Here is a 57671-nt window from a genome sequence, read left to right on the forward strand (position 1 = left end):
GACCCTGTCCCCGCGGATCCCGCGGGAGGAGGGGCGGCGCCTGGACGAGATCGTCGCCGAGGCCCTCAAGGAGGGTGCGGAGAACTACGGTGCGTACTTCCGGATGCGGCTGCGTGACGGCGCGCTGCGCTGGACCCACACCCAGGGCTACATCCGCCGGGACGAGGAGGGCCGCCCGGTGCGCATCGTCGGGCTGATCCGCGACGCCACCCAGGAACTCAACGACACCACCGCCCGCAGCCGCCGTATCGACCGGCGCCGCCGCGAGGCGGGCATCGTCCAGTCCACCACCGACGCCCTGGCCGGCGCCCGCACGCTCGGCGACGTGGTCGAAGTCCTCCAGGACCCGCTCGCCCTGGAGCGCCTGGGCGCCGTCGGCATCGCCCTGGGCCTGCTCGAGGGCGGCCGTGTCCGGCTGCGGGCGGCCGGCCCGGCCCTCCGCTTCGTCTCCGAGGCCGTGCCGATCCGGCTGGACGAGCCGTTCCCGATCACCGAGGCGATCCGCACACTCACCCCCCGCTTCATCGAGAGCCGTGCCGAGTTCGACCGCCGCTACCCGGACATCACCGGGCACCTGTGGCGCAGCGGCATCCGTTCCGCCGCCTACCTGCCGCTCATCGCGCAGGGCCGCGCCGTCGGCGCCCTCGCCGTGCTGTACGGCGACGACACCCGGTTCGGGGAACGCGCCCGCACCCTCCTCATCGGCCTCGGCAGCGCCATCGCGCAGAGCGTCCAGCGCGCCCTCTTCTACGAGCAGGAGAAGGACCTCGCCGAGGGGCTCCAGCAGGCCATGCTCCCGCGCACCATCCCGGCGGTTCCCGGCGCGCAGATCGCCGTACGCTACCGCTCGGCCCGCGCCGGCCGGGACGTGGGCGGCGACTGGTACGACGTCATCCCGCTGCCCGGCGGCCACACCGGCCTGGTCATCGGTGACGTCCAGGGCCACGACACGCACGCCGCCGCGGTGATGGGGCAGCTGCGCATCGTGCTGCGCGCGTACGCGGCCGAGGGGCACCCGCCCGCCACCGTGATGGCCCGGGCCTCCGCCTTCCTCCGCGAACTGGACACCGACCGGTTCGTCACCTGCCTGTACGCCGACGCCGACCTCACCACCGGGGTCCTCCAGGTGGTCCGAGCGGGCCACCTCGACCCGCTCGTCCGCGCCGCCGACGGCACCTGCACCCGCGTCCCGGTGCCCGGCGGTATGCCCCTGGGCCTCTCCGCCGAGTTCGGTGAGGCCCAGTACCCGGTCGCCACCGTCGAACTCGACCCCGGGAACACCCTCATCCTCTGCACCGACGGCCTGGTCGAACGTCCCGGCGACGACCTGGACGACGGCTTCCGGGCCCTGGCCCGGCTGGTCCGCGAGGGGCCGGCCGAACCCGACGCCCTCGCCGACGTGCTCTGCGCCGACGTCGACCGGCGCGACGGCCAGGACGACGTCGCGATCCTGCTGATGCGCCGGCGCGCCGGCGCCACCCCGGCAGCCGGCGGGCGGCTGCGCCAGCATGTCGCACCGGAGGACCCGGAGGCGCTCGCCGGGGCCCGCCATCTCATCCGCGCCGCCGTCCGCTCGTGGGGCTCCGGCGAACGCGCCGACGAGATCGAACTCGCCGCCGACGAGATGATCACGAACGCGCTGATGCACACCGAGGGCTCCGCCGTCGTCACCCTGCGCGTCCTGACCGGCACCGACCGGCGGCTGCGGGTCGAGGTCGAGGACACCTCGAGCGCCCTGCCGCGGCGCCGGGAGGCAGCTGAGGACGGTGTGTCCGGCCGGGGCCTGCTCCTCGTCGACCGACTGGCCGACGGCTGGGGCGTCGAGGCGCGCGGCACCGGCAAGTCCGTGTGGTGCGAGTTCGTCGTCCCGCCCGGTCCGGCCACAGCCGGCCGCGGCCCGTACGAGGAGCGCCCCGGCGGCGGCTGAGGCAGGCTGGACCCATGCCGGAGCTGCCCGAAGTCGAAGCCCTGCGGGATTTCCTCTCCGTCCACGCCCTCGGCCGGAGGGTGGAACGGATCCTGCCGGTCGCCTTCCACGTCCTGAAGACCTACGACCCGCCCGCCACCGACCTGGCCGGGCATCAGGTCACCGCGGTCGACCGGTACGGCAAGTTCCTCGACCTGACCGCGGGCCCCCTCCACCTCGTGACCCACCTCGCGCGGGCCGGCTGGCTGAAGTGGCGGGACCCGGTGCCCGCGGCCCCGCCCCGGCCCGGCAAGGGCCCGCTGGCCCTGCGCGTGGTCCTGGACGACGGCTCCGGCTTCGACCTCACCGAGGCCGGCACGCAGAAACGCCTCGCCGTGTACGTCGTCCGCGATCCCGCCGAGGTCCCGGGCATCGCCCGGCTCGGCCCCGACCCGCTCGCCGCTGACTTCGACCGCGACCGGCTCGCCGCCCTCCTCGCCTCCGAGCGCCGCCTGCTCAAGGGGGCCCTGCGCGACCAGAGCCTGATCGCGGGCGTCGGCAACGCCTACAGCGACGAGATCCTGCACGCCGCCCGGCTCTCCCCGTTCAAGAACGCCGGACGCCTCACCGACGAGGAGGTCACCGTCCTGCACGAGGCGCTGCGCACCACCCTCACCGAAGCCGTCGAGCGCGGCCGGGGCGTCGCCGCGGGCCACCTCAAGAAGGAGAAGAAGACCAACCTGCGGGTCCACGGAAAGGACGGCGAACCCTGCCCCGTCTGCGGCGACACCATCCGCTCGGTCAACTTCGCCGATTCCTCCCTCCAGTACTGCCCCACCTGCCAGACCGGCGGCAAGATCCTCGCCGACCGCCGCCTGAGCCGCCTGCTGAAGTGAGCCGGGCCCGGCCGGGCGCCGCCAGGACCCAGCCAGGGCCCGGACGGATTGGCCGGAACGCGACCAGCCCCTAGACTCCACCGGCATGCTGCGCGTACTGGCTGTGGACGACGAGGAACCGGCACTGGCCGAACTGCTCTACCTGCTGCGCGCCGACCCCCGGGTGGGCGCCGCGGAAGGCGCCACCGACGCCACCGAGGCGCTGCGGCGCATCACCAGGGCCGTGGAGGCGGGCCCGGACGGCGACGAGGCCATCGACGTGCTCTTCCTCGACATCCAGATGGCGGGGCTCACCGGGCTCGACGTGGCCCGGCTGCTGGCCGGATTCGCCCGCCCGCCGCTCATCGTCTTCGTCACCGCCCACGAGGGCTTCGCCGTGCACGCCTTCGACCTCAAGGCCGTCGACTACGTCCTCAAGCCGGTCCGCCGCGAACGCCTCTCCGAGGCCGTCCGCCGCGTCGCCGAACAGGCCGAGGCGCTCGGACACCGCAGGGCGGCACCACCCGCGACCACCACCCCGGACACCATCCCGGTGGAACTCGGCGGCGTCACCCGGCTCGTCGCCGTCCAGGACATCGCCTACGCCGAGGCCCAGGGCGACTACGCCCGCCTGCACACCCAGGACGCCAGCCACCTGGTCCGCATTCCGCTGACCACCCTGGAGGAGCGCTGGCAGCAGCACGGCTTCGTCCGCGTCCACCGCCGTCACCTCGTCGCCCTGCACCGCATCGACGAACTGCGGCTCGACGGCGGCTCGATGAGCGTCCGCGTCGGTGACGCCGAACTCGCCGTCTCCCGCCGGCACGCGAGCCGGCTGCGCGAACTGCTCCTCAGGCGCTCCGCGAGCTGACCCGTGACCAGGCCGTTCGCCGCCTAACCGGCCCACCGGAGAGACCGGCGCACCCCTTCAACCCGCTCCGGTGAGCGGTTAGACTCCCCGCCGTGTCCGCAGAGCCAGCGCCGCGCCGCGAGACCGTGACCGGCGAGCACCGGCGCGTGCACCGGCCCCAGCGCCCCCTCACCCGCTGGGAGATCGACGAACAGACCACCCTCGGCGCCGCCTACGTCCGCTCGCTCATGCGCGGACAACTGCGCACGGGGCTGGCCGCCTTCGCCGTCCTGGCCCTGCTGCTGGCCACCCTGCCGCTCTTCTTCGGCGCCCTCGGCAGCGCCACCGTCGTCTGGGCCGCCCTCGGCTTCGCCGCGTACCCCGTCCTCGTCGTGATCGCCTGGTGGTACGTCCGCCGCGCCGAACGCAACGAGAGCGACTTCGCCCGCCTCGTCGAGGGCGCAGAGCATCGCGGTGGCCCGTGAACCCGGCCTACGCCATACCCGCCGTCGCCGTCGTCGTCCTCGCCACCGTGCTGATCGGCGGCTTCGGCCTGCGCCTGTCCCGCACCACCTCCGACTTCTACGTCGCCTCCCGCAGCGTCGGCCCGGGCCTCAACGCCGCCGCCATCAGCGGCGAGTACCTCTCCGCCGCCTCCTTCCTCGGCGTCGCCGGACTGCTCCTCGTGCACGGCCCGGACATGCTCTGGTACCCGGTCGGCTACACCGCCGGCTACCTCGTCCTGCTGGTCTTCGTCGCCGCCCCGCTGCGCCGCTCCGGCGCCTACACGCTCCCCGACTTCGCCGAGGGCCGCCTGGAGTCACGCCAGGTGCGGATGCTGGTCTCGATCTTCGTGGTCGGCGCGGGCTGGCTCTACCTCGTCCCGCAACTCCAGGGCGCGGGGCTGACCCTCTCCCTGCTGACCGGTGCCCCCCGCTGGCTCGGCGGCGCCGTCGTGGCGGCCGTGGTCATCCTCGCCGTCGCCGCGGGCGGGATGCGCTCCATCACCTTCGTCCAGGCCTTCCAGTACTGGCTCAAACTCACCGCGCTGCTGGTCCCCGCCTTCTTCCTGCTGATCGCCTGGCACCGCGACGGTGGCGCCGCCCCCTCCTTCCCCGACCTCCCCGCCGCCCTGCTCGGCGGTGCCGGGGCCGACCAGCCGCTCGCGACCAGCCGCGCCGCCCACCCGCTCTACGCCACCTACGGACTGATCGTCGCCACCGTGCTCGGCACCATGGGCCTGCCGCACGTCGTCGTCCGCTTCTACACCAGCCCGCACGGCCGCGCCGCCCGCCGCACCACGCTCATGGTCCTCACCATGGTCGGCTTCTTCTACCTGCTGCCGCCCGTCTACGGCTGGCTCGGCCGCCTCTACGCCCCGGCCCTCAGCCAGGCCCACGACGCCGACGCCACCGTGCTGCTGCTCCCCGGCCTCATGGTCGGCGGTGTCGGCGGCGACCTCCTCGGCGCGCTGGTCGCCGGAGGCGCCTTCGCCGCCTTCCTCTCCACCGCCTCGGGCCTGACCATGGCCGTCGCCGGGGTCCTCACCCAGGACGTGCTGCCCTCCCGCGGTGTGCGCCACTTCCGGTTCGCCACCGTCCTCGCCATGGCGGTGCCGTTCGCCGGGACCATGCTGGTCAGCGGCGTACCCGTGGCGGACGCCGTCGGCATGGCGTTCGCCGTCTCGGCCTCCGCCTTCTGCCCTCTGCTCGTCCTCGGCATCTGGTGGCGCCGTCTCACCCCGCCCGGCGCCGCCGCCGGTCTGCTCCTCGGCGGCGGCGCGTCCCTGCTCGCCGTCGGCCTCACCGTCGCGGGCGTCGTCCGCTCCGGCTGGCTGCACACCCTGCTGGCCTGGCCCGCCGTCTGGTCGGTCCCGGTGGGCTTCCTCGCCATGGTCCTGGTCTCCCTCGCCACCCCCGGCAGCGTGCCCCCGCACACCAGCGCCACCATGACCCGCCTCCACCTCCCCGAGGCCCTCACCGTGCGCCGCCCGCCTCCGCCCGACGCCCCCGGCACACCGCCCGCGCGTCGCTCCCGCGTCACCGGAGGCGGCCGATGAGCTCCACCGCCGTCCTGCTCGCACTCTGCCCGCTGCTGCTCGCCGGAGGCTTCCTGGCCGGCCGCCGCACCGCCCACCCGGACGGCCGCAGCGACCTCGGCACCCCCGTCGAACGCGCCACCTTCGAGACCCTGCACACCGCCTCCCTCGCCGCCCCGCCGCTGCGGGCCGGACTCACCGAGGACAGCGCCCGCAAGGCGGCCCGCAGACTGCGTTCCCTGCTGGGCACCGATGCCCTGTGCCTGACCAACCGGTCCGCCGTGCTCACCTGGCACGGCACCGGCGAACACCACGCCAAGCAGGTCCTCGACCGGCTCGCCGACGTGCTCGACGCGGGCCGCAGCGCCGCCTTCGACTGCGGCTGCCGTGCCGACGACTGCCCGCTGCGCTGGGCCGTCGCCGCCCCGATCGTCGTCGACCACCGGGTCCTGGGCGCCCTCGTGGCCTACGCGCCCCGTGAGTCGGCCGTACTGGCCCGCGCCACCGACGAGGTGGCCCGCTGGGTCTCGGTCCAGCTGGAACTGGCCGAGCTGGACCGTTCCCGCACCCGGCTCATCGAGGCCGAGATCAAGGCGTTGCGGGCGCAGATATCCCCGCACTTCATCTTCAACTCGCTGGCCGCCATCGCCTCGTTCGTCCGCACCGACCCGACCCGCGCCCGTGAACTCCTGCTGGAGTTCGCCGACTTCACCCGCTACTCGTTCCGCCGCCACGGAGAGTTCACCACCCTCGCCGACGAACTCCACTCCATCGACCAGTACCTCGCCCTGGTCCGTGCCCGCTTCGGCGACCGGCTCTCCGTCACCCTCCAGATCGCCCCCGAGGTACTCGCCGTCACCCTGCCCTTCCTCTGCCTCCAGCCGCTGGTGGAGAACGCCGTCAAACACGGCCTGGAGGGCGCGGTCACCCGCAGCCGCATCACCATCAGCGCCCAGGACGCCGGGGCGGAGGCGGAGGTCGTCATCGAGGACGACGGCGTCGGTATGGACCCCGGCCGCCTCCGCGCGCTCCTGCGCGGCGAGGGCGGGCCGTCGGCCGGCGTGGGCCTGCTCAACGTCGACGAACGCCTGCGTACCGTCTTCGGTGACGCCTACGGCCTGGTCATCGAGACGGCCCGAGGGGCCGGCACCCGCATCACGGTCCGCATCCCGAAGTTCCGCGCGGGGGTGCACTCGTCGCCCCCGGAAGCGGGGGACCAAGGGGTGCCTTTCGGGTCATCCGGCTGACGGGGGCGCGGTACGGAACCCGGCCGGGCAGCCGGTGGCCGGGCCGCGCCCCTGCCCGGACCGACACCGCTCGGCCGCCTGCTGGGGCCGGGCGGCCACACCACCGCTTCGCCCGGGGGCACCGTGGTGCCGAGCGCCGGCACGCCGCCCCCGGCGGCGGTGTGCCGGCCGCTCAGAACAGATGGATGGCCAGGTGCCCCAGCGGCAGTCCCAGGCGCCAGGCCGGTGTCCACACCGGGGGCCGCTCCTTGTCGGGCAGAGCCGCGGCGCCGGGCACCGCGTCCAGGTCGGGGGCGAGGAGTTCGGTCTCCTCCAGCCACCGCCAGGCGGCCCGCGCGAGGCGCAGATCCGGGTCCTCGGGACCACGCGCACGGCGCTCGGCCAGCCGCTCGGCGACCCATTCCTGCCAGCACTGGTCGTACGCGGTGAGGGCGAGCCAGGTCTCCAGCTCGGTGACGACGCGGATGCCCGAGAGGGCGTCCTCCGTGTCGGCGAGGAAGACGGTGAGGGCCAGCGCCTCCCGTCCGGCCCGGAACTCGAAGGTGGTCGGCGGCATCAGGTCCCCCGTGCGCAGCACTTCCTCCGCGATGTACTCCGCGTAGAACCACGCCATCGGTACCGCCGTGCCGCCGGTGCCCCCGCTCCCGTCCGTGCCGGTCCCGCTCTCGTACCGCATGCCGTCCCGCCTTCCTCCGGTCCGCGTCCCCGCCACCCGGGCCGGGTGACCCGCGAGGGCGGACAGGGACAGCCGATTACCGCGAGGGGGCACCCGGCAAGGCGCTTTGCCGAGCCTTGACCGAGCGTACGGTTTCAGCGCAGGTCGGTGGCGTATCCCGGCAAAACCCTGCGCAGAGCCCGCAGCGCGTAGTAGGCGCGGGACTTGACGGTGCCCACGGGGATGCCGAGCACCGCCGCGGCCTCGGCGACGCTGGCGCCGCGGAAGTACACCTGGTGCAGGACGGCCCGGTGTTCGGGGCTGAGGGTGCGGACGGCCTGGCGGACGTCCAGCGTGGCGGCCGAGCGATCCGCGTGGTCGGCCGCCACCCGGGAGTGCTCCAGCACGGCGTCGCCCACCTCGGCGGGGCGGGCGCGGCGGGCCCGGCGGGCGTCGATGGCGAGGCGCCGGGCCACGGTGAACAGCCACGGCCGGATCGAGCCGTAGTCGGACCGCAGCGCCTCGGGGTGCTGCCAGACGCGGACGAAGGTCTCCTGGACGAGGTCCTCCGCGCGCTGGCGGTCGCCGTCGGTCAGGCGGAGGAGGTAGGCGAAGAGGGCTCCGCCGTGGTCGTGCTGGAGGGCCGCGAGCTCCCGCTCGTGGGTGCGCGCCGCCGGAGCCTCGACAGTGGTGTGGGTCACGGTGGTCATGGGCGTATGCCAACGCAGCGCGCCCGCCACCGACATACGCCGTGCACGGCTCTGCGGCGGGCGGTCGATGCTGTCGGTGAGTGGTGCGGCGAACGGGCGACCGGAACGCCCCCGCGCAGGGCGGCCGCCGGCGGGTGAACGTGGTGCGTCCGCGCCGGTCACCGCCGTGCCGCCGGGACCGGCGGTGTGCCGGGGCGGCGGGCCGGCGTCAGGGGACGACCGTCACCGGCCAGCGGCCGGCCTTCACCAGGCGGACCGCCACCGAACCGACGATGCGGTGCCCGGCCTGCTCGGAGGCGCCCACCACCACGGCGTCCGCCGTCAGCTCGTCCGCCGCCTGGACGAGACCGGAGTACGGGTCGCCGTGGTAGGTGTGGAATTCCCAGCGCACCTCGTAGAGGTCGCGCAGCCGTTCCGCCGAGGCGCGCACCTCGTGCATCAGGTCCTCGGCCAGGCCGTCCGGGGCGGCGGGGACCGGCATGCCCATCGCCGTTCCGGCGGTGACCACCGGCTGCACGTAGACGATGGCGAGCAGCGAGCGCTGGCGGCGCGCGAGACCGGCCGCGTAGGCCGCCGCCCGAAGGGAGGGCGCCGACCCGTCGAGGCCGGCGAGGATCACCTTCGGCCCGTCCGTGCCGCGTTCGAACGAGGACGACTGGTGGCTGCTCACAGCCCAGAGGATAGGCGCGGCGCGTCCCATCGGGTGCATGTACCCCGCCGCCCGGTGTGGGGGAGCGGCGGCGGGCCGCCCGCGTGCGAGTCATGAGATATGACGAACGACGCGCCCCTGGTCCCCCGAAGAGTCCTGCTGCGGACCGCCGCCGTGCTCGGCGCCGCCGTCACCACCCGCCTGCTCACCGCCGGCCCCGCGGCCGCGCCGGGCGGCCCGGCCCCGTCCGCCGGGCCGCCGTCCGCCGCGGGGCCGTCCGCCGCCACCCCCGTCCGCCCCGACCACCGCCTGCGTCCGCTCGCGGGCCACGCGGCCGCAGAAGGCCGCCGCCGCCTGCCGACCCCGGTCCGGACCCGGCCCGTGCTGCGGATGCCGGGGGCCGGCCATCCCATGGTGCTGACCTTCGACGACGGCCCCGACCCGCGCTACACGCCGCCCATCCTCGACCTGCTCCGCCGCCACCACGTACGGGCCACCTTCTTCGTCTGCGGGGAGATGGCCGAGCACCAGGGCGGACTGCTGCGGCGGATGGTCGACGAGGGCCACGTGATCGGCAACCACTCCTGGTCGCACCCGCTGCTCACCCGTGCCTCGACCGCCGTGGTCCGCGCCGAACTGGAGCGCACCAGCGAGGCCGTCGAGCGGGCCGTGGGGCAGCATCCGCAGTGGATGCGCGCTCCCTACGGCGCCTGGAACCGCCGGGTCTTCCGGCTCGGCGCCGAACTGGGCATGGACGCCTTCGCCTGGACGGTCGACTCGCTGGACTGGACGGAGCCCGGCACCCGCACCATCATCGACCGGGTGCTGAACGGAGCCGGCCCCGGCGTCATCGTGCTGGCCCACGACGCGGGCGGCGACCGCTCCCAGACGGTGACCGCGCTCCGCACCTACCTGCCCCGGCTGCTCGCCGACGGTCACCGCTTCACCGTGCCGGTGCGCGGCGAGGTCTGACACCGCGTCCCGGCCCGCCCCGGTCCACGGAGCCCCGAGGCGGCCGGAGCCGACCACGTCGGCCTCGTACCGGGCCGGCCGGTGGTGGCGGCCGCCGCCGCGGCTGACCGGGCGGGACCGGAGGGGCCGGTGTCCGGGTGCACCCGGCCGGCCGGGCAGCCGTCCGCGGGCACCGCGTCAACAACGCAGCGGGTCAATACACCCCTAGCCGGCGAAGACGGCGGCCCGCCCGTCCGCGGGGGCCGCCGCCGTCCGCCCGCCCTTCTCCCCTGCCGCCGGGCCGGCGGAGCCGGCCGGCCCGTCGTCTCCGTGCGCGCGCCCGACCAGCGCGGACGTGCCGTTCCCGCCCAGGGCGGGGGAGCCGGTGCACCACGCTGCCGGAGAGGAGGGCAAGGCAGCCGGTGCCGCGGGGCCGGCGGGGGAGCGGGCGGCGGTGGCCGCGGCCGGGGCGGGCCGCGGGGGCGGACTGCCGGACTCGCCGGAGCCGTTGCGGACCAGCGCCAGGCCGGTCAGCAGCAACAGCGCCAGCACCCCCCAGGGCGCGGGCCACGACGGCGGCCCGATGCGGTCGAAGGGCCGGGGTTCGGGCATGGCGGCTTCCCCTCTCGACGCGGCCGGACGGGCACGGGCGCCACGGTAGGCGCGGGGCGCGGAGGCGGCGACAGAGCGAGGGCGAACGGGTGGTGGTACGTCACCCGCCCGGCAGCCGGGGCCGGGTGGAGCGGTGCCGGACGCCACCGCGCACCGGTGGTCCGGCGACGACGGGCCCGGACGGCTCCCGGCCAGGACGCGGTACGGGTCCTGACGGGCGTGCACCGCATCGGCGAAGGCGGGGCCGGCTTCCCTGACGGCGGCTCACGCGTCATCACCGTCACCCGCTGACGCACCGCCACCTCGTGTCCCGGGGCACCGGCATCCGGGGGTCCTCCGGCCGGGCGCGTCCGTCCGGGTCGTCGCGCCGGCCCCGGGCACACCGCCGTGAGCTGCGACGACCGTGCCGGACCGGGGCCCCGGCCGGTGTGTCGGCCACCGGGACGCGCGGGCGCCGACGTGCGGGTGCCCGCACGCGGTCCGAAGGTCTTCGACGGGAGGCGCTGCCCGCCGACCGACCGGGGGGCCGCCCCCGGGGTGTCTCCCGTGGAGGTCCCTGATGCCTGCTCCCCGTGCCCGCACGGTCGCCGCCGCGTGCGTCCTGCTGGCGCTGGCGGCCCCGTCGGCCACGGCCGACGGCGGCACCGGCAACATCGTCGTCGCCCCGAAGGTCACCACCCGGGAGGAGCCGCTGACGGTCACCGTCCACGCGGCCTCCTGCCGTACCGGGTCGGCCTCCTCCCCGGCCTTCGGTGAGACACGGCTGACCCCGCGGACGGACGGCGCCGGGGGCCACGCCAGGCCGGCCGTCGGCCGCGACGTGCCACCCGGGAGTTACGACATCACCGTGACCTGCGACGACGGCCGGTCCGTCACCCGTACCGCGGCCTTCACCGTCGTCAACGGCGTGGCCCGTGGCGACCACGGCCCCGCGCCGTCGGACGGCGCGTCCACCGCCGACCTGGTCATCGGCGGTCTCATGGTGGCGTCCGCCCTGGCCGGCGGCGGGGTGCTCTGGCTGCGCGGTGAGCGGAGAGAGGGCCGGGAGGAACGGCGCTCGGCGTGAGCGGCGGCCGCCGCCCTACCGTGCGAGGTGCGGGAACAACTCCAGGAACGGCTCGGCGCTGGTCGCCACGCCCCGGCTGTAGGGCGCGTCGAAGTCCCAGATGAGGAAGAGCAGGAAGGCGATCAGGGCGGAGAAGAGTCCGGCGAGGATCATCTCCCGCGCCGTCCGCCGGATCTGCAGCGCGAAGATCATGCCGAGGGTCACCAGCCCGCCGGTGATCAGCCCGAACCAGACCACGGCCGGCATCGTCGCCTCCGTGCTGTCGGCACGCGCGCCGCGCGCCTGGTCCGCCGCCATCACCTGGTCCAGCAGCGGCTGGTACGCCTGTGCCTCGAACTCGTCGGCCGGCTCGTAGTCGGTGACCGCGTGACGCACCCGGTCGAGCAACTTGGTGCCCTTCCCGGTGAGTTCACCGTGGTCGGCCATCGTCTTCCACTCGGTGGTCGTGACATGGCCGACATAGGCGTCGACATCCGCCCGGACACGGTCCCGGACGTCCGCCGGATAGACGCGGACCCGCTCGGTGATCTCGTGCAGTGCCTGCGCCTCGGCGCGGACGTGGTCCTCCGCCGCGTTCCGCGCCTCCCAGACGCCGGCGATGGCCAGACCCAGCACGATCGCGTACACCACGCCGATCATCATCGTCATGTACTCGATGACGTCCGGGGTCTCGGTGGGGTCGTCGTCATCCCCGACGCGCCGGTGGCGCAGGGTGGTCACCAGCACCACGACAGCGCAGACCGCCGCCATCGCGAGAGTGAGAACAAGCCATTCCGACATGGGTTCCTCCGGCGGTCAGCGGGGCCGCAGCGCGGCGACCGCGAGGACCGCGGGTGCCGTGATGAGCAGGGTGAGCGAGACGAGCGAGGGGCCGTGCCGCGGCTGCGTGCGCCGGGCCGGCGGGCGGTACGCCGGGTAGACCACCGGTTTCACCGAGGGCTCGGGCGTCACCGAGGGCGTCGGGGAGGGCCGGGGAGCCGGCGACGGGGCAGGAGGTGCCGGCGTGGGCGTGGGCGCGGGGGCGGCGGGCGGCGGAGCCGGAGGGGCCGGGCGGACCGGGGGCGGCACGGCCTTCGGCGGCGTGGGCTCCGGCGTGGGCGACGGGCGAGGCGGGGCAGGCGGGGGCTTCGGCGGCGTCGGCGCCGGGGTCGGCGGGAGCGGTCCGGCCGAGCAGTCGCCGTCGGTGGAGACCGCGACGTCGCTGTCCTCGCCGTCGCCGATCGAGGCGTAGCCGCAGTCGGAGGCCAGGGCGGGTAAGGGCGTCGTCAGCAGCCAGGCCAGGCAGGCGACCGCCAGCAGGCAGGCCGGCCGGAGCAGGGGCCGGAGCCCCGGCGGGCGGAGTGGGGCGACCTGCCCCCGCGCGGATGCGTACACGCCACGGATCATGGGCCGCCCGCACCCGCCGTACGCGTCGGCCGGGACCGATTGGTCCGATCGGGTGGTGTCGGTGTGCAGGCGTTTACCGGACGGTGTCGGCGGTCCGGTAACGCTCGGCGCGCATGTCCGGTGCGGGCGGGCCCCAGGTGTCGTCGGTCACGTGCGGCCGCTTCGGCCTTCCGCGCGCCGGGAGGCCGTCCGTCCGTCCCGTCCGCAGGCGAGGTGGGTGTCGCCTGGTCCGGATTCCCAGGAACTTCTGCGGTGGCTGGTCCGGGTTTTCTTCCTTTCGCCCACCACCGCCACAGGTTCCGCACGCGCTCCGCACTTGAGTCCCGGGGGCTTCCGGGGACATGATCCACCCTGCCCCCACTGAGCCGCTGTCGCAGGCTGTGACTGAGAACGGACGGTCAATTTCCGCTTCAGGTCGCTGTATTGGCGGGTGATCAGTAGCCTCTGCCCGAACACCGGCTGTCCACCTCTGGGAGACATTGATGGAGCGTCCCGCCTGGGCGCCGCGAGGTATCGACATCACGGTGCCGAGCGTGTCCCGCATCCACGACTACTACCTGGGCGGTTCGCACAACTTCGAGGTCGACCGGGAGGCCGCCCGGCGGGCGACGCGCTTCCTCCCGGGGCTGCCGAAGATCCTCCGGGCCGACCGTGCCTTCACCCGCCGCGCCGTGCGCTGGGCCGTCGGCGAGGGCGTCACCCAGTTCCTCGACATCGGTTCCGGAATCCCCACCTTCGGCAACGTCCACGAGACGGCCCGCGCCGCCGATCCCGGCGCCCGGGTCGTCCTCGTGGACCACGACCCGGTCGCCGTGGCGCACGGCCGCACCGTGCTGGCCGGTGACGAGCGCGCCGGGACCTTCACCGCCGACCTGCGCAGACCTCGGGAGATCCTGGAGCATCCGGTGACCGCCGAGGTGCTGGACCTGACCCGGCCGGTGGCCGTCCTCCTCGTCGGCGTCCTGCACTTCGTGGACGACGCCGACGCCCCGTACGAGGCGGTCGCGGAGCTGACCGAGGCGCTCGCCCCCGGCAGCCTGCTGATCCTCACCCACGCCGCCCTCGACGCCGTACCGGCCGACGAGGAGGGCGTCCGGGGCGCCGCCGAGGTGTACCGCTCGGTCCGCGCCCCACTGGTGGGGCGCTCCCGCGAGGGCATCGCCCGCTTCCTCGACGGCGTCGAACTCGTCGACCCCGGCCTCGTCCCCCTGCCGCGATGGCGCCCCGAGGGACCCGTCGAGGACGAGGACCCGTACGCCTTCTCGGGCTTCGGCGGCGTCGGGCGGGCCGCGTGAGCGCGCGCGCCGAGGCCGAGGACCGCCTGCGCCGGTTCGCCGCGATCTGGAGCCGTGCCGTCTACCCGGTGGCGTCCGTCTCCTGCACCCGCGCCGAACTGGAGGAGCAGCTCCTGCCGTTGGCGACCCGGCTCAGCGAGGCGCTCACCGACCGCACCCTGGAGACCGAGGCCGGGCAGTACGCGGGCGCCGCCCTGGTCGCCGCCCACTGCACCGACCCCGAGGCGCTCAGCCGCAGTCTCGACGTGGTCGACTCCTACCTGGTGCTGTACTGCGGGACCGAGACCGACCGCGAGGAGCAGCGGGCCCGCTGCTCGCGCATCCAGCACCGGATGGCCGCCGGGTACGCCCGCGCGCTGCGCGACCGCACCCTCGCCGAGCAGGAAGCCGTCGCCCACGCCGCCCTTGACGCGCGTAGCGCCGTCGCCGAGGCCCTGCACGACAGCGAGGTCCGCTTCCGGGCCGTCTTCCAGGGCGCCGCCATCGGCATCGCCATCGCCTCGCTGGACGGCCGGGTGCTGGAGGCCAACGACACCCTGGTCCGGATGTTCGGCGGCCTCGGCCACGCCGTCCGCCGCAACCTCACCGAGTGGGTGCACCCGGACGACGCGCCGCACGTCTGGAATCTCTACGGCGAGCTGGTGCGCGGCGAACGCGAGAGCTACCGCGTGGAGAAGCCCTTCTTCCGCAGCGACGGCACGGTCCTGTGGACCAACCTCACCGTCTCCCTGCTGCGCGACGCCGACGGAGCGCCCCAGTACCAGCTGGCGCTGCTGGAGGACACCACCGAACGCCGCCTGCTCCACCTGCGCCTGCGGTACGAGGCGACCCACGACGCGCTCACCGGACTGCCCAACCGCACCCTCTTCTTCGAGCGGCTGGAGAAGGCCGTCACCCGGCCCGACGGCCACTTCTCCCTGTGCTACCTGGACCTGGACGGCTTCAAGACCGTCAACGACAGCCTCGGCCACGCCGCCGGCGACCGGCTGCTGGTGGAGGTCGCCGACCGGCTCCAGTCCTGCGCGACCGCGCCCGGGGAGATGGTCGCCCGGCTCGGCGGCGACGAGTTCGTGGCGCTCACCACCGATCCGCGCGACGAACCCGGCCGCAGCGAGCTGGCCGGACGCATCCTCCAGGCACTGGAGGCCCCGATCAGCGTCGACGGCCGCGAGCTGCTGGTCCGCGGTTCCATCGGGGTGGTCGACGGGCCGACCGGGGAGCGCGGCCCCGCCGAGGTGCTGCGCAGCGCCGACATCACCATGTACCGGGCCAAGTCGGCGGGCGGCAACCGCTTCGAGCTGGCCGACCCGGAGTCCGACGCCCGCGCCATCACCCGGCACGCCCTCACCACGGCCTTGCCCGCCGCGCTGGAGCGGGGCGAGTTCTTCATCGAGTACCAGCCGCTGGTCCACCTCGGCGACGGCAGCGTGCGCGGCGCCGAGGCGCTGGTGCGCTGGGCCCATCCGCAGCACGGGGTGCTCGGGCCCGACCGCTTCATCCCGCTCGCCGAACACACCGGGCTGATCGTGCCGCTGGGCCGGTGGGTGCTGGAGGGTGCCGTGCGCCAGGCCCGCCGCTGGCAGGGCGGCGACACCGGGCCGGTGAGGATCAACGTCAACGTCTCCCCGATGCAGCTGCACCACCCCGGCCTCGTCGCGGACACCGTGGACATCCTGGAGCGGGAGGGGCTGGAGCCGGGTGCGCTCTGCCTGGAACTCACCGAGTCCGCGCTGATAGGAGCCGACGACGACCTGCTGAAACCGCTCAGGCGGCTGGCCGAGATGGGCGTGGACATCGCCCTGGACGACTTCGGCACCGGCTACTCCAACCTCGCCAACCTGCGCCGGCTGCCGGTGAGCGTCCTCAAGCTCGACCGGTCCTTCACACGGGGGATGCAGCAGTACCCGGCCGACCCGGTCGACCGGAAGATCGTCGAGGGGATCGTCTCGCTCGCCCACAACCTGGACCTGTCGGTCACCGTCGAGGGCGTGGAGACCGGCGCCCAGGCCGACGCCCTGCGCGAACTGGGGTGCGACACCGCCCAGGGCTGGTTCTACGCCCGCCCGGGCCCGCCCGACCGGCTGCACACGCTCGTCCTGGCGGACGCCGTCGGCTGACCTCGCCCCTCAGCCCTCGGCGGCCGGCTCCCGCACCGTCCCGGTCGTCTCCAGCAGCATCCGCTGGAGTTCCCGGGCGGCGCGCGGCGGGTCGACGTCACCGCGCCGGGCCAGCCCGATGGTCCGGTGCAGCCCCGGGGCGGCGAGCGGCGTCACCTGGAAATCCTGGCCGGCCCGGGCGGCGACCATGCGCGGCACCACGGCGTGGCCGAGCCCGGCGCGGACGAAGCCGAGGACCGCGTCCATCTCGCCGCCCTCCACCGCCAAGGTGGGCTCGAACCCCTCGGCCCGGCAGGCGGAGACGGTCAGCTCCCGCAGGTCGTAGCCGTGCCGGAACATCACCAGCCGCTCACCGGCCAGGTCGGCGATGCGCACCGGACGGTGTCCGCCGGGGACCGGCACGTCCCGCCCGGAGACCACCACCAGGTCCTCGCGGAGCAGCTCGGTGGTGAGCAGGGCGGGCGCGGGGGCGGGCAGCGGCAGCACCACCAGGGCCAGGTCGAGCGCGCCCCGTGCCAGCTCGCGGACCAGGTCGTGCGAGCCGTTCTCCTCGATCATCAGACGGATGCCCGGGTAGCGGTCGTGGTACGAGCGCAGTACGTCCGGCAGCAGCCCCGTGCACAGGCTCGGGGTGGCGCCGAGGCGGACCCGGCCGCTGCGCAGCTGGGCCAGCTCCTGCACCTCGTGGCGGGCGGTGTCGGCGTCGGCGAGGATGCGCCGGGCCAGTGGCAGCAGGGCCTCCCCCGCGTCGGTGAGGGTGATGTTCCCCCGCGCGCGCAGGAAGAGGTCGGCGCCCAGCTCCCGCTCCAGAGCCCGGATCTGCTGGGAGAGGGAGGGCTGCGCCACGTGCACCATCTCGGCGGCCCGGGTGAAGTGGCGGGTCTCGGCGACCGCCACGAAGTAGTGGAGCTGCTGGAACTGCATAACGGCACATTACACCCGAATAGGCTACGGCTATGGAAATGAGCCGTACCATGTCTTGGACCTCTCGGGCCTTCCGGCCCTACCGTCATGCCCATGGCTCTGGCAACGAGGACGGACCGACGGCCGTCCACGATCCGCACGCTCTGGGACTCGTCCGTCGGCAAGAAGACCGTGATGGCCGTCACCGGCCTGATCATGCTGCTCTACCTGGTCGTCCACATGCTGGGCAACCTGAAGATCTTCTTCGGAGCCGGTGAGTTCAACGGCTACGCCGCCTGGCTGCGCACCATGGGCGAGCCCTTCCTGCACCACGAGTGGGCGCTGTGGATCGTGCGGGTCGTGCTGCTGGCAGCCGTCGTCCTGCACGCCGTCTCCGCCGCCCAGCTCAGCCGCCGTGACATCAGGGCCCGCCCGGTCAAGTACGTCCACAAGCGGCCGAGGGCCGGCTACGCCACCCGCACCATGCGCTGGGGCGGGATCATCCTCGGCCTGTTCATCGTCTGGCACATCCTGGATCTGACCACGGGCACCGTCCACGCCGGCGACTTCCAGCACGGCCAGGCCTACCAGAACGTCGTCGGGACCTTCTCCACCTGGTACGGCAACACCATCTACATCGTCGCGATGGTCGCCCTCGGCCTGCACATCCAGCACGGCTTCTGGAGCGCCGCCCAGACCCTCGGCGCGGGCAGCGGGAGCCGGGACCGGCTGCTGAAGGCCACCGCCAACGTCCTGGCCCTCCTCCTGACCCTCGGCTTCATCGCCGTACCCGTCGCCGTCATGACCGGATTGGTGAGCTGACCATGGCTGACACCGACTACACCCGCTACACCACCGGTGAGCCGATCGCCGACGCCAAGGCCCCGGCCGGACCGGTCGACGAGCGCTGGGACACCCGCCGCTTCGAGGCGAAGCTGGTCAACCCCGCCAACCGCCGCAAGCACACCGTCATCGTCGTCGGTACCGGCCTGGCCGGCGGCTCGGCCGGTGCGACCCTGGCCGAGCAGGGCTACCACGTCGTCCAGTTCTGCTTCCAGGACTCGTCGCGCCGGGCCCACTCGGTCGCCGCCCAGGGCGGCATCAACGCCGCGAAGAACTACCGCAACGACGGCGACTCCGTGCACCGCCTCTTCTACGACACGGTCAAGGGCGGCGACTTCCGCGCCCGCGAGTCCAACGTCCACCGGCTCGCGCAGATCTCCGTGGAGATCATCGACCAGTGCGTCGCCCAGGGCGTCCCCTTCGCCCGCGAGTACGGCGGCCTGCTCGACAACCGCTCCTTCGGGGGCGTACAGGTCTCCCGCACCTTCTACGCCCGCGGCCAGACGGGCCAGCAACTGCTGCTCGGCGCCTACCAGGCGCTCTCCCGGCAGATCGGCGCGGGCACCGTCGAGATGCACCACCGCACCGAGATGCTCGACCTGGTCGTGGTCGACGGCAAGGCCCGCGGCATCGTCGCCCGCGACCTGGTCACCGGCCGGATCGACACGTACTTCGCGGACGCCGTCGTCCTCGCCACCGGCGGCTACGGCAACGTCTTCTACCTCTCGACCAACGCCATGAACTCCAACGCGACCGCCATCTGGCGGGCGCACCGCAAGGGCGCGTACTTCGCCAACCCCTGCTTCACGCAGATCCACCCGACCTGCATCCCGCGCACCGGGGACCACCAGTCCAAGCTCACCCTGATGAGCGAGTCGCTGCGCAACGACGGCCGGATCTGGGTGCCCAAGGCCAAGGGAGACCAGCGGCCGCCGGACCAGATCCCCGAGGACGAGCGCGACTACTACCTGGAGCGCGTCTACCCGTCCTTCGGCAACCTCGTCCCCCGCGACATCGCCTCCCGCGCCGCCAAGAACGTCTGCGACGAGGGGCGCGGCGTCGGCCCCGGCGGGCAGGGCGTGTACCTCGACTTCGCCGAGGCCATCGAGCGGATGGGCCGCAAGGCCGTCGAGGCCAAGTACGGCAACCTCTTCGACATGTACCAGCGGATCACCGACGAGGACCCCTACCAGGTCCCGATGCGGATCTACCCCGCCGTGCACTACACGATGGGCGGGCTCTGGGTCGACTACGACCTCCAGACCACCATCCCCGGCCTCTTCGCCATCGGCGAGGCCAACTTCTCCGACCACGGGGCCAACCGGCTGGGCGCCTCCGCGCTCATGCAGGGTCTCGCCGACGGCTACTTCGTGCTGCCGTCCACCATCAACGACTACCTCGCTCGCAACCCGCACACCGAGGACGTCTCCGCCGACCACCCGGCCGTCGCCGAGACCGTCGCCGAGACCCAGGACCGGCTCAACCTGCTGCTCGCCGTCGACGGCGACCGCACCCCCGACTCCTTCCACCGCGAGATCGGTGAACTCATGTGGGAGTACTGCGGCATGGCACGCAGCGAGGACGGGCTGCGCACCGCACTCGCCCGCCTCCCCGAGATCCGCGAGGAGTTCTGGCGCCGCATCAAGGTCCCCGGCACCGGCGAGGAGTTCAACCAGTCGCTGGAGCGCGCCAACCGCGTCGTCGACTACCTGGAGCTGGCCGAGCTGATGTGCCTCGACGCGCTGCACCGCGCCGAGTCCTGCGGCGGCCACTTCCGCGTCGAGTCCCAGACCCCGGACGGCGAGGCCGAGCGGCGGGACGAGGAGTTCTCCTACGCCGCGGCGTGGGAGTTCGGCGGCACCGGCGAGGCTCCCGTCCTGCACAAGGAAGACCTGGTCTTCGAGTACGTCCACCCCACCCAGCGGAGCTACGCATGAAGCTCACCCTGCGCGTCTGGCGGCAGAAGAACGCCGACGAGCCCGGCGCCATGTCCACCTACGAGGTGGACGGCATCAGCCAGGACATGTCCTTCCTGGAGATGCTCGACACCCTCAACGAAGAGCTCACCCTCAAGGGCGAGGACCCGGTCGCCTTCGACCACGACTGCCGCGAGGGCATCTGCGGCGCGTGCAGCCTCGTCATCAACGGCGACGCGCACGGCCCGGAGCGGACCACCACCTGCCAGCTCCACATGCGCTCGTTCTCCGACGGCGACACCATCGACGTCGAGCCGTGGCGGGCCTCGGCCTTCCCGGTCGTCAAGGACCTCGTCGTCGACCGGTCCGCCTTCGACCGCGTCATCCAGTCCGGCGGCTACATCTCGGCGCCCACCGGTACCGCCCCCGAGGCGCACGCCACCCCGGTGCCCAAGCCAGACGCCGACTACGCCTTCGAGAACGCCGAGTGCATCGGCTGCGGGGCCTGCGTGGCGGCCTGCCCCAACGGCTCGGCGATGCTCTTCACCGCCGCCAAGGTCAGCCACCTCAACGTCCTCCCGCAGGGCGCGCCCGAACGCGAGTCCCGCGTGCTGGACATGGTGGCCACCATGGACGCGGAGGGCTTCGGCGGCTGCACCCTCGCCGGGGAGTGCGCCACCGCCTGTCCGAAGGGCATCCCGCTCTTCTCCATCACCCACATGAACAAGGAGTGGCTGCGCGCCACCCGCAAGGGCGGCCGGCGCTGACCCGCCCCCGTACAGGCGGGGCCGGCCGTGGTGCTCAACCCTCCGGTCCCGTCCCGTGTCCCGCGCCCTTCCGGCGGGCCACCCCGAGAGCCTCGTCACCGTCCCGGCCGGTCGGTGGCGGGGCTCCCGTGCGTTTCGCGGGCCCCGGGGGGCCTCAGCGGGCGCCGGACGGGACCAGCCCCGCGAGCCGGGCCAGCCGCCGGTAGGAGTCCAGCAGCCCCGCGCGGTCGTACGTGCTGGTCGTCACCAGCACCTCCTGGGCCCCTGTCGCCTCGATCAGCCCGCCCAGCCGCTCCGTCACCTGCTCCTCGGTGCCGGACACCCCGCCGTCCAGCCCGCTCTCCAGCAGGCCCCGCTGCCGCTCCGGGAGGTCCATGGCCTCGATCCGCGCGGCCGGGGCCAGCGGCGGGAAGGTGCCGTGGGTGCGCGCGTGCGACATCGCCCACGCCTCGGGGAGCAACAGGCGGCGGGCCGCCCGCTCGTCCGGGGCGAGGGCGACCTCGCCGGAGACCACGACGTACGGGTCGGCGGCCCAGGGGCCGGGGCGGAACTCCTCGCGGTAGGTCCGCGCCGCCCGGACCAGCTTCTCCCGGCGCGGGCCGCCGATCACCAGCGGCAGCCCCGCCGCCGCGGCCGTCCGCGCGCCCGCCCCCGTGGCCAGGACGAAGGCGGGGACGCGCACGGCGTCCGCCGGCCGGGCGCGTACTCCCGAGGCGGCGGGCCCCTCGAAGTAGCCGAGGAGCTCGGCGAGGCGCTCGGGGAAGGCATCCGCCTCGTCCTTGCCCCGGCCCAGGGCCCTGCGGACCCCGTCGGTGAACCCGACCGAGCGGCCGAGCCCCATGTCGATCCGGCCGGGGAAGAGCGACTCCAGCACACCGAACTGCTCGGCCACCACCAGCGGCTGGTGGTTGGGGAGCATCACCCCGCCGGTGCCGACCCGGATGCGGGCGGTCGCCGAGGCCACCGCCGCCGCGAGCACCGCCGGCGCGGAGCCGGCGACTCCCGGCACCCCGTGGTGCTCCGAGACCCAGAACCGGTGGTACCCGAGCCGCTCCGCCTCCCGCGCCAGCGCCACCGTCTCGCGCAGCGCCTCACCCACCGGGCGTCCCTCGCGTACCCGGGAGCGGTCCAGGACGGAGAAGCGGACCCCCGGGAAGGCGCCCGCACCGGTGGCGGGGGAGGGGGGCACGGGGCCGGACGGGCCGATCACGGTATTCACCTCCGCTGCAACGCCGCACGCCGCTCGGACGATTCCCCCGAGGTCCCGACGGCCGCCGCCGCCCGCCGGGCGCTACGGTGTCCCGGTGACCGAGCCGCGCCCGATCGCCGTCTTCGACCTCGACGGCACCCTCGCCGACACCGCCCACCGCCAGCACTTCCTGGAGCACTCCCCGCGCGACTGGCGCGGCTTCTTCGCCGCGGCGCCCCAGGACCCGCCACTGTCCGAGGGCGTCGCGCTGGCCCGCGAGGCCGCCGCCGACTGCGACCTGCTCTACCTGACGGGCCGTCCGGAGCGGTGCCGGGCCGACACCGAGGCGTGGCTGCGGGCGCACGGACTGCCCGAGGGGCCCGTGCTCATGCGCGGCGACCACGACCGGCGCCCGGCCGTGCGCACCAAGCTGGAGGCGCTGCGCGGCCTGCGGGCCACCCGGACCGTGCGGATGCTCGTGGACGACGACCCGCTGGTCCTCGCGGAGGCGGAGCGGGCCGGGTTCCGGGCGGTGGCGGCCGACTGGGGCCGCACCTCGCGGGAGTTGCGCGCCGGGCAGGAGCGCGAGGGCCGGACCTGAACCGGTCCGGGGCGGCCCCCGCCCGGGGCGGGGCGGCGCCGTCAGGCGCCGTCGGGGCCCTCCAGGCGGAAGCCGACCTTCAGCCCCACCTGGTAGTGCGCGACGTGCCCGTCGGCGATCGCCCCGCGCACCTGGGTGACCTCGAACCAGTCGAGGCCGCGCAGAGTCTGGGAGGCGCGTTCGATACCGTTGCGGATCGCCTGGTCCACGCCTTCGGGTGAGGTGCCGACGATCTCGGTGACGCGGTAGACGTGATCGGACATGGCGGACGTCCTCCTCCGGTACGGGCGGGCTCCCCGAGACGGTTGTCGTCACCCAACCGTAATGGGCGGATTCGCCCGCGGCCTCTTGACCGGCGATTTGGTCTATACCAGGGTGGTGCGTACACCCGTACGAGCGCGCGCGCTGCCCCCCACGTCGGGACCGTCTCCCTCCTGTTTGAAGGCAGAAAGCGACCCACGTGAAGACCCGCTGTACCACCCTCGTCGTGTTCCTGGCCTCCGCCTCCCTCCTGACGGGGTGCGGGCTCCTCCCCGGTGGCGACGACCGGGAGGAGATCACCCTCTGGTTGATGAAGGGCAGTGCGACGGCCGGGTTCGTCGAGCGGTTCACGAAGGAGTTCGAGAAGGAGCACCCCTCGCTGAGCCTCAAGGTCGAGGTGCAGGAGTGGACCGGCATCACCGGCAAGGTCGACGAGGCCCTCAAGTCGGACGACCACGACACCGCCCCCGACGTCATCGAGGTGGGCAACACCCAGGTCGCCCAGTACGTCGACGGCGGCGGCCTGGTCGACCTGACCCTGGAGTCGATGCGCGACCTCGGCATGGACGACTGGGTGCCCGGCCTCGCCGATCCCGGCCGTTTCGGGGGCTCGCAGTACGGCATCCCCTGGTACGCCGCCAACCGTGTGGTGATCTACAACAAGGACGTCTTCGCCGAGGCCGGCGTCTCCGAGCCGCCGAAGACCCGCGCGCAGTGGCTCGCCGACACCGAGAAGATCAACGAGTCCGGCCGTCAGGGCATCTACCTCGCCGGACAGGACTGGTACACCCTCTCCGGCTTCATCTGGGACGAGGGCGGAGACCTCGCCAAGGAGTCCGGCAACATCTGGGAAGGCGCCCTGGACACCCCCGCCGCCCTGCGCGGCATGGACTTCTACCGCCGGCTCCAGGAACTCGGCAAGGGCCCGAAGGACGCCGACGAGGAGAACCCGCCGCAGGCAGAGGTCTTCGCCAAGGGCGACGTCGGCCAGATCATCACCGTGCCGGGCACCGCCCAGACCATCGTCGAGGAGAACCCCGCCCTCAAGGGCAAGCTCGGCTTCTTCCCCGTGCCCGGCAAGACCGCCGCCAAGCCCGGCGCCGTCTTCACCGGCGGCTCCGACCTCGTGGTCCGCGAGAAGACCGACAACCGCGCCGGGGCCGTCGAGCTCATCAAGGCACTCGCCGGCGAGAAGTGGCAGATCGACCTCGCCAAGACGATGAACTACGTGCCCAACAAGACCACGCTCGCCGACGCCGTCAGCGCCGACGAGGGGTCGGCCGCGATGGCCGAGGGCGCCGCCCACGGCCGGGCGACGCCCAACTCCCCGCGCTGGGCCGCCGTCGAGGGTGACAACCCGATCAAGGCGTACATGACCGAGGTGCTCACCGGCACCGACCCCGAGACCGCCGCCAAGGCCGCCTCTAAGCGCATCACCAAGACGCTCGACCTGCGCACCCGCTGACCGCGCGGCGACGCGCCCGGGGGCCGCCGGGGCCCCCGGGCGCACGTCGTCAGGCCAGCGACAGCGAGAGGGCGAACCGTCCCGCCCGGTCCGTCCACCAGCCGGCCGCGGTGAGGCCGGCCGCCGCCAGTTCCGCGCGTACGCCCTCCTCACGGAACTTCGCCGACACCTCCGTCCGCAGCTCCTCGCCCTCGGCGAACTCCACCGCCAGATCCAGCGCCGGGATCTTCACCGTGGCCGCAGCCCGGGCCCGCAGCCGCATCTCGATCCACTCCCGCTCCGGGTCCCAGCGGGCCACGTGGTCGAAGCCGCCGAGGTCGAAGTCGGCACCGAGTTCACGATTGACGACCCGCAGCACGTTCTTGTCGAACTCGGCCGTCACGCCCCGCGCGTCGTCGTAGGCGGCGACCAGGGTCTCCTCGTCCTTCACCAGGTCGGTGCCGAGCAGCAGGCCGTCGCCCGGCGCCATCGTCGCCCGTACCGACGACAGGAACGCCGCGCGCTCCGCGGGCAGCAGATTGCCCAGTGTCCCGCCGAGGAAGGCCACCAGGCGCGGACCCGGCAGCCCCTCGGGCAGCTCCAGCCGCCCGGTGAAGTCGGCGATCAGCGCGTGCACCCGCAGCCCCGGCCGCTCCCGGGCCAGTGCCTCACCGGCGCCGCGCAACGCGCTCTCGCTCACGTCCACCGGGACGTACGCCTCCAGGCCGCCCAGCGCGTCCAGCAGCAGCCGGGTCTTCTCCGAGGACCCCGAGCCCAGCTCCACCAGCGTCCGCGCGGGGAGCGCCGCCGCGATCTCACCCGCCCGGTCCCGGAGGATCTCGCGCTCGGCACGGGTCGGGTAGTACTCCGGGAGCCGGGTGATCTCCTCGAACAGCTCGCTGCCCCGCGCGTCGTAGAACCACTTGGGCGGCAGCGTCTTGGGTGCCGAGGTGAGACCGGCGCGGACGTCCTCGCGCAGGGCGGCACCGGTGGCGTCCTCGGGCAGGGTGCGGGTGATGCGGAACGGGCTCACGCGGAGGGCTCCTTGAGGGGGAGGAGGGTGACTTCCTGGGCATCGGCGAGCAGCAGCGTCCGGTCCGGCACGGCCCGCCACCCCGGCTCGTCGTCGTAGGGCTCCGAGGCGACCACGCGGCCGCCGGCCGGCCCCTCGCGGTGGAAGAGGGTGTCGCCCCAGGTGGTCGCCGCGACCGAACGGCCGTCGGTCAGCAGCAGGTTGAGCCGGGAGCCGGGCGCGGCCGCCGCCACGGTGCCGACCGCCCCGGCCAGCGCGCCGCCGGGCTCCTCGCCGCGCCGCAGCCGGTCCCGGACCATCGCCCACACCAGGGCCGCGTCGCACCGGGCCTCCAGCTCCAGCAGGGCCAGCGGCTCCAGCGAGGCGGCCGGCTTGGCCAGCGACCGGGGCCACCCGGCCACCGCGCCGTTGTGGCTGAACAGCCAGGGCCCGTCGGTGTACGGCGCCACCGCCGCCTCCGGGTCCGCCCCGGCCGCCGTCGCGTCGCGTACCGCCGCCAGCAGCGCCGTGCTGCGTATCACCCGCGCGAGGTCGCCGAAGGACGGGTCGGCCCAGATCGGCCCCGCCCGGCGGTAGCGCGCCGGGACCGGGTCGCCGGGCGCGTACCAGCCCATGCCGAACCCGTCGGCGTTGACCGTGCCGTACCGCTGGTGGCGCGGCTCCCAGGACTGGCGGAACAGGCTGTGCACCGGCACGGAGAGCAGGTCGCCCAGCGGCAGCGCCGGGCCCACGTAGGCCAGATGGCGGCACATCAGGCCCGCCCCCGCCCGCTCACGCGGCACCCTCGCCCTCGGCGGCGTTCCGCGCGGTGCGGAACCCGGCGAAGATCTGCCGGCGCACCGGCAGGTCCCAGTTGCGGAACGTCCCGCGGCAGGCGACCGGGTCCACGCCGAAGGACCCGCCCCGCAGCACCTTGTGAGCATCCCCGAAGAAGACTTCCGAGTACTCGCGGTACGGGAAGGGCGCGAACCCCGGATACGGCAGGAAGTCGTCGGCCGTCCACTCCCACACGTCGCCGATGAGCTGCCCGATCCCCAGCGGGGAACGGCCCGCCGGGTAGGCGCCGACCGGGGCGGGGCGCAGATGGCGCTGGCCCAGGTTGGCGTGGACGGGGCCCGGGTCGGTGTCGCCCCACGGGTAGCGGCGGGCGCGCCCGGAAGCCGGGTCGAACCGGGCGGCCTTCTCCCACTCGGCCTCCGTCGGCAGCCGCCGCCCGGCCCAGCGGGCGTAGGCGTCCGCCTCGTACCAGCTGACGTGCACCACCGGCTCGTCGGCGGGCACCGGCTCCACCACCCCGAACCGGCGCCGCACCCAGGCGGTGCCCTCCCGCCGCCAGAACAGCGGTGCCCGCACGTCGTGTTCGCGGACCATCCGCAGCCCCGCCGGGTGCCACCACCGCGCCTCGTCGTACCCGCCGTCCTCGATGAACCGCTGGTACGCCCCACAGGTCACCGGGGCCGTGTCGAGCCAGAACGCGGCCACGTCCCGCCGGTGCGCGGGCCGCTCGTTGTCCAGCGCCCACGGCTCGGCGGAGGTGCCCATGGTGAACGGACCGCCGGGCACCAGCGCCTCCGGGCCCGGCAGCGGGGCCTCGGCAACCGGGTCCGGCGGCGCCGGGGCGTCCAGCACGGCCGGGCCGCGCCGCAACTGATGGGTGACGAGCATGGTCTCGTCGTGCTGCTGCTCGTGCTGGGCGACCATGCCGAAGGCGAACCCGGAGGCGGTCAGCCGCTCGCCCTCCACCGGCGCCGAGGCGAGCACGTCCAGCGCCCGGCCCCGCACCTCCGCCGCGTACCGCCGGGCCTCCTCGGGAGCGAGCAGCGGCAGGGAGGGCCGTTCGGCGCGCGGATGCTCGAACGCGTCGTACAGCGAGTCGATCTCGGGGCGCAGCGGGTCGCGCCCGCCGACGGCGCGCACCAGCCACAGCTCCTCCTGGTTGCCGATGTGCGCGAGGTCCCAGACCAGCGGCGACATCAGGGGGGAGTGCTGGGCCGTCAGCTCCGGGCCCTCCACGCAGTCGGTGAGCAGCGCCGTCCGCTCCCGCGCGGCGAGCAGCGCGGTCAGTGCCCGCTCCCGCAGTGCCTCGGGGCCCGGCGGGGGCTGCCCGGCGGTCCGCGGTGTGCCGGTGGACGAAGTGGTCATGCCGGTGCGTCCTCTCCCCTGACCGTCCCGTGCGCGGCCGGCCCCTCGGCGGGGCCCCGGCCGGGGCGGATGTCCAGGCAGGTGTCCAGGAAGTCGTCCGCGGGGCAGCGGCCCGCCCGCGTGTACCGCTCGGCGAACGCGTCGACCTGCGCCGTCAGTTCCTCGCCGACGCCCAGCCGTGGCAGCGCCTGGAGGGCGGTGGCGAAGCAGGCGGTCGCCGCCTCCCGCAGCTCCGGGTCGGCGAGCCCCGAGCGGGCCGCGTCCCGCCACAGCGCGTTGTGCGGGGCGGGCCCGCCGGTGGCGCGCTCGGCCAGCGGCTTGACGAGCCGGTAGGCGGTCTCCGAGGACTCCGCGTCGTCGAAGAGCGCGCAGGTCACGGCGAGCGGTACCCGCCAGCCGTCCTCACCGGGCTGCGCGTCGATCATCCGCAGCTCCAGGTGACCGCGTGGGCGCACCGGCGGGAAGAGCGTCGTCAGGTGGTAGGCGAGGTCCTGCTCGGTGACCGGCCGGGGCCCTCCCCCGCGCACCCAGTCGCGGAAGGTCAGTCCCCGCGGCGCGTCCCACGGCCCGTCCTCGGCGCGGACGCACATCACCGGGGCGTCCAGCACCCGTTCGGTCCACGCCCGGCGCGGCTCCGCGTCCAGCGGCGGCGCCGCGGACCGGCCGGGCTCGATCGCGGCCCACAGGGACTGCCGGGTCGACCGCCAGCCGGTCAGCCGCCCCTGCAGGACGGGTGAGTTGGCGAAGGCGGCGACCAGCACCGGGCCCAGCAGATGGGCGAGGCGCCAGCGCCGGTGGTGGCCCTGTGGCCCGGGTTCCTCGTATCCGGCGTCCAGGCAGACCTGCACCGAGGCGGAGGAGCGCATCATGTGCCGCCCGGCCGGGCCCGCCCGGTCGAGGTAGCGCTCCATCGCGTCGTAGCGCGGCTCCCGCAGCAGGCGCTCACCGGGGAGGGAGGGCTCGGTGCCCAGTCCCGTCACCCGCAGGCCGAGCGCCGCCAGTGCCCCGCGCAGCACCACCATGTCGGCGGAGACCTGCTCCACGCAGACGGCCAGCGAGGGGGCGGGCGCGGAGCTGAGTTCGAGCTGGCCGCCGGGTTCCACGGTGAACAGCGAGTTCAGCGGCAGGTCCTTCAGGACCGTGTGGGCCGCGCGCAGCCGGTCCGCGGAGACCTCGCGCAGCGGGTCGGCCGCGTCGTGCACGAGCCACTCCAGCTCCACCCCCACCGTGCGGGGCGGGCCGGTCTTGAAACAGATGCCTCGTACCAGCTCCGAGAAGGAGTCCTCGCTCGGAGCCACGGCCGGACCGGTCCGTGTGGGCCAGGCGGGCAGCCCGCCGTCGGGCGGGTGGGAGGAGGCGGACGAGGGGGTCGGCGACTGGGACATGGACGCACTCCTTGTGGGAGGACCGCCGTGGTGCACGGCGCTTCCCCGGCGGGGGCGCCGTGATGTCACCCGTCCAGCCAAGACGCTCGCCGCCCATCGCACAACCGCGCCTCCCGGCCGGGCCGGTGTTCCGGAAAAAGAGTTGTGCCCACGAAAACGCGGCCGACACCATGGCGTCCGAGGCCGCCCGCGGGGCGCCGCACCGGCATGCCCGGTGGCGGCCGGAGAAGGAACGACGGGAGCGGTGTGAGCGCACGACTGCGGGCCGTGGCCCGCGAGAACCAGACGATCGTGGCCGACGGCGGATACCGGTCGCCTTCCGGAATCTGGCGCGATCTGTCCGGTGGGATCGCCGCCGCGCGCGACGCCACCCGCCTGTACGGACCCGAGCCGGTCCCCGTGCCGGACGGTCCCCGCGCCGCCTCCACCACCGTCGCCGTGACGGCGGAGTCCACCACCGCCGCCGTCCTGCGGCTGGCCGCCCAGGAGGGCGGCCCGGTCGCCGCCCTGAACTTCGCCTCGGCCCGCAACCCCGGCGGTGGCTACCTCAACGGCGCCCAGGCCCAGGAAGAGGCGGGCTGCCGCGCCACCGCCCTGCACACCTGTCTGCTACGCGTCCCCGCCTACTACGCCCACCACCGCGAGCACCGGGACCCGCTCTACTCCGACCGGGTCATCTTCTCGCCCGGCGTCCCCGTTTTCCGCGACGACCGGGGCACCCTGCTGGAACACCCGCGCACCGCCGGGTTCCTCACCAGCCCCGCCCCGAACGCGGGCGTGCTGCGCCGTGCCGACCCCGTCCGCGCCGCCGCCGAGGTGGGGCCGGCCCTCGCCCGCCGGGCCGAGCGCGTCGTGGAGTGCGCCGCCGCCCAGGGGGTGCGGCGGCTGGTCCTCGGAGCCTGGGGCTGCGGTGTCTTCCAGAACGACGCGACCGAGGTGGCCGCCGCCTTCCGGCGGCTGCTCACCGCACCTGGCGCGCGCTTCGCGCACACCTTCGACACCGTCGTTCTCGCCGTCCTGGACCGGTCGCGGGACGCGGCCACCCGGACGGCCTTCGAGACCGTCTTCGCCGCGGGACGGATCTGAGGGGGCCGCGCGGCACCAAGCGGCTACTGCCAACCGTGCCGCTCCCGCAGCCGCAGCACCACCAGGTTGAAGCGGCCCCGGTCCAGTGCGCACGCCTCGCGGCGCATGCCGTCCTCGTGGACCCGCAGCACCCGGTCGAGGGCCACCCACGACGGGCGGCCCTCCCGGTCCCACGGACCCGCGCCGATCGCCACCCAGTCGTTGTCGTCGCGCCGGTCCTTGCTGGTCAGCTGTACCGCCAGCAGCGTGCCCGCGGACTCGCGGGCCACCACCAGCACCGGCCGGTCCTTGCCCCGGCCGTCGTTCTCCTCGTACGGCACCCAGGTCCACACGATCTCCCCCGGGTCGGGGTCGCCGTCCTTCTCGGGGGCGTACTCGGTGCGGACGGCGCCGACGCGGCGGGGGTCGGCCGCCACCGTCGCCGTGGCGCCGTCGCGGCCGGGAGCGGGGGAGAAGGGCAGGTCACCGGTATCGATAGTCACCCGCGCCACGGTAAGCCCTGCCCCGGGCAACCGGTCCAGCGGGTGCGGGTGTTCACCGGTCCGCCACGTGCCGGCGCGCCCCTGCGGGAAAGGCGGGGCCGTACCGGCAACCCGGTACGGCCCCGCCTTCGAGGGGCCTGGCGGACAGCAGGGGGTGCGTCAGCCCCGCGCGTCCGGCTGGTCGCCCTTGGCCTCGGCGGCCTGTGCCTCCGCCACCGACTTGTGGACCTCCTGCATGTCCAGGGCGCGGGCCTGGCCGATCACGTCCTCCAGGGCCTCGGCGGGCAGGGCGCCGGGCTGGGCGAAGACCGCCACCCGGTCGCGGACGATCATCAGCGTGGGAATCGACTGGATGCCGAACGCGGCGGCCAGCTCCTGCTGGGCCTCCGTGTCGACCTTGCCGAAGACCAGGTCGGGGTGGGTCTCCGAGGCCGCTTCGTAGACCGGTGCGAACGAACGGCACGGACCGCACCACGACGCCCAGAAGTCGATCAGGACGAATTCGTTGTCCATGACCGTCTGGTCGAAGTTCTCCTTGGTGAGTTCCACAGTGCTCATGGCGGGGTACCTTCCTGCTGACTGCTGAACCGCCTCGCACAACGGCACGGCGGGCGGGTGTATTCCGTATCCGGGTGCCGCTACCCGTGTGGCCGTGGCGCACACCCCCCGCCACACTGGCGGTATGACGCAAGCCCGAACGGATGACACCGCCACCCCCGCGAAGGCCCCGGACCACACCTACGACGTGGTCGTCGTCGGCGCCGGACCGGTGGGTGAGAACGTCGCCGACCGCGCCCGCGCGGCCGGTCTGAGCGCCGCGATCGTCGAGAGCGAGCTGGTCGGCGGCGAATGCTCCTACTGGGCGTGCATGCCCAGCAAGGCCCTGCTCGGGCCGGTCCTCGCCCAGGCCGACGCCCGCGGGCTGCCCGGTCTGGAGCGGATGACCGGGGGACCGCTCGACAGCGGCGCCGTCCTCGCCCGCCGCGACAGCTTCGCCTCCGACTGGAAGGACGACAGCCAGGCGGAGTGGGTCGACTCCACCGGCACCGTCCTCCACCGGGGGCACGGCCGCCTCGCCGGGGAGCGCCGGGTCACCGTGACCGCCGAGGACGGCCGGGTCACCACGCTGGCCGCCCGCCACGCCGTCGCCCTGTGCACCGGCACCAGCGCCGCCCTGCCGGACCTGCCGGGCATGGCCGGGGCCCGCCCCTGGACCAGCAGGGAGGCGACCAGCGCCGAGGAGGTTCCCGGGCGGCTGGCCGTCGTCGGCGGCGGGGTGGTCGGCGCCGAGATGGCCACCGCCTGGCAGGGGCTGGGCGCCCAGGTCACCCTGCTGGTCCGGGGCGGCGGGCTGCTGTCCGGGATGGAGCCGTTCGCCGGGGAACTGGTCGCCGAGAGTCTGCGCGCCGCGGGGGCGGACGTCCGCACCGGCGTCTCGGTCACCGCGCTCTCCCGTGACGCCTGCGGGGTCACCCTCACCCTGGACGACGGCTCCACCCTCCAGGCGGACGAGGTCCTCTTCGCCACCGGCCGCAGGCCGCGCACCGGAGATCTCGGCCTCGACACGGTGGGCCTGGCCCCCGGCGACTGGCTCACCGTCGACGACACCCTGCGGGTCACCGGCAGCGACTGGCTCTACGCCGTCGGCGACTGCAACCACCGGGCCCTCCTCACCCACCAGGGCAAGTACCAGGCCCGGATCGCCGGATCGGTCATCGCCGCCCGTGCCCAGGGGCGCCCCCTGGACACCGGCCGCTGGGGCGCGGACAGCGCCACCGCCGACCACGACGCGGTCCCGCAGGTCGTCTTCACCGACCCGGAGGCCACCTCGGTCGGCCTGACGCTCGCACAGGCCGAGGAGGCCGGCCACCGGGTCCGCGCCGTCGACCAGGACCTCGCCGGGGTCGCCGGGGCCGCCCTCCACCGGGACGGCTACCGGGGGCGCGCCCGCATGGTGGTCGACCTCGACCGCGAGATCCTCCTCGGCGTCACCTTCGTCGGCCCCGGCGTCGGTGAACTTCTCCAGTCCGCCACGATCGCGGTCGCCGGCGAGGTCCCCGTCGCCCGGCTCTGGCACGCGGTCCCGTCCTACCCGACCATCAGCGAGGTGTGGTTGCGGCTGCTGGAGGCCTACCGCGGTTGAGGACGGACGTCGGAGGCCGGTGACGCGTCCGACGACGCGCCGTCGCGCCGGAAGGTCCGCCCCGCCGAGCCGTGCTCCCCGGGAGTCCGAGGGATGCGAATCGGCCACCCGCAGGACGCGCGGGGGCTGCCACCCATCAGGCGCCGGCGGCGTCAGGGCAGGTGAAGCGCCCCTCACACCTCCGGCGCGACAGATCTTCCAGCCAGAAGCCCTGGTCCGCCTTGTTTCTGCGGGCGACGGTTCATAGATTGGAAATCTCTTCACGATCTTGAACGCTCCGGGGGGCGAGCACATGGAGGAGACAGCGGGGTGGCTGCCGGTCCGCGCGGGACGAAGGCGTCCGCGCAGGAGACTCACGGGCGACTGACCGGGCCCTGACCGTGCCTTGACCCGGCTTCTCTCCGGCGTGGCGCACGACTGCGATGTCGACCCCGGCTCTCATCCGGTTCGACGTCCTCCCTTCTTCTCCCACCGGGCCGTTCGGGCCCGAGTTCTCTGATCCCCATGTCCAGGCCCCGTGCGGCTCGCGCCGCCGCGGGCCGATCCGGTGTGCGCGGCCATGGCCGGGCACAGCGGTCACGGAAGACGGAAAGGCTGTCATGGAAAGGCTGAACGGGGCACACGAGAGCGCTGGTGTGCTCACGGACACCGACGAGCCGGGGATACCGATTCCGGGCGGCACTCTGACCGAGGTCTTCGGGAAGCAGGTCGCGCAGACCCCCGACGCGGTCGCCGTCGAGTACGGGTGCCACGGGGAACACCAGCTTTCCTACGCGGAACTGGACGCCCGCGCCGAGCGTCTCGCCCGGCGCCTGGTCGCCGGGGGCGCCCGTCGGGGCGGCCGGGTCGGCGTGCTGGTCGAGCGGTCCGCCGCCGTGGTGGTCACCTTGCTCGCCGTGGCGAAGACGGGCGCCGCCTGTGTGCCGCTCGACGCGCGTTCTCCCGAAGCACGGCTGGGAGAGATCCTGGAGAGCGTCGGCTGCGCGCTGCTGGTGGTGGACGCGCACAGCGCGCAGCACCCCGCGGCGGCGGGACGGCGCACCCTTCTGGTGGGCGAGGACGGTGTGCCCGAGGGCCCGTCCGACGCGGTGGACAGACCGTACGACGAGCCGGGGGCCGGGACGGCCGGGGCCGGCGACGTGCTGTACGTCATGCACACCTCCGGGTCCACCGGTGCCCCCAAGGGCGTCCGGGTCACGCACCGCAACGTGCTCGCCCTCGCGTGCGACCGTGTGTGGCGCGGTGGTGCCCACGAGCGGGTGCTGTTCCACTCGCCCCACGCCTTCGACGCCTCCACCTACGAGATCTGGGTGCCGCTGTTGTCCGGCGGCCGCGTCGTGGTGGCCCCCGAGGAGATCAACGCGCCGCTGCTGCGGCGTCTGGTGGGCGGGGGCCGCGTCACGGCGCTGTGGCTCACCGCGGGCCTGTTCGGGGCGCTGGCAACAGGCGACCCGGGCTGTCTGGAAGGCGCCCGTGAGGTGTGGACGGGGGGTGACGTGGTCCCGCCGGACGCGGTGCGCCGTGTCGTCGAGGCGTGCCCGGGGACCACTCTCTACAACGGCTACGGCCCGACGGAGACGACCACGTTCGCCACGCGCCACCGCATCCACCCCGGTCCGCCGGCCGACGGGGACATCCCCATCGGCCGCCCCATGGACCACACGCGCGTCCACCTCCTCGACGCGGAACTGCGGCCGGTGGCGGACGGCGGGACCGGGCAGCTGTACGTGGCCGGGGCGCACGTCGCGGCCGGCTACGAGGGCAACGAGGCACTGACCCGGGAGCGCTTCCTGCCCGACCCGTTCGGCGCGCGAGGGGAGCGGATGTACGCCACCGGCGACCTGGCCCGCCGGGACACCGCCGGCGATCTGAGGTACGTGGGGCGCGCGGACCGTCAGGTCAAGGTCAACGGCTTCCGTATCGAGCCGGGGGAGACGGAGGCGGCCTTGACGCGGCAGCCCCGCGTCGCCCAGGCGTCGGTCGTCGTCGACAAGGACGGCGACGGCGGCGGCCGGATGACGGCCTACGTCGTTCTCGCGGAGGGTGCGGACGACGGTGCGGCGGGCGTCGACGGCGTGGCCTTGCGCCGGGCCCTCCAGGAGGAGCTGCCGTCCTATCTGGTCCCCGACGACGTGGTGGTGCTGCCGCGCCTGCCGCTCACCGCGAACGGCAAGATCGACCGGGCCCGGCTCGCCGAGAGTTCCGGCGTGCCGGCCCTGGTGGAGCGCTGGGTACGCCGGCGGCCCGCCCAGCTCGCCGTGGACGACCCGGTGAGCGGCGCGCGTCTGACGTACGCGCGGCTGTGGCAGCGCTCCGGGCGGCTCGCCGCCGCGCTCGCCGGCCGCGGGGTGCGGCCCGGCGACCTGGTGGCCGTGGACCTGCCCCGGTCCGCGGAGCTCGTGGTGGCGTTCCTCGGTATCGCCCGTGCCGGCGCCGCGTATCTGCCGCTCGACCGGCAGGCGCCGCCCGAGCGGGTCGCCGAGCTGCTCGCCGAGTCGGGTGCGGTCGCCGCGGTGGTCGGTGAGCGCACCCGCGTGCCGGCCTCGACTCCCGTGCTGCGCGCGGACGGTGTGGACGACGCCGGGCGCCCCCCGGTGCTCGCCACCCGGTCCGGCGAGGACCCCCTGTACGTCACCTACACGTCCGGGTCGACGGGCCGGCCCAAGGGCGTCGCCGTACCGCACCGCGCGGTCGAGCGCCTGGTGGAGGGGGCCGCGTACTGCCCGATCGAGCCCGGTGACCGGGTGGCGAGCACCTGCAATCCGGCCTTCGACGTGACGACGTGCGAGATCTGGTCGACGCTCTGCGCGGGCGGCACCGTGGTGCCGCTGCCGACCGTCACCGACCTCGCCCTGGACGAGTGGGTCGCGCTCGTCCGTGACCAGGCCGTCACCGTGATGTTCCTGACCACCTCGCTGTTCCACGCCGCCGCCTGGGAACTGCCCGACGCCTTCTCCTCCCTGGAGACCCTCGTCGTCGGCGGCGAGCAGCTCGACCTGGCCGCGGCGCGCCGGGTGCTCTCGGCGGGCGGTCCCCGGCGCCTGGTCAACGGGTACGGGCCGACCGAGGCCACGGCCTTCGCCACCTGGTTCCTGTGCACCGAGGCGAGCCTCGCCGGGCGCGAGCGCGTCCCGATCGGCCGCCCGTTGCAGCGCACCACCGCCCACGTCCTCGACGACGAGCTGCGGCAGGTGCCGGCCGGCGAGCCGGGGGAGCTGTGCCTGGGAGGGCCGGGCGTGGCCCTGGGGTATCTGCACCGTGCGGAGCTGACCGCCGAGCGGTTCGTCACCGCGCCCGGCACCGGCGAGCGCCTCTACCGCACCGGGGACCTGGCGCGTCTGCTGCCCGACGGGGAGCTGGAGACGCTGGGCCGCCGCGACCGGCAGGTCAAGCTGCGCGGCTTCCGCATCGAACTGGAGGAGGTCGAGCGCGCCGCGGTGGCCACCGGTCTCGTGGACGCCGCCTTCGTCGAGAAGACCGGTGACAGCAATCTGGCGGGCTGCGTCCTGCCCGGCGCGAGCGCCGAGGTGGCCCGCGCCGACCTGCCCGGCGCCCTCTCCGCCCGCCTCGCCGAGCGGCTCCCGGAGTACATGGTCCCGGCGCGCTGGCTGGTCCTGGACGAGCTGCCGATCGGCTCCACCGGCAAGGCGGACCGGGCCCACATGCTCGAACTCCTCACCCGGCGGCCGGAACCGGACGGCGCGGCACCGCGGGCCGGGGATCTGCGCACCCCCACCGAGCGGAAGCTGGCCGCGATGTGGTCGGAACTCCTGGAGGTGCCCGTCACCTCACGGGACGCCTCGTTCTGGGAACTCGGCGGTCACTCGCTGCGCGGCGTCACCCTGGTCGCCCGGATCCGCGAGCGGCTCGGTGTGCGGCTGCGCCTGCGCGACCTGTTCCGCGTCCCGGTCCTCGCCGACCTGGCGGCCCGCATCGACGCCGAGGCGGAGCCCGGCGAGCGGGACCCGGCCGCCTCGCGGGTCCCGACGGTTGAGGAGAGCGGGGCCACCGCGTTCCAGCAGCAGATCTGGCTCGCCGAGCACGTCGATCCCCGACCCGGCCTCTACAACGTGCCGTTCGCCTGGCGCGTGGACGGGCACCTCGACGCGGGCCGGCTCGCCGCGGCCCTGGAGCGGGTGGTGGCGCGCCACGAAGCGCTGCGGACCACGTTCACCCGGCGCGCGGACGAGGTGCGCCAGCGCGTCGGCGGGCCCTGGCGGCCCGGGGTCCGCACCCGGCGGGCCGACAGCCGGGAGCAGCTCGCGGCGCTGCTGCGGGCCGCTGCCGACGACCCCTTCGACCTGGAGGCGGGGCCGCTGCTGCGTGCCGCGCTGATCGACGGCCCCGACGGACAGACGCTGGCGCTGACGGCGCACCACATCGTGTTCGACGCGCAGTCGTTGCCGATCCTGCTGGAGGACCTGCGTGAGGAGTACGCGGCCGGCGGGAGCGGGGCCGGTGCCCCCGTGCGGCAGTTCCGTGAGCTGGCCGCCGTCACCGAACGGCCCGCCCCCGAAGCCCTCGCCCGCTGGACCGACACACTCCGCGACGCCCCGAGCCGGCTCGGCCTGGCCGCGCCCGCCGTGCCCGAGCCGCACGGCACGGTGCCGATCGCGCTGCCCGACGGCCTGCTGCGGCGCATGCGGCCCCTCCAGGAACGCCTGGGCATGTCATGGTTCATGGTGGCCTCCGCCGCGCTCGCCGCACTGCTGCACCACGCGACGGGTGACCCCCGGCTGACGTTCGGCTTCCCCGTCGACACCCGGGAGGGCGACGCGTTCGCACGGGTCGTCGGGCCCTGCCTCAACACCGTGGTGGTGCCCACCGGCTGCGACGCCGACACGACGGTCGGCGCGTTCCTCGAAGCGGTCCGCGACGGTGTCCTCGACGCCCTGGAGGACCGGTACGTCCCCTTCGCACACGTCGTCGAAGCCCTCAACCCACCGCGCGTCGCGGGCACGACCCCGTACCTCGACGTGGTGCTCGCCCCGCAGACGCGGGCACACACCCCGCCGCGCGTCGGCGACGCGCGGCTGCTGCCCCTGGAGAGCGCACAGGGCAGCGCCACCTACGGGAAGTTCGCCCTGACCGTGGGACTGGCCGTGACCGGTGAGCGGCTGAGCGGCGAGATGGTGTACCGCGGTGACCGCCTCCCGGTGGACGCCGTGCGGGAGCTGGCGCGCCTGTACCCGCTCTTCCTCGCGGCGTTCGCCGAGCCGGGCGAGAGCACGGTGGCGCAGCTGGCGGCATCGCTCGGCGCCACGCGGGGTGCCCTGCGGGCCGAGGTGGACACCGGCACCGCCGTCACGACCTCGCGGGCCACCGCGGTGCTCGCCGAGCCCGAGTCCGCCGTCGAGCAGCGCGTCGCCGCGATCTGGGCGTCCGTCCTCGGCCTCGACCCGGCCCGTGCGCCGGGCGCCGAGGCGAACTTCTTCGACTGCGGCGGGACCTCCCTGAAACTCGTCACCCTCCACGCCGAACTGTGCCGGGCCTTCGGCACCGAGCTGCCCGTCCAGCGCCTGTTCGAGAGCACCACGGTCGGCGCGATGGCGCGCCTCGTCGCACGCCCCGAGAGCCCGCCCGTCGCGGCAGGAAGCCGCTCCGGCGACCTCGACGCCCGCGCCGCCGCCCGCCGCCGAACCCGCCGCCCCGGCACGGGAGGCCGCGTATGAGCACCCAGTCCCACCCCCATGACTCGGAGACCGCCGTCGCGGTCGTCGGAATGGCCTGCCGCTACCCGGGCGCGCCGGACGTGCGGAGCTTCTGGCACGCGCTGCGCTCCGGCAGCGAGGGAATCACCCAGTTCAAACGGGACGACCTCGTCGCGGCCGGCGCGGACCCCGACCTCGTCTGGCACCCCGACTACGTCGCCGCGCGCGGCGTCCTCGACGGCTCCCGGTCCTTCGACTGGCGGGCCTTCGGCTACAGCCGCGCCGAGGCCGCCCTCCTCGACCCGCAGCACCGCGTCTTTCTGGAGTGCGCCGCCGCCGCGCTCGACGACGCGGCCCTCGACCCGGCCCGCTTCCCCGGCTGGATCGGTCTCTACGCCGGTTCCGAGGGCCCGGTCCTGCCCCAGAGGGACGACGTGGACGCGCTCGCCCAGATGATCGGGCGCCGACCGGACTTCCTGACCACCCGCGCCGCCTACAAACTCGGCCTGCGCGGTCCCGCCGTCACCGTGCAGACGGCCTGCTCCACCTCACTCACCGCCGTCCACACGGCCGTACAGAGCCTGCTGTCGTACGAGTGCGACGCGGCCCTCGCCGGGGGAGTGTCCCTGGCGCCGCAGGGGGAATGGGGCTACCTCTACCAGGAGGGCGGCATTCTCTCGCCGGACGGGCACTGCCGCCCCTTCGACGAGGAGGCGCGGGGCACGGTACCCGGCGAGGGCGTGGGCCTCGTCGTACTCAAACGGCTCGACGACGCCCTGCGCGACGACGACCGCATCGCCGGTGTGCTGCTCGGCACCGCCCTCAACAACGACGGCAGCGACAAGATCGGCTACACCGCACCGTCCCTCGCGGGACAGCGCGACGCGATCCTGCTCGCGCAGAAGACGGCCGGCGTCGACCCGGCCGAGATCGGCTACGTCGAGGCGCACGGGACCGCCACCAGGATGGGCGACCCGGTCGAACTCCAGGCGCTCACCGATGCGTTCCGCACGTCGACCGAGGCGGTGCGCGGCTGCTGGATCGGCGCCGTCAAGAGCAACATCGGCCACACGGGCTCCGCGTCCGGCGTGGCGGGACTCATCAAGACCCTGCTCATGCTGGAGCACGGGGAGCTCGTCCCCACCCTCCACTACCAGCGGCCCAACCCGCTGCTCGGCCTGGACTCCACCCCCTTCGAGGTGTGCGCGCGGCGCGCGCCGTGGCCCGCGCCCGACGGCGGGCGCCCTCGCCTCGCCGCCGTCAGCTCCTTCGGGGTCGGCGGCACCAACGCTCATGTGGTGCTGGCCCAGGCTCCGGTACGGGCCCTGCCCGCCGCTGCCCGCGGCGGCCCCCGGCTGCTCGCCCTCTCGGGCACGTCGGCGCGCTCCCGCGACGCCCTGCGCGACGAACTGGCCGACGCCCTCGGCTCCGGCGCCGCGCACGAGGACGGCGACGCGTTGCTCGCGCAGGCCGCCCGGACCCTCGCCGACCGCCGGCGTCTTCCCTGGCGCCAGGCCGTGGTCGTGGACGGCTCCGAGAACGCGGCCGGCACCCTGCGCGTGGCGGCCCCCCTCGCCTCCCCGGCGGGCCTGGACCGCGTCGCCTTCCTCCTGCCCGGCCAGGGCACCCTCACCGGCGCGGCGGGCGCCGCCGCGTACCGGCTCCAGCCCTCCTTCCGCGCCGCCTTCGACACCTGGCGGGAGACCGTGCGCGACGTGTGCGGGGTCGACCTCGCCCCCGTCGTCGACGAACAGGCCGCCCCGGGCGGGTGGTTCGAGGACACCGTGCACCAGCAGCTCGGGCTGCTCGTGCTGGGCCACACCCTGGGCCGGAACCTCATGGACCTCGGTGTGACGCCGAGCGCCCTGCTCGGGAACAGCATCGGCGAGTACACGGCCGCGACGCTCGCCGGGGTGTGGTCCCCGGAGCAGGCCGCCCGTCTCGTCCATGCCCGGGCCACCGCCATGCGGGACACCGAGCCCGGCCGGATGGCCGCCGTCACCGCCTCCCGCGCCGAGCTGGCTGCCCGCCTGGGCCAGGCGCATCCCGGTGTCGAGGTCGCCGTCGCCGGCCCCGGCCGCACCGTCCTGGCCGGCCCCTGCGCGGCCATGGACCGGCTGCTCGACGGCGACACCCTCGACGGGCTCGACGTACGGCTGCTCGACGTGCGGCACGCCTTCCACTCCTCCGCCATGACGGAGGCGGCCGACGCGCTGCGCGCCGCCGTCGTCGCCGAGCCCTCCCAGGCGCCCGCCCTGCGCGTGGTGGCCAACTCCACCGGAACCTGGGCCGACCCGGAGCACCTGCGCACCCCCGACCACTGGGCCCGTCAGCTGCGCGGCACCGTACGCCTGGAGAGCGGGCTGACAACCCTCCTCGACGCGGGGTGCGACCTCTACGTCGAGCTGGGCCCCGGAACGTCGACGATCGGGGCGCTGCGCCGGCACACCGCGTGGGACCCGGCGCACACGACCGTGCCGTTCATCGGCGCCGAGCCGGACCGCGCCGAAGCCACCCTGCTGCGGGCTCTGGGCACTCTGTGGGAGCGGGGCGCCGGCATCGACCTCGCGGAACTCGCCGGTACCCCGCGGCCCCGGCGCCGCTCGCTGCCCGTGCAGAGCTACGACCCCGTGGAACCGGAGGACGACGGCGCTCACACCACCGGCCGGGACGCCTCCGCGCGAGCCCCGCAGCGTTCAGCTGAACCGGGTGAGGGGCGCGGCGGGCTCGCCCGGACCGTCGAACGCCTCTGGTGCGCGGCCCTCGGCGTGAACGGCGCCTCGGCCGGGGACGACTTCCTCGCGCTCGGCGGGGAGTCCCTCTCGGCGGTGATGCTGATGGGCGACGTACGACGGCGTACCGCCGCCACGGTTGCGGTGGCCGACTTCCTCGCCGACCCGACCTTCGGGAACCTGCTCGCCCTCGTCGAGCGGGCCGGCGAGGCGGCAGCACCGCCGGCGGGCACGGTCCGGCTGCGGCCGGGCACGGGCCGCCCGGTGTTCCTGGTCGCCGACTCCCTCGACAGCACCGCCGGATACCAGGAACTGGCCGCGGCGCTCGACACCACCCGGCCGGTCCACGGCCTGGAGAGCGCGCAGCCCCTCGGCGCCTCCGTCAGCCACATCGCCGGCCGGCACGTCGCCGCCCTGCGCGCCGTGCAGCCCGAGGGCCCGTACACACTCGGTGGCTGGTCCTTCGGCGCCGTCGTCGCCCAGGAGGCCGCCCGTCAGCTCACCGGCGCGGGCCAGCGGGTGGACGTCCTGCTGTGCCTGGACGGGTACGCGCCCGACCGCAAGGGGCGGCCCGTCGCCACCGACCCGGCCTTCCTCACCGCCCAACTACGGCTCCAGGCCGACGTGCTGCTCGGCCGCGGCACGTTCGGCGCGAAACTGGCCAGGGCCCCTCGCCCGCGCCGCGTCTTCCTCTCCCGGATTCGCGCGCTGCTGCGCCACCGGCCGCGGCCGGTGCCCTGCCCCGCCGTCGTCCTCACGGCGTCCGCGCGTCCCGCCGACGCCGCCCGGATACGGCGCGCGCTCGCACTCCTGCACACCTCCACAGAGATCAGACCCGTTCCCGGCGACCACTGGTCGATGCTGACCGCACCCCACGTCGGAGCCGTCGCCCGCGAGACGGACCGGGCGATCGCCCTCCATGGACACACCGACCGCACAGATGGCGAGCCCCGCCCGTGACCCCACCCGAGAAGACCGTGCCCGACCAGCCGGCCGCCGCGCCCAGCGCGCCCGGCGCCGAAGTGCCACTGATCCGCAACCGCGACTTCCAGGCCCTGTGGATCAGCCGCTTCCTCGCCTCCATCGGCAAGGAGTCCGTCGAGGTCGCCTACCCGCTGCTGATCCTCGCCGTCACCGGCAAGGCCGCCTACGCCGGAGCCGTCGGCGCCGTACAGCTCCTCGTGGCCGGCGCCACCTCGATCTGGGGCGGCGCACTCGCCGACCGCATGGACCGGCGCCGGCTGATGATCCTGTGCGACGCCGGACGCGCCGTGCTGCTCGGCCTGTTCAGCCTGCTCGTCGTCAGCGGCCACGCCAACGTCCCCGCCGTCTTCGCCCTCGTCGCGCTCTCGGCCCTGTGCCTGGGCCTGTCCGAGCCGCCCGCACTCGCCGCGATCAAACAGGTCGTCCCGCCCTCGCAGCTGACGAAGGCCACCGCCCAGAACCAGATCCGGCCGCTGGGCGCCACCGTCGCGGGCGCCCCGCTGGGCAGTTCGCTGTTCGGCGTGGCGCGCTCCCTGCCGTTCGTCGCGACGGGCCTGGCCTTCGCCGCGGCCGCCGTCGCCCTGCTCTTCGTGCGCAAGCCGCTCCAGGCCGCGCCGGTCGCGGGCGGCGAGCGCGGCAAGGCCAGGGAGGGCTTCCGGTTCATCGGGCGCACACCGGTCCTGCTCGTCTGGATCGTGTGGATCATGGGCTCCAACATGGCGTTCAACCACACCGGCGCCTTCCTCGCACTGATCGCCACCGGCAAGGACCGGGGCGCCTCCGAAGCCTCGATCAGTCTCATGCTCAGCATCGCCGGAGCCGGCGGACTGGTCGGCGCGGTTCTGGCGACCTGGGCCCTGAGACGGCTGAAGCCCGCCACCCTGTTCCTCGCGGCGGCGTGGATCGGCCCCCTCGCGGCCGCCCTCCTGATGACCGTGCCCGGAGTGGTCTCCCTCGGCGTCGTGCTCGCCCTCGTCTTCCTGCGCGGCCCGATCGTGAACGCCCTGTTCTTCGCCTACGTCGCCGTGCTCGTACCCGACCGGATGCAAGGCCGCGTCATGGGCGCCGTCACCTTCCTCTCGTACGGCGCCCAGCCGCTCGGCATCCTCGCGGTCGGCACCATCTTCGACGCGGGCGGCGCCTCCTGGGTGTTCGCCTTCATGGGCATCGTGTCGACCCTGGCCGCGCTGCCCACCCTGACCCGCCTGATCCGGCGGCTGCCCGCCCCCGAGGCCCTCGCGGAGAGGGAGGAGAAGGAGTCCGCGCCGGACGCGTCCGACACCGGTTCCCGGCCCGATCCGGCCCCCTGACGTACCGCCTCGACCGCCCCGCCGACTTCCGCCCCCAGGCACGTGTGCCGCCCTGACCGAGGAGTGAGTAGTGTCCGTCCGTCCCGAGGAGTCCCGGTGCCCGTTCTCGGGTGACGAGCCCGTCGTTCCGGCCCAGTACGTCACCAGCCCCGGCGTCGACCCGCACGCCGCGGCCGCGCGGCTGCGCGAGCGCGGCCCCGTCCACCCCATCGACTTCCCGGCGGGCTCCGCCGACCACGCCTACGTCGTCGTCGACCACGCGAGCGTCATGCGTGGCTTCGGCGACCCGGACATCTCCAAGACCCTGGAGGCGGCGCCCGCCTGGTTCCGCGAGCAGACCGTGCGGAGCAGCTCCGTACTCGCCAGCAACATGCTCCTCGCCGACCCGCCCGAGCACACCCGGCTGCGCAAGCTCGTCAGCCGGGCGTTCCTGCCGCGCCGCATGGAACTGCTGCGCCCGCGCGTCCAGGAGATCACCGACGACCTCATCGACGCCTTCCCCGAGACCGGCGAGTTCGACCTCCTGGAAGCCTTCGCGCTACCGCTGCCGATGATGGTGATCTGCGCGTTCCTCGGTGTCCCGTACGCCGACCGGGACCGCTTCATCGACTGGGGCCGGGTGCTCAGCCAGGACCCCGGCCAGGAGGGCGAGGCGGCCCTGGAGCGCAAGCGCGTCAACGACCAGGTCGAGGAGTACTTCACCGACGTGCTCGCCCAGCGCCGCGCCCGGCCGCGGGAGGACCTCCTCGGCGACCTGGTGCGCGCCGCCGACGAGGACGACATGTTCACCGACGAGGAGCTCGTCTCCACCGCCATCTTCCTCGTCATCGCCGGCCACAAGACCACCGCCAACCTCGTCGGCAACGGCGTCTGGTCCCTGCTCCGCCACCCCGAACAGCTCGAACTCCTGCGCGCGAACCCCGAGTTGACCGACTCGGCGATCGAGGAGTTCCTGCGCTACGAAGGCTCGGTCGACCGCGGCACACTGCGCACCACCGCCCGTGACCTCACGCTCGGCGGACAGGCCGTGCCCGAAGGCAGCTTCGTCCACCTGTCCGTCTCCGCCGCCAACCGCGACCCCGCCGTCTTCGACGACCCCGACCGCTTCGACATCACCCGCTCGCCCAACCGCCACATGACCTTCGGCCACGGACCGCACTTCTGCGCCGGGGCGCCGCTGGCCCGCCTCGAAGGGCGTATCGCCTTCGAGACACTCCTGCGCCGTGTTCCTGACCTCGCGTGCACCGTCCCGCCTGAGACGCTGCCCTGGGTCGCGGACAGTTCCATAAGCCGGGGCCTGGAGCGGCTCCCCGTCCGTATCGTGGGCAAGCGGCCGCGCGCGGGCACCGCCTGACGTGCGGTTGCCCGCCGTGCACAGACCCATCGCCGTATCTTGGAACTCGCAGAGCAGGAGCACCACTTCATGACCGACGAAACCACCGCCCCAGTAGCCCTGATCACCGGCGGGTCCAGCGGCATCGGCGCGGCCACCGCCCGCAAGCTGCTCGCCGAGGGGTACCGCGTCGCCGTGACCGGCCGTAGCGACGAACGGCTGCGGCGCTTCGCCGAGGAGACCGACGCCAAGCCCGGTACCCTCCTCACGCTCCCCGGCGACGCCGGCGACCACGCCGGCGTCGAGGCCACCGTGCGGGCCACCCTGGACGCGTACGGCCGCATCGACACCGTCGTCGCCAACGCCGGGTACGCCACGCACGACTCGCTCGCCGACGGCGACCCGGCCGGGTGGCGCGACATGGTCCTCACCAACGTGCTCGGCCCGGCCCTGCTGATCCACTACGCCCTGCCCGCCCTCAAGGAGACGCGCGGCCGGATCGTGCTGATCGGCAGCGTCGCCGGAGTCGTCTACACGCCCGGCAACATCTACGGCGCCACCAAGTGGGCGGTCACCGGCCTCGCCGAGAACACCCGCCGCATGGTCACCGCCGACGGCGTCGGCGTCACCCTGGTGGCCCCGGGCCGGGTGGAGACCGCCTTCTGGGACGCCGCGGGCGGCGCGCCCCAGGGCGGCATCAACCTCACCGCCGACCAGATCGCCGACTCGGTGGTGTGGGCCGTGGGCCAGCCCGCCGGCGTCGACATCAACTCCGTCGTCGTCCGCCCGGTCGGCCAGGCGGTCTGAGAGCCTGTGCCGCGCCCCCGGCCGGGGACGTTCCCACAGGCTTGACCTCCCGCCGGCCAGGCGCCACCCCGCGCGGGCGTCCTGAGCCACGGACGCCCGCGCAGGGGGAGAGGGGCGAGGAGGAGACGGCGGCGGACACCGGCCGACCACGGGGGAGGGAACGCCCGTCGCGACCACGGCCCCGCTTTCGGCGCGCATCTGCGCCGCACCACCCCGCCGTTCATCACGCCCGCACCAGACCCTGCCGTCGCCTCCGCGTTCCTCCGAACCCCTCCGCAGCCTTCGCCCTGCTCACCCGCCTTCCTCGCGGCTCCACCGCCCGGACGCCGGGCGAGGCCGCCGCCCCGTCCCGTCCGGCCCCGTCGCCGCCCTCTGCCCATCCGGCCCCGCAGCCCACCAGGAGCGCAGTCATGTCACCCGAGACGTCCGCCACGGCCCCCACCCCGGCACACGCGCCCTCGGCCGACGGCCCGCACACCGACCACCACAGGCTGCGCACCGACCTGGCCGGCCTGTGGGGCGACGTGCTCGGCACCGGGCCGGTCGACGCAGCAGCCGACCTCACCGCGCTCGGCGGCAACTCCCTGCAGGCCGCCCGGATCGTCGCCCGCATACGCACCCGGCTCGGCCTTCCCGTGACCGTGGCCGAACTCTTCGAGCAGGGCACGGTCAGCGCCCTGGCCCGCCTGCTCGCCGGCCGGCCCCGCGACCTCGGCGACGTGCCGCCCGCGGTGACCCCCGCCCCCGGCGACGGCCCGCTCCTCGCACCGGCCCAGCGCCGCCTGTGGTTCCTCGACCAGCTCAGCCCCGCCGCGGGCGCCGCGTACAACGTGCCCGCCCTCACCCGGCTGCGCGGCCCGCTCGAGACCACGGCGCTGGACGCGGCCTGGCAGGACGTCGTCGACCGGCACGAACAACTGCGTACCGTCTTCACCTTGTCCGGCGACGTCCTGCGCGCCGGGACGACCGGCGACCGGGCCGGACTCGACCTCGTCGACCTGACCGGCCACCCCGACCCGTACGGTCACGGAGTGCGCGCGGCGGACGAGAGGGCAGCCCGGCACATCGACCTCGCCACCGGCCCCCTGGGGCGGCTCACCCTGTACCGGCTCGCCGCCGACGACCACCTCCTGCTGCTGGTCCTGCCGCACCTGATCTCCGACGGACGCACCCTGGACGTCATCGACCAGGATCTCGCCCACGCGTACCGCCGGCACGCCGGCCGCGCACCGGACCAAGCACAGCGCGAACTCACCCTGGCCTACCGCGACTTCGCCCACTGGTCGGCCGCACTGGACCAGGAACGCGCCCTCGGGGCATGGCGCAGCCGCCTCGCCGGCGCCCCGACCGTCCTCGACCTGCCCGCGGACCACCCCCGGCCGGCGACCCGCTCGCACCGCGGCAGCCGGCTCACCCGCACCACCACGGGCGCCCAGCGCACCGCCGCGAGCCACCTCGCCACCGCCACCCGCACCACCCCCTACGCGGTCACGCTCACCGCCTACGCCACGCTGCTCGGCGAACTCACCGGCCGACAGGAGCTGTTGGTGGCCACGCCCATGGACGGGCGCCCCGATCCGGCCCTGGAGGACGTGGTCGGCTTCTTCGCCACCACCGTGCCGCTGCGCCTGCGCCCGTGCGGCGACCCCGACCGTCCCGGAGCGCTGCGGCGAGCGGTGCGGGAGACGCACGGCGTGGTGCTCGATGCCGCGCACGACCAGCACATGCCCTTCGAACAACTCGCCGCCGAACTCGCCCCCGCGGGCGACCTCTCCCGCACCCCGCTGACCCAGGTGGCCCTCGCCTACCAGGGGCCCCGCCGCCCGCACGCCCGGCTCGACGGCCTCGACGCCCGGCCGCTGCCCGTGGACAACGGCACCGCCAAGTTCGACCTCACCCTGGAGATCCACGAGAGCGGCGACGAGTTCGAGATCACCGCCGAGTACGCCACGGACCTGTTCACCCGGGAGCGGGCGGCACGGATGCTCGACCGCTACCTGGAGATCCTCGCCATGGTGGTGCACGCTCCGGAGGCACGGGACGCGGACGTGGACGTGGCCGGTCCCGGCCGGCTTCCGGCCGCACGGCACTCCGCCCCCGCCCCCGCCGGCGCCGACCCGCGCTGCCTGCACGAGACCTTCGCCGAGACCGCCGCCCGGCACCCGCACTCCGTCGCCGTCACCGACGGCACCCGCAGCCTCACCTACCTCGAACTCGACCGCGCCGCCAACCGCCTCGCCCACCGCCTGCGCGCCCACGGCGCCACACCGGACGGCCTCGTGGGACTGTGCGCCGAACGGACCGTGGACCTCGTCGTCGGCGTCCTCGCCATCCTCAAGTCCGGTGCCGGACAGCTCCCGCTCGACCCTCGGCACCCCGCCGCCCGGCTGCGCGACACCCTCGCCGACGCCGAGTGCCGCATCCTGCTCGGCGACACCACCTCCTGCGCCCCGCTGCTCGACGGCGAAGCCCCCGCCTTCATCCCCCTGACCACCGACGGCGGCGCCGGACCGGACGACCACGCCCCCGCGCCCCACCCCGGCGCCGGACCCGACACCACGGCGTACGTCATCTACACCTCCGGCTCCACCGGCCGCCCCAAGGGCGTCGTCGTCACCCACGCCAACGTCACCCGTCTGTTCACCGCCACCGAGCAGGACTTCGGTTTCGGCGCCGACGACGTGTGGACCCTCTTCCACTCCCTCGCCTTCGACTTCTCCGTCTGGGAGCTGTGGGGTCCGCTGCTGCACGGTGGCCGGCTCGTCGTCGTGCCGTACCTGACCAGCCGGGACCCCCACGCGTTCCTGGAGCTGCTGCGCACCGAGCGCGTCACCGTCCTCAACCAGACCCCCACCGCCTTCCGCCAGCTCGCCGCGGCCGCCGAGGACGCCGACCACCCCGACCTCGCCCTGCGCACCGTCGTGTTCGGCGGCGAAGCCCTCGACCCCGCCACCCTCGCCGGCTGGGTCGGCGGATACGGCCTCCGCAGGCCCCGCCTCGTCAACATGTACGGCATCACCGAGACGACGGTGCACGTCACCGTCCGCCCGCTCGCCCTCGCCGACCTCTCCGGCTCGCTCAGCCCCATCGGCCGCCCCCTCTCCGACCTGCGCGTCCATGTCCTGGACGCGGACATGAACGAAGTCCCGGACGGCACCGAAGGCGAGATGTACGTGGGCGGCCCCGGCGTCGCGCGCGGCTACCTCAACCGCCCCCAGCTCACCGAAGAGCGCTTCGTGCCCGACCCGTTCGGCGCTCCGGGTGAGCGCCTGTACCGTTCCGGCGACCTCGCGGTGCGCCGGGCGGACGGCGAACTCGAGTACCGGGGCCGCATCGACCACCAGGTCAAACTGAACGGCTTCCGCATCGAGCTGGGCGAGATCGAACGGGCCCTCCTCGACCAGCCCGGCGTGCGCGCCGCCGCCTGTGTCCTGCGCGAGGACACTCCCGGCCTGCCCCGCCTGGTCGGCTACGTCGTCCCGGCACCCGGGCACGAGGACCCGCAGCCGGCACAGCTGCGCGAGGCGCTGAGCGTGCGGCTGCCCGCCCACATGCTCCCGGCCGCCGTCATCCCCCTCGCCGAGCTCCCGCTGACCGGCAACGGCAAGCTCGACCGCGACCGCCTGCCCACCCCCGAGGCCCACCACGCCACCTCGGCCCGGCCCAGGGCCACCGAGCCCCGTACCCCCGCCGAACACACCCTCGCCGCCGTCTGGCGCCACGTCCTCGACGTGCCCGGGCCGGGAGTCGACGACAACTTCTTCGCACTCGGCGGCGACTCGCTACGGGCCGTCCGCGTCGCGGCGCTCGCCCGCGAGGCCGGCCTCCCGGTCTCGGTCGAACAGATCTTCCTCCACCCGAGCGTGGCCGCCCTCGCCGCGGCCGCCGGCACACCGGACGAGACGGCCGCACCCGCCCCGGCCGCCTGCTCGACGACCCTCGCCGACCTCGACCCGTCCCAGTTGCCCGCCGGCACCATCGACGCCTACCCCACAGCGGCGATGCAGCTCGGCATCCTCTACGAGTGCGAGTTCGCCGAGGACGAGACCCCGGGCCTCTACCACGACCTGATCAGCCTCCGCCTCGACGGCCCCTTCGACCGCCCCGCCCTCGAACGCGCCCTGGCCACGCTGACCGAACGCCACGCCGTCCTGCGCACCGCCTTCCGCCTCGGCACCTTCCGCGAGCCGATGCAACTCGTCGCCGAGACCGCGCGGGTCCCCCTGAGCGTCGAGGAGCACGACACCGGGCGGCCGGACGCCAAGACCCACGAGCACCTGCTCCGCACCTGGTGGGAGCGGGAGAAGCAGGATCCCTTCGACACCGAGCAGGCCCCCCTGGCGCGCTGCCACGTACTGCGCACCGACCCCGACGGCTTCCAGCTCTCCCTCGCCGTGCACCACGCGATCCTCGACGGCTGGAGCCTGGCCCTGCTCACCACCGAACTCCTCCTCGCCTACGAGGGCGAACTGCGCCCGGACGCCACCGGGCCCGCCCTGCCGCCCGCGCCCGGTGCCCGCTACCGCGACTTCGTCGCCGCCGAACAGCGGGCCCAGGCCGATCCGGCCGCCCGCGCCTGGTGGGAGAGACTGCTGCGGCAGGAGGGCGAGCCCGCCGAACTCCCGCTGGACCCGGACGGCGAGGCCGAGGACGAGTTCGCCTTCCACACGCCGCTGCCCGAGGAGCTGGACACCGCCCTCGACGAAGCGGCGGCCCGCCTCGGCCTGCCGGTCAAGAGCCTCTTTCTCGCCACCCACGCCCGGGCCCTCGCCGAACTCACGTCCTCGGAGCGCACGGTGACGGCCGTCCAGGTCAACGGGCGCCTGGAAGAACCCGGTGCGGACCGCGTCCTGGGCCTGCTCCTGAACATGATCCCGCTCCACCTCACCGCGCGCGGCACCTGGGCCGAACTGGCCGGCGCCGCCTTCGACGCCGAACGCGCACGCCAGCCCCACCGCCGCTACCCGCTCGCCGCCCTGCAACAGCTCACCGGCTGTGGCACCGCTCTCTTCAACGTCGCCTTCAACTACACCGACTTCCACACCTTCGACGACCTCGCCGCACTGCGTGCGATCCGCCCCCGCGACTGGTGGTTCTCCGACCGGCACAGCTTCCCGCTCATGGTCGAGATCACCCGGACCCCGCACACCGGCCGCCGCGCCCTCGCCGTCACCCTCGGCGCCGACAGCCCGTACGCGGGGACCGGGGCCCGCCTGGGCCGCCTCGTCCTGCAGGCCCTGCACGCCATGGCCGAGGACCCGTACGCGCCGGTCCCCGCCCCGGACCGGGAGCCCCGGCGATGAACCGTCGCACGCCGTCCCACGGTCCGGTCCTCCTGAACCCGCAGCCTCGTCCCCGGGCCGCGCACCGGCTCGTCGTCTTCCCGCACGCGGGCGGAAGCCCGTCCTTCTACCGCGGCTGGAGCGGGGCGGCCGACCCGGACATCGAGGTGTCGCTCGTGCAGTACGCGGGGCGGGAGCAGCGCATCGGCGAACCTCCCGTACCGGATGCCCGGGCCGTCGCCGCCGAGGTGAGCGACGCCCTGCGGGCCACCGTCACCCGGGGCGACAGCCGTCCGCTCGCCCTGTTCGGCCACAGCATGGGCGCGATCATCGCCTACGAGACGGCACTGGCCCTCACGGACATCGAGCCGTCCGCCCTGTTCGTCTCCAGCCGCAGGGCCCCCGACACCGTCGCCCCACGGCCCGGCCCGGTCCCCACCCGCACCGACGAGGAAATCCTCTCCCACCTGCGCGGCCTCGGCAGCACCCCCATGTCCCTCTTCGACAACCGGGCGATCCGCGACCTGTACCTGCCCGTGCTCCGCGCCGACTACCACCTGGTCGACACCTACGCCCCCGGCCCCGACAGCCACACGCTGCCCCTCCCCGTCACCGCGCTGTGGGGCACCGAAGACCCCACGGCAGACGCACCGCTGATGACCCCCTGGCGCGACACCACCACGGACCGCTTCCGCCCCCGCCCCTTCGACGGCGGCCACTTCTACCTCGTGGACCACCGCGACAGCGTCCTGAAGCTGGTGAGGGAGCAGCTGGGAGCTGATTCCGTGAGAACGGGCTGAGCCCGGCGTCGTCGGGGTCGGCTCGGGCACGCCCGGACGGCGGCCGGGCGTCCCGGCGGCCGAGGCCGCAGCCTCACGGCGGCGTGGCCGCACGGTGTGACGCGCCGGCCCCCCCGCCCGGCCCTCGGCCCGGACGGGGAAAGGCCGCTGTGTCAGGCGGTGAACGCGGTGATCGCCTCCACCGACGACCAGATCGCCAGTCCCGCCATGCAGACTCCGCCGATCCGCTGGACGGTCTTCAGCGGCACTCGCTGGGCGATGAACCGGCCCGCCAGCAGCGCCAGCGCCGACACCGACATCAGGGCCGCGGCGGCGCCGATCGCGGTGGAGAGGGTGCCGTTGGTCGCCGCCAGGTTGGCGGTGGTGATCTGGGTCAGGTCGCCCCACTCGCTGATGAAGACGGCCATGAACGCCGTGGTGTAGACGGGCCAGAATCCGGTGACGGTCTTCGCGGCCCCCTCCTCGTCCTCGTCGTCGCCCCCGCCGCGCAGCAGCATGAAGGCGCCGAAGGCGAAGAGCACGGCGGAGACCAGCCGCACGATCCAGTCGGGCAGCAGTCCGATGAGGCTGCCCGCGCCGACCGCGATGGCGACATGGACCAGGAAGGCAGTGGAGGTGCCGAACCAGACGTAGAGGGGGCGCATCCGGGTGCCCATGGCGAGCGACGCGAACATCGTCTTGTCCGGCAGCTCGGCGAGGAAGATCAGCCCGAAGGCGGTGGCGAGCGCCAGGGGGTCGAGGCTCATTCCGGGGCTTTCTGTACGGGGCCGGGCCCTCGGATCGTCCCCGTGAGGTCCCGCGGGACCAGCGACGGGAGGACCGCTCGGCCCGGCACGACGGACCGCACCCGCTCTGGTGCGGGCACGGCTTCATGCCTTGGCCGAAGGTCTCGTCCACCGCCCGCCTCTCACGGCGCGAGCGGCCCGGCGGCCGGGCTGTCCGCGGTGGCGGACGGCCAGTATGTCGACCGGCGGTGTTGCGGGACTACTCCCCTTCGCTGCGACCCACGGTACCCCACCCGCCCCGGTGCCCGGACGGCGGCGTGAGCCCTCCGCCGCGGTGGGCCTCGCGTGGGCCCGGTCAGGCCGGGATGCCCCTGCCGAACAGGGTGTCCATCTTTTCCCGGAACTCGTGGCGGCGCTGCTTGCGGTGGTCGTGGCGGGCCCGCCGGACGGCCTCCTCGGCGGCTCGCCGTGCCGAGGCGACCTCCTCCTCCACCTGCTCCGCGGGGACGGCCACGACGGTGCCGCCGAGCCGGTCCGCGAGCGCGTCGGCGGCGGCCGGGGAGTAGCCGGCGGCCTCGGCCATCAGCAGGTTGGTGCCGTCGTCGACGTTCTTGCTGAGCACCGTCAGGGCGTCGTGGGTGTTCTCGGCGGTCTCCGTGTCGGCGGTCGCCCCGACGAGTGCGCCCAGGCCCCACCCGAAGAGCACACCGACCGGGCCGCCGAGGATGCCGACCAGCGCGCCGATGGCGCCGCCGGTCAGAGTGGCGGTGCCCGCGCCCGGCTCGTACTCCTCGGGCACCGACAGGGTGCCGTCCGCTGCGCGCTCGACGATGGCCGCCCGGGTGACCTCGGGCACCGCCTTGATCTCGGAGAAGGCGCGGTAGGCGGCGCTCGGGTCGGTGAAGGTGAAGAAGAGGACGTTGTCCGAGGGCGGCGTCATGGAAGGCTCCGATCCGGTGCGACTGCGGGATACGTCCGGCGCCCCCGGCCGCCGGTGGCGCCACGAGGGCCACGAGGGTCACGACCCATCCAAGCCGGACCGCACGCGGGCCGCACCCCGGGCGCCGCCCGACGGGTGGCCCCGGTCACGCCGGAGGGGGCAGCCGCGTCCGGCGCGGGCGAGGGCCCCGCCTCGGGGGAGCACGGGGAGGACATCGGCGTCTCCTGTCGGCCCGGCCGTGGCGGGCAGCGTCCCCGTGCGGGCGCCGGGGAGGCGGCCCGCTCAGGTTCCGGTGCCTCGGTGGCCGCCGTGCCCGGGGACCGGTGGCGGCTCGTCCAGGAAGCCGGCCTCCGGCACGAAGAACTGGGAGCCGGTGACGGCGGTGGAGAAGTCGAGGATGCGGTCGTGCCGGGCCCCGTCGGTGCCGAGGAACATGTTCCGCAACATCTGCTCGGTGACCGAGATGTCGGCCGCGTAGCCGATGAAGTAGGTGCCGAACGCGTTCTCGCCGAGGGTGCCGAACGGCATGTTCAGCCGCCGGATCTGCCGTTCGGTCCCGTCCGGGTCCGTGACGGTGTTGACCGCGACGTGCGAGTCGGCCGGCTTCACCTCGTCGGCCAGCTCGACGTCCTCCAGTTTGGTGCGGCCGATGACCCGCTCCTGCTCCTCGACGGGCAGCGCGTTCCAGGCGGTCAGGTCGTGCAGGTACTTCTGCACGACGACATGGCTGCCGCCCTGGAAGTCCGGGTCCTCGTCGCCGACGACCACCGCCGTGAGCGCGGCGTTGCCCTCGGGGTTCTCGGTGCCGTCCACGAACCCCAGGAGGTCGCGCTCGTCGAAGTACTTGAAGCCGTGCACCTCGTCGACGACCTCGACCGCGCCCCGCAGCCGGTCCATCAGCCGGGCCGCCAGTTCGAAGCAGAGGTCGGCCCGGTGGGCGCGGATGTGGAACAGCAGGTCACCGGGGGTGGACGGCGCGGTGTGGCGTGGCCCGCGCAGCTCCTCGAAGGGGTGGAGTCCGGCCGGGCGCGGCCCGGTGAACAGGCGGTCCCACGCGTCGGAACCGATGCCCGCCACGCAGGTCAGACCGGCGTCGGGCACCCGGAAGCCCACGGAGCGGCGCAGCGCCGACGCGTCCTGAAGGAGGTCGTGCACCGTCTGCTCGCCGCCCGGGCCGATGGTCAGCACCAGGAAGAGGGCGCTCTCGGTGATCGGGGTCAGCACCGCCTGAGGCTCGGGCGGCGGGCTGGAGTAAGGGGACGGTGCGCTGCTCATCGAGGCGGCTCCCGGAACGGTGGCTGCGGCGTCCGGACGCGCTCCCGCACGGCAGCGGCGGTGGGCGTGCCCGGCCGCTCACCATCCTCGGCGGCGGAATGCCGGGGCGCGGGCCGGGCGCGGCCGAACGGGGTCCGTGCCGCGCCCTCGGCGGACCGCCCGCGCCGGTCAGCGCGCCGCGGCGCTCGGCCCCAGCTCCGCGAAGTCCCCGCTCATCGCCGCGGCCATGCGCAGGTAGGGGCGGGCCTCGTCGTCCCGGCCCTGGCGCTCCAGGGTCCGCCCGAGCATCAGCGTCGCGTAGCTCTCGACCGGATCGCCGGCCAGGACGGTGCGCAGCTCCCGCTCCGCACGGCCGAGCTGGGCCGAGTGGTAGTAGGCCCGGGCCAGCAGCAGGCGGGCCGCCCGGTGCTCGGGCGCCTCCTCGACCAGGCCGGTCAGGATGCGGACGGCCGCCGGGTACTCCTTGGCCTCGAAGAACAGCTGCGCCCGGTCCCAGCGGTCCGCGGGCGTCCCGAACTCGAAGTAGGTCTCACTCATGGGTCTTCCCTCCTGCCGCGCGGCGGCGGCCGTACTCCGCTCCCGGCGCCGTCGCCGTGAGGGCGGCCGTCCGGGACAACAGCACGAGGTCGTTGAACATTCCACGACGTGGCCGTGCGGCGCCGGATGCGGGCCCCGCCCACCCGCGAGACGCTGGAACGGATCCGTACGGAGGGAGGCGCCGTGGACCCCGAGCACGCCCTTGACCGGATCGCCTTCCTCCTGGAGCGCGCCCAGGAACCCACCTATCGCGTCCGCGCCTTCCGCACCGCAGCTGCCGTCCTGCGCGAGCACGGCCCGGACGGGATCCGGGACCGCGCGGCGGACGGCACGCTGGAGCAACTGAGGGGGATCGGCCCCAAGACGGGCAAGGTCATCCGCGAGGCCCTCGACGGCCGCACCCCCGCCTATCTGGAGAGCCTGGAGGAGGAGGCCGCCCGGGCGCCCCTCGCCGAGGGCGGCGAGGCGCTGTGCGCCGCACTGCGCGGCGACTGCCACCTGCACTCCGACTGGTCCGACGGCGGCAGCTCCATCGAGGAGATGGGCCGCGCCGCCCTCGCGCTGGGCCACGAGTGGGCCGTCCTCACCGACCACTCACCCCGGCTCACCGTCGCCCACGGCCTCTCCGCCGACCGGCTGCGCCGCCAGCTGGACACCGTGGCCGCCCTCAACGCGCACTGGGCGCCGTTCCGGCTGCTCACCGGTATCGAGTGCGACATCCTGGAGGACGGCACCCTCGACCAGGAACCGGAGCTGCTGGACCGGCTCGACCTGGTGGTCGCCTCCGTCCACTCCAAGCTCCGGATGGACGCGCCCGCCATGACGCGGCGCCTGCTGGCCGCCGTCCGCGACCCGCACACCGACGTCCTCGGGCACTGCACCGGCCGCCTCATCACCGGCCGCACCCGCCCCGAGTCCCGCTTCGACGCCGACGCCGTCTTCGCCGCCTGCGCCGAGTCCGGCACCGCCGTCGAGATCAACAGCCGCCCCGAGCGCCTCGACCCGCCACTCCGCCTGATCCGCGCCGCCCTCGACCAGGGCACCCTCTTCGCCGTCGACACCGACGCCCACGCCCCCGGGCAGCTCACCTGGCAGCGTCTCGGCTGCGCCCGCGCCGAGGAGTGCGGGGTCCCCGCGGAGGACGTCATCACGACCTGGTCGGCCGACGCACTGCTGGAGTGGGCGGGACGGGCCTAGGGGGTCTTCCAAGTCCCGCACGGCGCCCACGGCGGCCGGCACGCACTCTCGCCGCACCGGGTGACAGCCCGAGTACGTCCGGTACGAGAGCTTGTGCCCGGCGTGCCGAGAGCACGCACCGGACCCGCGGACACCGCACAGGACTTCGAAGCCCCTCGACGGCGCATCACGTGCGGGCGTCCCGTTCGGCCCGCCCGAGGGGCCGTCGGAGCGCCGCGCCCGTGGGACGGCCCTTCCCCGTTCCGCCGGACGGGCGTCGTTCGCGTTTCCGGCTCCCCCAATGGAGGGGCCCGCCGAGCGTCCCCCCGCGTACGGGGCATTGCTCATCAGCGGGCGGTGAGCGCTCCGCCGCCCTCCGTGTCCCGAGGGCGAGGCGACCCGGCCGTCCCGCCGCGGCAGAGCAACCGGCGTGCCGGAGGAGAGGACCACCGTGGCCCGCACCGAAGCCCCCGGGTCCGCCGGCGCCCCGGACCAGCCGGACGCCGAGTCGCCGCCCGGCACGGCCGGCGCACACGTCGCGGGGGCCGGTCCGCTTGGCGGGGGCGCCGGTGAGCCCGGCCCCTCGCCCCAGCACGTCCCCCACCCCCGGGTCGCCGCGGCCGACGCCGACATCAACGGGACCGTCGGCGCCGTTCTCGGCGCGCTCCTCGCCGAGCGGCTCCGGGAGGCGTGGCACACCGATCCGGTCTCCGGGCGGGACATCGCCGAGCGGGTCGCCCGCTTCACCTGCCTCGGCGGCCGCCGCCTGCGCCCCGCCCTGCTGTGGTGGGCGTTGCGGGCCTGCGCCCTGCCGGACGGCGACCGGGCCCGGGCCGCGCTCCGGGTGGGCGCCGCCGTCGAACTGCTCCAGACCTGCGCGCTCGTCCACGACGACGTCATGGACAGCTCGCGGCTGCGCCGGGGACGTCCCGCACTGCACGTCTCCCTCGCCGTCCAGTACGGGGCGTCCAGCACGGACCCCTTCCCGGGCGCGGCCGCCGTGCTCGCCGGGGACCTGGCCCTGGCCTGGGCGGAGGACACCCTCGCCGAGACCGAACTGCCCGACCCCGTACGGCGCCGCGTGCGAGCGGTGTGGCGGGTGATGCGCGCCGAGATGGTCGCGGGCCAGTACCTCGACCTGCACGGCCAGGTCACCGCCGACCGCTCGGCCCTGCTCGCGCTGCGCACCGCCCGGCTCAAGAGCGCGCAGTACTCCGCCTCGCGCCCCCTGGAACTCGGCGCGGTCCTCGCCGGGGCCGACCCCGGACTCACCCGGCGGCTCGCCGAGGCCGGCGCCCCGGCGGGGCTCGCCTTCCAGCTCCGGGACGACCTGCTGGGCGTCTTCGGCGACCCGTCCCGTACCGGGAAGCCGGCCGGGGACGACATCCGCGAGGGCAAACCGACCCTCCTCGTCGCCCTCGCCCACGCCCGGGCCGGCGCGCGGGGCCGCCTCGCCGACGTGGCCGTCCTCGACGCGGCCCTCGGCGACCCCGCGCTCAGCGCGGAGGGGCTCGACGCCGTCCGCGAAATCCTGGAGTCCACCGGCGCGCGCGCCGCCGTGGAGGAA

Annotated in this window: 44 protein-coding genes and 1 pseudogene (2 of these 45 cut by a window edge); 26 read left to right on the forward strand and 19 right to left on the reverse strand. The window is 74.7% G+C overall.

Annotated features, from left to right (window positions below; translation table 11 throughout):
- The 6 genes from Sdia_RS15100 to Sdia_RS15125 all read left to right on the forward strand — a co-directional run.
- Positions 1–1927, forward strand: the 3' portion of a protein-coding gene (locus Sdia_RS15100; protein WP_100455636.1) for a SpoIIE family protein phosphatase. It extends 185 nt beyond the left edge of the window; only the last 1927 of its 2112 coding nucleotides appear in the window; its start codon lies beyond the left edge, outside the window; it ends in the stop codon at positions 1925–1927.
- Positions 1928–1941: 14 nt separating this feature from the next.
- Positions 1942–2802, forward strand: a complete 861-nt coding sequence (locus Sdia_RS15105) for an Fpg/Nei family DNA glycosylase (RefSeq protein WP_100455637.1) — start codon at positions 1942–1944, stop codon at positions 2800–2802.
- An 85-nt stretch (positions 2803–2887) separates the two neighbouring features.
- On the forward strand, positions 2888–3652 hold the full coding sequence (locus Sdia_RS15110; protein ID WP_100455638.1) for a LytR/AlgR family response regulator transcription factor: 765 nt from the start codon (positions 2888–2890) through the stop codon (positions 3650–3652).
- A 92-nt stretch (positions 3653–3744) separates the two neighbouring features.
- Positions 3745–4116, forward strand: coding sequence for a hypothetical protein (locus tag Sdia_RS15115; RefSeq protein ID WP_164495086.1), 372 nt, complete (start codon positions 3745–3747; stop codon positions 4114–4116).
- Positions 4113–5690, forward strand: coding sequence for a sodium/solute symporter (locus tag Sdia_RS15120; RefSeq protein ID WP_100455640.1), 1578 nt, complete (start codon positions 4113–4115; stop codon positions 5688–5690). The genes Sdia_RS15115 and Sdia_RS15120 overlap by 4 nt, the downstream gene beginning before the upstream one ends.
- Positions 5687–6916: a sensor histidine kinase gene (locus Sdia_RS15125; RefSeq protein WP_100455641.1), complete on the forward strand. Its 1230-nt coding sequence runs from the start codon at positions 5687–5689 to the stop codon at positions 6914–6916. The genes Sdia_RS15120 and Sdia_RS15125 overlap by 4 nt, the downstream gene beginning before the upstream one ends.
- 172 nt (positions 6917–7088) lie before the next feature.
- Here Sdia_RS15125 and Sdia_RS15130 read toward each other — a convergent pair whose 3' ends face one another.
- From Sdia_RS15130 to Sdia_RS15140, 3 genes are all read right to left on the reverse strand, one after another.
- A complete protein-coding gene (locus Sdia_RS15130; protein WP_100455642.1) occupies positions 7089–7592 on the reverse strand; it encodes a hypothetical protein in 504 nt (167 codons plus the stop codon).
- Between the two features lie 134 nt (positions 7593–7726).
- Positions 7727–8281: a sigma-70 family RNA polymerase sigma factor gene (locus Sdia_RS15135; RefSeq protein WP_308435925.1), complete on the reverse strand. Its 555-nt coding sequence runs from the start codon at positions 8279–8281 to the stop codon at positions 7727–7729.
- 208 nt (positions 8282–8489) lie between these two features.
- The gene (locus Sdia_RS15140; protein ID WP_100455644.1) at positions 8490–8951 is read right to left on the reverse strand and encodes a universal stress protein; all 462 of its coding nucleotides are present in this window, start codon (positions 8949–8951) and stop codon (positions 8490–8492) included.
- A gap of 99 nt (positions 8952–9050) precedes the next feature.
- On the opposite strand from Sdia_RS15140, the gene Sdia_RS15145 reads away from it, so the two are divergent.
- Positions 9051–9902: a polysaccharide deacetylase family protein gene (locus tag Sdia_RS15145; RefSeq protein ID WP_100455645.1), complete on the forward strand. Its 852-nt coding sequence runs from the start codon at positions 9051–9053 to the stop codon at positions 9900–9902.
- A gap of 204 nt (positions 9903–10106) precedes the next feature.
- Here the strand turns inward: Sdia_RS15145 and Sdia_RS30140 are convergent, their stop codons facing one another.
- Entirely contained in the window at positions 10107–10493 is a 387-nt protein-coding gene (locus tag Sdia_RS30140) for a class F sortase (protein ID WP_229831410.1), read from the reverse strand.
- A gap of 559 nt (positions 10494–11052) precedes the next feature.
- Here Sdia_RS30140 and Sdia_RS15155 point away from each other — a divergent pair.
- Positions 11053–11559, forward strand: a complete 507-nt coding sequence (locus tag Sdia_RS15155) for a hypothetical protein (protein ID WP_115068357.1) — start codon at positions 11053–11055, stop codon at positions 11557–11559.
- Positions 11560–11574: 15 nt separating this feature from the next.
- Here Sdia_RS15155 and Sdia_RS15160 read toward each other — a convergent pair whose 3' ends face one another.
- Positions 11575–12339, reverse strand: coding sequence for a bestrophin-like domain (locus Sdia_RS15160; RefSeq protein ID WP_100455647.1), 765 nt, complete (start codon positions 12337–12339; stop codon positions 11575–11577).
- Between the two features lie 15 nt (positions 12340–12354).
- The gene (locus tag Sdia_RS15165; RefSeq protein ID WP_189500330.1) at positions 12355–12933 is read right to left on the reverse strand and encodes a hypothetical protein; all 579 of its coding nucleotides are present in this window, start codon (positions 12931–12933) and stop codon (positions 12355–12357) included.
- A gap of 494 nt (positions 12934–13427) precedes the next feature.
- Between Sdia_RS15165 and Sdia_RS15170 the strand changes: the two genes are divergently transcribed.
- Entirely contained in the window at positions 13428–14240 is an 813-nt protein-coding gene (locus Sdia_RS15170; RefSeq protein ID WP_100455649.1) for an SAM-dependent methyltransferase, read from the forward strand.
- Positions 14237–16357: a putative bifunctional diguanylate cyclase/phosphodiesterase gene (locus Sdia_RS15175; RefSeq protein WP_100455650.1), complete on the forward strand. Its 2121-nt coding sequence runs from the start codon at positions 14237–14239 to the stop codon at positions 16355–16357. Before Sdia_RS15170 ends, Sdia_RS15175 begins: the two co-directional genes overlap by 4 nt.
- Before the next feature lie 9 nt (positions 16358–16366).
- Here Sdia_RS15175 and Sdia_RS15180 read toward each other — a convergent pair whose 3' ends face one another.
- Positions 16367–17281 carry a LysR family transcriptional regulator gene (locus tag Sdia_RS15180; protein WP_100455651.1) on the reverse strand — a complete coding sequence of 305 codons (915 nt, stop codon included), beginning with the start codon at positions 17279–17281 and terminating at the stop codon, positions 16367–16369.
- Positions 17282–17374: 93 nt separating this feature from the next.
- On the opposite strand from Sdia_RS15180, the gene Sdia_RS15185 reads away from it, so the two are divergent.
- Genes Sdia_RS15185 through Sdia_RS15195 form a run of 3 tightly spaced genes read left to right on the forward strand, consistent with a single transcriptional unit; the run spans position 17375 to position 20786 of the window.
- Positions 17375–18082 carry a succinate dehydrogenase gene (locus Sdia_RS15185; RefSeq protein ID WP_100455652.1) on the forward strand — a complete coding sequence of 236 codons (708 nt, stop codon included), beginning with the start codon at positions 17375–17377 and terminating at the stop codon, positions 18080–18082.
- A gap of 2 nt (positions 18083–18084) precedes the next feature.
- Positions 18085–20040 carry a fumarate reductase/succinate dehydrogenase flavoprotein subunit gene (locus tag Sdia_RS15190; protein WP_100455653.1) on the forward strand — a complete coding sequence of 652 codons (1956 nt, stop codon included), beginning with the start codon at positions 18085–18087 and terminating at the stop codon, positions 20038–20040.
- On the forward strand, positions 20037–20786 hold the full coding sequence (locus tag Sdia_RS15195) for a succinate dehydrogenase/fumarate reductase iron-sulfur subunit (RefSeq protein WP_100455654.1): 750 nt from the start codon (positions 20037–20039) through the stop codon (positions 20784–20786). The genes Sdia_RS15190 and Sdia_RS15195 overlap by 4 nt, the downstream gene beginning before the upstream one ends.
- Positions 20787–20940: 154 nt before the next feature.
- On the opposite strand, the gene Sdia_RS15200 is transcribed toward Sdia_RS15195, so the two are convergent.
- Positions 20941–21996 (reverse strand): MsnO8 family LLM class oxidoreductase, encoded by a 1056-nt coding sequence (locus Sdia_RS15200; RefSeq protein ID WP_371874253.1) that lies wholly within the window; start codon positions 21994–21996, stop codon positions 20941–20943.
- Positions 21997–22090: 94 nt separating this feature from the next.
- On the opposite strand from Sdia_RS15200, the gene Sdia_RS15205 reads away from it, so the two are divergent.
- Positions 22091–22576 carry a phosphatase domain-containing protein gene (locus tag Sdia_RS15205; RefSeq protein ID WP_100455656.1) on the forward strand — a complete coding sequence of 162 codons (486 nt, stop codon included), beginning with the start codon at positions 22091–22093 and terminating at the stop codon, positions 22574–22576.
- A gap of 41 nt (positions 22577–22617) precedes the next feature.
- On the opposite strand, the gene Sdia_RS15210 is transcribed toward Sdia_RS15205, so the two are convergent.
- Positions 22618–22839, reverse strand: a complete 222-nt coding sequence (locus Sdia_RS15210) for a dodecin (protein WP_100455657.1) — start codon at positions 22837–22839, stop codon at positions 22618–22620.
- Between the two features lie 197 nt (positions 22840–23036).
- Between Sdia_RS15210 and Sdia_RS15215 the strand changes: the two genes are divergently transcribed.
- Entirely contained in the window at positions 23037–24302 is a 1266-nt protein-coding gene (locus Sdia_RS15215) for an extracellular solute-binding protein (protein ID WP_443098644.1), read from the forward strand.
- A 49-nt stretch (positions 24303–24351) separates the two neighbouring features.
- Here the strand turns inward: Sdia_RS15215 and egtD are convergent, their stop codons facing one another.
- From egtD to egtA, 4 genes are read right to left on the reverse strand one after another with little or no spacing between them, the layout of a single operon-like run.
- Positions 24352–25314: an L-histidine N(alpha)-methyltransferase gene (gene egtD / locus Sdia_RS15220; RefSeq protein WP_189500322.1), complete on the reverse strand. Its 963-nt coding sequence runs from the start codon at positions 25312–25314 to the stop codon at positions 24352–24354.
- A complete protein-coding gene (gene egtC, locus Sdia_RS15225) occupies positions 25311–26066 on the reverse strand; it encodes an ergothioneine biosynthesis protein EgtC (protein ID WP_100455797.1) in 756 nt (251 codons plus the stop codon). Before egtC ends, egtD begins: the two co-directional genes overlap by 4 nt.
- A gap of 19 nt (positions 26067–26085) precedes the next feature.
- The gene (egtB, locus tag Sdia_RS15230; RefSeq protein ID WP_115068354.1) at positions 26086–27456 is read right to left on the reverse strand and encodes an ergothioneine biosynthesis protein EgtB; all 1371 of its coding nucleotides are present in this window, start codon (positions 27454–27456) and stop codon (positions 26086–26088) included.
- Positions 27453–28841, reverse strand: a complete 1389-nt coding sequence (gene egtA, locus Sdia_RS15235) for an ergothioneine biosynthesis glutamate--cysteine ligase EgtA (RefSeq protein ID WP_115068353.1) — start codon at positions 28839–28841, stop codon at positions 27453–27455. The genes egtB and egtA overlap by 4 nt, the downstream gene beginning before the upstream one ends.
- Positions 28842–29087: 246 nt before the next feature.
- Here egtA and Sdia_RS15240 point away from each other — a divergent pair, with 246 nt between their 5' ends.
- Positions 29088–29927 (forward strand): TIGR02452 family protein, encoded by an 840-nt coding sequence (locus tag Sdia_RS15240; protein ID WP_100455661.1) that lies wholly within the window; start codon positions 29088–29090, stop codon positions 29925–29927.
- Between the two features lie 23 nt (positions 29928–29950).
- Here Sdia_RS15240 and Sdia_RS15245 read toward each other — a convergent pair whose 3' ends face one another.
- Together Sdia_RS15245 and trxA are read right to left on the reverse strand one after the other, a co-directional pair.
- Entirely contained in the window at positions 29951–30409 is a 459-nt protein-coding gene (locus Sdia_RS15245) for a type II toxin-antitoxin system PemK/MazF family toxin (protein ID WP_124288286.1), read from the reverse strand.
- Between the two features lie 159 nt (positions 30410–30568).
- Positions 30569–30967, reverse strand: coding sequence for a thioredoxin (gene trxA, locus Sdia_RS15250; RefSeq protein ID WP_100455663.1), 399 nt, complete (start codon positions 30965–30967; stop codon positions 30569–30571).
- A 124-nt stretch (positions 30968–31091) separates the two neighbouring features.
- Between trxA and Sdia_RS15255 the strand changes: the two genes are divergently transcribed.
- The 8 genes from Sdia_RS15255 to Sdia_RS15290 all read left to right on the forward strand — a co-directional run bounded on the left by Sdia_RS15255 (position 31092) and on the right by Sdia_RS15290 (position 51451).
- A complete protein-coding gene (locus Sdia_RS15255) occupies positions 31092–32552 on the forward strand; it encodes a dihydrolipoyl dehydrogenase family protein (protein WP_100455664.1) in 1461 nt (486 codons plus the stop codon).
- A gap of 599 nt (positions 32553–33151) precedes the next feature.
- A complete protein-coding gene (locus Sdia_RS15260) occupies positions 33152–38224 on the forward strand; it encodes a non-ribosomal peptide synthetase (protein ID WP_189500323.1) in 5073 nt (1690 codons plus the stop codon).
- Complete coding sequence (locus tag Sdia_RS15265) at positions 38221–41895, forward strand: type I polyketide synthase (RefSeq protein WP_189500324.1); 3675 nt, start codon at positions 38221–38223, stop codon at positions 41893–41895. Before Sdia_RS15260 ends, Sdia_RS15265 begins: the two co-directional genes overlap by 4 nt.
- Positions 41892–43229, forward strand: a complete 1338-nt coding sequence (locus tag Sdia_RS15270) for an MFS transporter (RefSeq protein WP_100455667.1) — start codon at positions 41892–41894, stop codon at positions 43227–43229. Before Sdia_RS15265 ends, Sdia_RS15270 begins: the two co-directional genes overlap by 4 nt.
- A gap of 70 nt (positions 43230–43299) precedes the next feature.
- Complete coding sequence (locus tag Sdia_RS15275) at positions 43300–44583, forward strand: cytochrome P450 family protein (RefSeq protein ID WP_124288290.1); 1284 nt, start codon at positions 43300–43302, stop codon at positions 44581–44583.
- 69 nt (positions 44584–44652) lie between these two features.
- On the forward strand, positions 44653–45369 hold the full coding sequence (locus tag Sdia_RS15280) for an SDR family oxidoreductase (protein ID WP_100455669.1): 717 nt from the start codon (positions 44653–44655) through the stop codon (positions 45367–45369).
- A 410-nt stretch (positions 45370–45779) separates the two neighbouring features.
- A complete protein-coding gene (locus Sdia_RS15285) occupies positions 45780–50672 on the forward strand; it encodes a non-ribosomal peptide synthetase (RefSeq protein ID WP_100455670.1) in 4893 nt (1630 codons plus the stop codon).
- Positions 50669–51451, forward strand: coding sequence for a thioesterase II family protein (locus Sdia_RS15290; protein ID WP_100455671.1), 783 nt, complete (start codon positions 50669–50671; stop codon positions 51449–51451). Before Sdia_RS15285 ends, Sdia_RS15290 begins: the two co-directional genes overlap by 4 nt.
- Before the next feature lie 152 nt (positions 51452–51603).
- Here Sdia_RS15290 and Sdia_RS15295 read toward each other — a convergent pair whose 3' ends face one another.
- From Sdia_RS15295 to Sdia_RS15310, 4 genes and pseudogenes are all read right to left on the reverse strand, one after another.
- The gene (locus Sdia_RS15295; protein WP_100455672.1) at positions 51604–52197 is read right to left on the reverse strand and encodes a TMEM165/GDT1 family protein; all 594 of its coding nucleotides are present in this window, start codon (positions 52195–52197) and stop codon (positions 51604–51606) included.
- Between the two features lie 334 nt (positions 52198–52531).
- Positions 52532–53116 (reverse strand): DUF456 domain-containing protein, encoded by a 585-nt coding sequence (locus Sdia_RS15300; protein WP_100455673.1) that lies wholly within the window; start codon positions 53114–53116, stop codon positions 52532–52534.
- A 233-nt stretch (positions 53117–53349) separates the two neighbouring features.
- Positions 53350–54391, reverse strand: a pseudogene (locus Sdia_RS15305) (Dyp-type peroxidase); the annotation flags it as partial.
- 168 nt (positions 54392–54559) lie between these two features.
- Positions 54560–54928, reverse strand: coding sequence for a tetratricopeptide repeat protein (locus Sdia_RS15310; protein ID WP_100455675.1), 369 nt, complete (start codon positions 54926–54928; stop codon positions 54560–54562).
- A gap of 183 nt (positions 54929–55111) precedes the next feature.
- Between Sdia_RS15310 and Sdia_RS15315 the strand changes: the two genes are divergently transcribed.
- Positions 55112–56125 carry a PHP domain-containing protein gene (locus tag Sdia_RS15315; protein ID WP_124288409.1) on the forward strand — a complete coding sequence of 338 codons (1014 nt, stop codon included), beginning with the start codon at positions 55112–55114 and terminating at the stop codon, positions 56123–56125.
- Positions 56126–56555: 430 nt separating this feature from the next.
- Positions 56556–57671: the 5' portion of a polyprenyl synthetase family protein gene (locus Sdia_RS15320; RefSeq protein WP_100455676.1), read on the forward strand. It continues 174 nt past the right edge of the window; the window shows 1116 of its 1290 coding nt (coding positions 1–1116); it begins with the start codon at positions 56556–56558; its stop codon lies beyond the right edge, outside the window.

It is taken from the genome of Streptomyces diastaticus subsp. diastaticus (assembly GCF_011170125.1).
In the GTDB taxonomy this organism is placed as follows: Bacteria; Actinomycetota; Actinomycetes; order Streptomycetales; family Streptomycetaceae; genus Streptomyces; species Streptomyces diastaticus.

Bases quoted from the DNA above. Each gene is read 5' to 3' on its own strand.
- Sdia_RS15210 (WP_100455657.1), bottom strand. From the start codon at position 22,839: ATGTCCGATCACGTCTACCGCGTCACCGAGATCGTCGGCACCTCACCC.
- Sdia_RS15105 (WP_100455637.1), top strand. From the start codon at position 1,942: ATGCCGGAGCTGCCCGAAGTCGAAGCCCTGCGGGATTTCCTCTCCGTC.
- egtA (WP_115068353.1), bottom strand. From the start codon at position 28,841: ATGTCCCAGTCGCCGACCCCCTCGTCCGCCTCCTCCCACCCGCCCGAC.
- Sdia_RS15160 (WP_100455647.1), bottom strand. From the start codon at position 12,339: ATGTCGGAATGGCTTGTTCTCACTCTCGCGATGGCGGCGGTCTGCGCT.
- Sdia_RS15190 (WP_100455653.1), top strand. From the start codon at position 18,085: ATGGCTGACACCGACTACACCCGCTACACCACCGGTGAGCCGATCGCC.
- egtB (WP_115068354.1), bottom strand. From the start codon at position 27,456: ATGACCACTTCGTCCACCGGCACACCGCGGACCGCCGGGCAGCCCCCG.
- Sdia_RS15300 (WP_100455673.1), bottom strand. From the start codon at position 53,116: ATGACGCCGCCCTCGGACAACGTCCTCTTCTTCACCTTCACCGACCCG.
- trxA (WP_100455663.1), bottom strand. From the start codon at position 30,967: ATGAGCACTGTGGAACTCACCAAGGAGAACTTCGACCAGACGGTCATG.
- Sdia_RS15180 (WP_100455651.1), bottom strand. From the start codon at position 17,281: ATGCAGTTCCAGCAGCTCCACTACTTCGTGGCGGTCGCCGAGACCCGC.
- egtC (WP_100455797.1), bottom strand. From the start codon at position 26,066: ATGTGCCGCCATCTGGCCTACGTGGGCCCGGCGCTGCCGCTGGGCGAC.
- Sdia_RS15135 (WP_308435925.1), bottom strand. From the start codon at position 8,281: ATGACCACCGTGACCCACACCACTGTCGAGGCTCCGGCGGCGCGCACC.
- Sdia_RS15280 (WP_100455669.1), top strand. From the start codon at position 44,653: ATGACCGACGAAACCACCGCCCCAGTAGCCCTGATCACCGGCGGGTCC.
- Sdia_RS15125 (WP_100455641.1), top strand. From the start codon at position 5,687: ATGAGCTCCACCGCCGTCCTGCTCGCACTCTGCCCGCTGCTGCTCGCC.
- Sdia_RS15265 (WP_189500324.1), top strand. From the start codon at position 38,221: ATGAGCACCCAGTCCCACCCCCATGACTCGGAGACCGCCGTCGCGGTC.
- Sdia_RS15130 (WP_100455642.1), bottom strand. From the start codon at position 7,592: ATGCGGTACGAGAGCGGGACCGGCACGGACGGGAGCGGGGGCACCGGC.
- Sdia_RS15310 (WP_100455675.1), bottom strand. From the start codon at position 54,928: ATGAGTGAGACCTACTTCGAGTTCGGGACGCCCGCGGACCGCTGGGAC.
- Sdia_RS15285 (WP_100455670.1), top strand. From the start codon at position 45,780: ATGTCACCCGAGACGTCCGCCACGGCCCCCACCCCGGCACACGCGCCC.
- Sdia_RS15290 (WP_100455671.1), top strand. From the start codon at position 50,669: ATGAACCGTCGCACGCCGTCCCACGGTCCGGTCCTCCTGAACCCGCAG.
- Sdia_RS15155 (WP_115068357.1), top strand. From the start codon at position 11,053: ATGCCTGCTCCCCGTGCCCGCACGGTCGCCGCCGCGTGCGTCCTGCTG.
- Sdia_RS15170 (WP_100455649.1), top strand. From the start codon at position 13,428: ATGGAGCGTCCCGCCTGGGCGCCGCGAGGTATCGACATCACGGTGCCG.
- Sdia_RS15110 (WP_100455638.1), top strand. From the start codon at position 2,888: ATGCTGCGCGTACTGGCTGTGGACGACGAGGAACCGGCACTGGCCGAA.
- Sdia_RS15260 (WP_189500323.1), top strand. From the start codon at position 33,152: ATGGAAAGGCTGAACGGGGCACACGAGAGCGCTGGTGTGCTCACGGAC.
- Sdia_RS15145 (WP_100455645.1), top strand. From the start codon at position 9,051: ATGACGAACGACGCGCCCCTGGTCCCCCGAAGAGTCCTGCTGCGGACC.
- Sdia_RS15255 (WP_100455664.1), top strand. From the start codon at position 31,092: ATGACGCAAGCCCGAACGGATGACACCGCCACCCCCGCGAAGGCCCCG.
- Sdia_RS15195 (WP_100455654.1), top strand. From the start codon at position 20,037: ATGAAGCTCACCCTGCGCGTCTGGCGGCAGAAGAACGCCGACGAGCCC.
- Sdia_RS15295 (WP_100455672.1), bottom strand. From the start codon at position 52,197: ATGAGCCTCGACCCCCTGGCGCTCGCCACCGCCTTCGGGCTGATCTTC.
- Sdia_RS30140 (WP_229831410.1), bottom strand. From the start codon at position 10,493: ATGCCCGAACCCCGGCCCTTCGACCGCATCGGGCCGCCGTCGTGGCCC.
- Sdia_RS15185 (WP_100455652.1), top strand. From the start codon at position 17,375: ATGGCTCTGGCAACGAGGACGGACCGACGGCCGTCCACGATCCGCACG.